Genomic DNA, 41,962 nt, shown 5'->3' on the forward strand with positions numbered 1-41,962 from the left:
GGTTGAGTTGGTAGTATTTGGGGGATATGTTGGCATATTCTATTGGTTTGGCTTGCTTGTTTTACCTTTGTAAACAAGCTGGCTTTGTACATACTTCATGGTAACAGGTTGAATTATGAGTGCGAATAGCGAAGCTCAAGGAAGTGGACGCAGTGCAGACATCTTCAAATGGGTAATTGTCTGTGCCCTATTAATAATTGCTATTGTCGGCAACTATTACTTCCGTCAATATAATCTCGCCCTGCGTGCTTTTGCGGTCGTGGCTGTTGTCGCTATTGCGGGTGCTGTCGCTTTATGGACTGCAAAAGGTAAAGCAACACTGGCGTTTGCGCGCGAAGCTCGCATTGAGATGAGAAAAGTCATTTGGCCTACTCGCCAGGAAACATTACAAACTACATTGATTGTTGCCGCAGTAACGGCGGTTATGTCATTAATACTGTGGGGATTAGATGGTATCCTGGTGCGTTTAGTTTCATTTATTACAAGCCTGAGGTTATTCTAAATGTCCGATTCACCTAAAAAGCGCTGGTATGTCATTCAGGCATTCTCTGGTTTTGAAGGTCGCGTAGCACAGTCTTTACGTGAACATATCAAATTACATGCTATGGAAGATTCTTTTGGCGAAGTTATGGTTCCAACAGAAGAGGTTGTTGAAATCCGTAGCGGTCAGCGCCGTAAGAGTGAACGTAAATTCTTCCCAGGCTATGTCTTAGTCCAAATGGTCATGAACGATGACTCTTGGCACTTAGTACGTAGTGTACCACGTGTAATGGGGTTCATTGGTGGAACGTCAGATCGACCTGCACCTATTAGCGATAAAGAAGTTGATGCGATCATGAACCGCTTACAACAAGTTGGTGATAAGCCACGTCCGAAAACACTGTTTGAACCTGGTGAAATGGTTCGCGTTAGTGAAGGTCCATTTGCTGACTTTAACGGTGTTGTTGAAGAAATCGATTATGAAAAGAGCCGCTTAAAAGTCTCTGTTTCTATCTTTGGTCGTGCAACTCCAGTCGAATTGGATTTTGGCCAAGTCGAAAAAGCCTAATCTAAACGACAAAACTGACTTGCAAAAGGCGTGAAATTTGACTACAATTTCGCGCCTTTTGTTTTTATGCTTTGCCAATTTAGCCTCTTAACTGGCTTAATATAGGGCGGGGCATGTTTAATGTAACGGGGAGCCTTGCAAATCGTAAGGCGCTATCACCCATCTAGAGGAAATATCATGGCTAAGAAAGTTCAAGCCTACGTTAAGCTGCAAGTTGCAGCTGGTATGGCGAACCCAAGTCCACCAGTTGGTCCAGCTCTGGGTCAACAAGGTGTTAACATCATGGAATTCTGTAAAGCGTTCAACGCAAAAACAGACAGCCTAGAAAAAGGTTTACCAATTCCTGTTGTTATTACTGTTTATGCAGACCGTTCTTTCACTTTCGTTACCAAAACTCCACCTGCAGCAGTTCTGCTGAAAAAAGCAGCTGGCGTTAAGTCTGGTTCAGGCAAGCCTAACAAAGACAAAGTTGGTAAAGTGACCTCTGCTCAGATTCGCGAAATCGCTGAAACTAAAGCTGCGGACATGACTGGTGCTGATATTGACGCAATGATGCGTTCAATCGAAGGTACTGCTCGTTCCATGGGCCTGGTAGTGGAGGACTAAGACAATGGCTAAACTGACTAAGCGCATGCGCAATATCCGTGAGAAAGTTGATGCAACTAAACAGTACGACATCAACGAAGCCGTTGCACTGCTGAAAGAATTAGCAACTGCTAAATTCGTAGAAAGCGTTGACGTAGCTATCAACCTGGGCATCGATGCTCGTAAATCTGACCAAAACGTTCGCGGTGCTACTGTACTGCCACACGGTACTGGCCGTTCAGTTCGCGTTGCTGTATTTGCACAGGGCGCAAACGCTGAAGCTGCTAAAGCTGCAGGTGCTGAACTGGTTGGTATGGAAGATCTGGCTGATAAAATCAAAGCTGGTGAAATGGACTTCGACGTTGTTATCGCATCTCCAGATGCAATGCGCGTTGTTGGCCAATTAGGTCAAGTTTTAGGCCCACGTGGTCTGATGCCAAACCCGAAAGTTGGTACTGTAACACCAAACGTTGCTGAAGCAGTTAACAATGCTAAAGCAGGTCAGGTTCGTTACCGTAATGACAAAAACGGAATCATCCACACCACTATCGGTAAAGTTGATTTCGATGCTGACAAACTGAAAGAAAACTTAGAAGCTCTGTTGGTTGCTCTGAAAAAAGCAAAACCAGCTTCAGCTAAAGGTGTTTTCATCAAGAAAGTTAGCCTGTCTACGACGATGGGTGCAGGTGTTGCTGTTGACCAAGCTGGTTTATCAGCGACAGTTTAATTTCCATAGCTTTGGCTAATTGGTAATTAGGCTTTACCTTTGCGTCAATTTTGTATAGAATTTGACGCCTTGAGTTTGTTGGGTATGGAAATATGCTCAACAAACCACGAATTTCGGTATGGAGTCTGGCCTTTCCAGACCCCGTCCAAGACCGCAGGTGTAGTTTATTAGTTATTAATAGCTACTTAATTTGCCTGCGTAGACGGTGACAGAGATACCTAGAATTTTATTCTGGATTCTGCTCACCGTGTTTTAGCGCTCAAACACATGTTGTGTCTGAGTGATGTGAGTCCCGGGGGTTTCCCGGTTAATCCAGGAGCAAGAAGCTAATGGCACTAAATCTTCAAGACAAACAAGCGATTGTTGCTGAAGTCAGCGAAGTAGCCAAAGGCGCGCTTTCTGCAGTTGTTGCTGATTCACGCGGCGTAACTGTAGCAAAAATGACTGAACTGCGTAAAGCAGGTCGCGAAGCTGGCGTTTATATCCGTGTTGTTCGTAATACACTGATCCGCCGTGCTGTTGAAGGTACTTCTTATGATGTACTGAAAGACGCGTTTGTTGGTCCAACCTTAATTGCTTTCTCTAACGAACATCCGGGCGCTGCTGCTCGTCTGTTCAAAGAGTTCGCGAAAGCGAATCCAGCATTTGAGATTAAAGCTGCGGCCTTTGAAGGTGAGTTAATCCAAGCGAAAGATATCGATCGTCTGGCAACTCTCCCAACTTACGAAGAAGCAATCGCACGCCTGATGGCAACCATGAAAGAAGCCGCTGCCGGCAAACTGGTTCGTACTCTGGCTGCTCTGCGCGATCAGAAAGAAGCTGCATAAGCCCTTTCCTTCGTTGCTTTTTAACGTATAAACTATTTCTGAATTTTAGGAACACTTGTTATGTCTATCACTAAAGACCAAATCCTTGATGCAGTTGCAGAAATGTCTGTAATGGACGTTGTTGAACTGATTACTATGATGGAAGAAAAATTCGGCGTTTCTGCTGCTGCTGCTGTTGCTGCTGCACCAGGTGCTGCTGCTGAAGCTGCTGAAGAAAAAACTGAGTTTGATGTTGTTCTGACTGGTATTGGCGGCAACAAAGTTGCAGTCATCAAAGCAGTTCGTGGCGCAACTGGTCTTGGCCTGAAAGAAGCTAAAGACATGGTAGAATCAGCTCCAGCGACTATCAAAGAAGGCGCAAGCAAAGACGAAGCTGAAACTCTGAAGAAAGCTCTTGAAGAAGCAGGCGCTTCTGTTGAACTTAAATAAGTTTAACTTTAAGAACGCAGCCTAGTTTATTTAGGCTGACGGCTGGTGATTTTTTAATCACCAGCCTTTTTGCGCTGTAAAGCGTGATGGGTGTTAACAGCTTTTCACGCAGTTTTAATGTTAACAACAACCCTCCAATACTTCTTTCTATTGACGACTTAATATACTGTGTTCTTAGCTACGACCCGCTCGGGTAGCTCGGTAGCAAATGTAACGCAATGAAATGATTTAAGAGTAATAGCAATGAGTATTAAGGAAAGTATTCATTTTCCGTTTCTAATAAAAAACGCGTTGCGGTTCAGACTCTTACTAAAAGAGCTAACCACTTGGGTCACTGATCAACGAGCTGAGGAAACCTATGGTTTACTCCTATACCGAGAAAAAACGTATTCGTAAGGACTTTGGTAAACGTCCACAAGTTTTGGACATACCATATCTCCTTTCTATCCAACTTGACTCGTTCCAGAAGTTTATCGAGCAAGATCCAGATGGCCAGAATGGGCTAGAAGCAGCTTTCCGTTCTGTGTTTCCAATTCAGAGCTATAGCGGTAATGCTGAACTACAATATGTCAGCTATCGTTTAGGCGAGCCTGTTTTTGATGTTAAAGAATGTCAAATTCGCGGTGTAACTTACTCTGCACCTTTACGAGTGAAATTACGTCTCATCGTTTATGAGCGTGAAGCGCCAGAAGGTACAGTTAAAGACATCAAAGAACAAGAAGTCTACATGGGTGAAATTCCACTCATGACTGAAAACGGAACTTTCGTTATCAACGGTACTGAGCGTGTTATCGTTTCTCAGTTACACCGTAGCCCTGGTGTATTCTTTGACAGCGATAAAGGTAAAACACACTCTTCAGGTAAAGTGCTATATAACGCACGTATTATCCCTTACCGTGGTTCATGGCTTGATTTCGAATTTGACCCGAAAGATAACCTATTTGTACGTATTGACCGTCGCCGTAAATTACCAGCGACCATTATTCTACGTGCAATGGATTACAGTACTGAAGATATCTTAAATCTGTTCTTCGAAAAAACTGTCTTCCAAATCCGCGATAACAAACTGATGATGACGCTAGTTCCTGAGCGTTTACGTGGTGAAACAGCTTCTTTTGATATCGAAGCGAACGGTAAAGTCTATGTAGAAAAAGGCCGCCGTATCACAGCACGTCATATTCGTCAGTTAGAAAAAGAAGAAGTTAGTAACATCGAAGTACCTGTTGAATATATTGCAGGTAAAGTTGTTGCAAGAGACTACATTGATGAAAGTACTGGTGAGCTGATTTGTGCAGCGAACATGGAACTTTCTTTAGATATGTTAGCGCGTTTAAGCCAGTCAGGTCATAAAACAATCGAAACATTGTTTACTAATGACTTAGACCACGGTGCTTACATTTCTGAAACTGTTCGTGTCGACCCAACTAATGATCGTTTAAGTGCACTGGTAGAAATCTACCGTATGATGCGCCCTGGTGAGCCACCAACACGTGAAGCTGCTGAGAACTTGTTCGAAAACTTATTCTTCTCTGAAGACCGTTACGACTTGTCTGCAGTAGGCCGCATGAAGTTCAACCGTTCACTGAACCGCGAAGAAATCGAAGGTTCTGGTATCTTGAGTGAAGAAGACATCATTGATGTTATGCGTAAACTCATCGATATCCGTAACGGTAAAGGCGAAGTTGATGATATCGACCACTTAGGTAACCGTCGTATTCGTTCTGTTGGTGAGATGGCAGAAAACCAGTTCCGTGTAGGTCTGGTTCGTGTTGAGCGTGCAGTGAAAGAGCGTCTTTCTCTGGGCGACCTTGATGCATTAATGCCACAAGACATGATCAACGCGAAACCAATTTCAGCGGCAGTTAAAGAGTTCTTTGGTTCCAGCCAGCTGTCCCAATTTATGGACCAGAACAACCCGCTATCTGAAATTACGCACAAACGTCGTATCTCTGCGTTAGGTCCAGGTGGTCTGACTCGTGAGCGTGCGGGCTTCGAAGTACGTGACGTTCACCCAACTCACTACGGTCGTGTATGTCCAATCGAAACGCCTGAAGGCCCGAACATCGGTCTGATTAACTCATTATCTGTTTATGCACAGACCAATGAGTACGGTTTCTTGGAAACCCCATACCGTTTAGTTCGTGATGGCTTAGTTACTGACGAAATTCACTATCTGTCTGCAATCGAAGAAGGCAACTTTATCATTGCTCAGGCGAACACCGTTTTAGGTGATGATGGTAGCTTTGTTGAAGAACTGATCACTTGTCGTAACAAAGGTGAATCAAGCTTATTCAGCCGTGAACAAGTTGAATATATGGACGTTTCGACCCAACAGGTTGTTTCTGTAGGGGCGTCACTGATCCCATTCCTTGAACACGATGATGCTAACCGTGCATTGATGGGTGCGAACATGCAACGTCAAGCGGTTCCTACTTTACGTGCTGACAAACCGTTGGTAGGTACAGGTATGGAACGCGCAGTAGCGGTTGACTCAGGGGTTACTGCTGTTGCAAGACGTGGTGGTTCAGTTCAGTACGTTGATGCTTCTCGTATCGTGATTAAAGTTAACGAAGATGAGATGTATCCGGGTGAAGCTGGGATCGATATTTATAACCTGACCAAATATACACGTTCGAACCAAAATACCTGTATTAGCCAGATGCCTTGTGTATCTTTAGGTGAACCAGTTGAACGTGGTGACGTGTTAGCTGATGGTCCTTCAACAGACCTCGGTGAATTAGCGCTTGGTCAAAACATGCGTGTGGCATTCATGCCATGGAATGGTTATAACTTCGAAGACTCCATCTTAGTCTCTGAGCGTGTTGTTCAAGAAGACCGTTTCACAACTATTCACATTCAGGAACTTTCTTGTGTGTCTCGTGACACTAAATTAGGGCCTGAAGAAATCACTGCGGATATTCCAAACGTCGGTGAAGCTGCACTTTCTAAACTTGACGAATCCGGTATCGTTTATATCGGTGCAGAAGTGAAAGGCGGCGACATTCTGGTCGGTAAAGTGACACCTAAAGGTGAAACACAATTAACGCCAGAAGAGAAACTGTTACGTGCTATCTTCGGTGAAAAAGCATCAGACGTTAAAGACTCTTCTTTACGTGTTCCTAACGGTGTTTCTGGTACGGTTATTGACGTACAAGTATTTACTCGTGATGGCGTAGAGAAAGATAAACGTGCATTAGAGATCGAAGAAACTCAGTTACGTGATGCGAAGAAAGACTTAACAGAAGAACTGCGTATTTTTGAAGCAGGTCTGTTTGCTCGTATCCGTTCTGTACTGGTTAACGGCGGAATTGAAGCTGAAAAACTGGATAAACTGCCTCGTGATCGTTGGTTAGAGCTATCTTTAGCAGACGAAGAGAAGCAAAACCAGTTAGAACAGTTAGCCGAACAGTACGATGAACTGAAATCTGAGTTTGAGAAAAAACTCGATGCGAAACGTCGTAAAATTACTCAAGGTGATGACTTAGCACCGGGTGTACTGAAAATTGTTAAGGTTTATCTGGCTGTTAAACGTCAGATCCAACCGGGTGATAAAATGGCGGGTCGCCATGGTAACAAAGGTGTTATCTCAAAAATCAACCCAGTTGAAGACATGCCTTACGATGAAAACGGTAACCCAGTTGATATCGTTCTGAACCCGCTGGGCGTACCATCACGTATGAACATCGGTCAGATTTTGGAAACCCACTTAGGGATGGCTGCGAAAGGTATTGGTGAGAAAATCAATGCTATGCTTAAACAGCAAGAAGAAGTTGCCAAACTGCGTGAGTTTATCCAAAAAGCATACGATTTAGGTGATGACCCGCGCCAGAAAGTTGACTTGAACACTTTCTCTGACGAAGAAGTTATGCGTTTGGCTGAGAACCTGAAAAAAGGTATGCCAATTGCAACACCAGTATTTGATGGTGCGAAAGAGAAAGAAATCAAAGAACTACTGAAATTGGGTGGTCTACCAACTTCAGGTCAGATTACATTATTCGATGGTCGTACTGGCGAGCGTTTTGAACGTCAAGTTACTGTTGGTTATATGTACATGCTGAAACTGAACCACTTGGTTGACGATAAGATGCACGCCCGTTCAACAGGTTCTTATAGCTTGGTTACTCAGCAACCGCTGGGTGGTAAAGCGCAGTTCGGTGGTCAGCGTTTCGGGGAGATGGAAGTGTGGGCACTGGAAGCATACGGTGCAGCCTATACTCTTCAAGAAATGCTTACAGTTAAATCGGATGACGTTAACGGCCGTACGAAGATGTATAAAAACATCGTCGATGGCAGCCATCAGATGGAACCTGGTATGCCGGAATCTTTCAACGTATTGCTGAAAGAAATCCGCTCACTGGGTATCAACATCGAGCTGGAAGACGAGTAATTCGTTTTGTGCCGGAGGGCTCGCCTTCCGGCCTATGTAAGCACTGGGATTTGGGGAGAGTGGCTTTGAACACTCACCTGACAGGTCTAACTCCGACAGGAGCCATTTTGTGAAAGACTTAATAAAGTTTCTGAAAGCGCAAACCAAGACCGAAGAGTTTGATGCGATCAAAATTGCTCTGGCATCACCTGATATGATCCGTTCGTGGTCATTCGGTGAAGTGAAAAAGCCAGAAACCATTAACTACCGTACGTTCAAACCTGAGCGTGACGGTCTTTTCTGTGCACGTATTTTCGGGCCAGTAAAAGATTACGAATGTCTGTGCGGTAAGTACAAACGTTTAAAACACCGTGGTGTGATTTGTGAGAAGTGTGGCGTTGAAGTTACACAGACCAAAGTCCGTCGTGAGCGCATGGGTCATATTGAACTTGCTTCTCCGACTGCACATATCTGGTTCTTAAAATCACTGCCATCACGTATCGGTTTGTTGCTCGATATGCCACTGCGTGATATCGAACGCGTTCTGTACTTTGAATCATATGTCGTCGTTGAAGGTGGTATGACTAGCCTTGAGCGTGCACAGATTCTGACAGAAGAGCAATATTTAGATGCGCTAGAAGAGTTCGGTGACGAATTTGATGCGAAAATGGGTGCGGAAGCTATCCAAGGCCTGCTGAAAAACCTCGATCTTGAGAACGAGTGTGAAACGCTGCGTGAAGAGTTAAACGAAACTAACTCTGAAACTAAGCGTAAAAAGCTGACTAAGCGTATCAAACTACTGGAAGCATTTATTCAATCTGGCAACAAACCAGAGTGGATGATCCTAAATGTGCTGCCAGTATTACCACCTGATCTGCGTCCATTAGTTCCATTGGATGGTGGCCGTTTCGCAACGTCCGATCTCAACGATCTGTATCGTCGCGTAATCAACCGTAATAACCGTCTGAAACGTCTTCTGGATCTGGCTGCGCCAGACATCATCGTACGTAACGAAAAACGTATGTTGCAAGAAGCGGTTGATGCTCTGTTAGATAACGGTCGTCGTGGTCGTGCTATCACTGGTTCTAACAAACGTCCTCTGAAATCTTTGGCTGATATGATCAAAGGTAAACAAGGTCGTTTCCGTCAGAACTTACTTGGTAAGCGTGTTGACTACTCAGGTCGTTCTGTTATCACCGTAGGTCCATACTTACGTCTGCATCAGTGCGGTCTGCCTAAGAAAATGGCACTTGAGTTATTCAAACCATTTATCTATGGCAAATTAGAATTACGTGGTCTGGCAACAACCATTAAAGCTGCGAAGAAAATGGTTGAGCGCGAAGAAGCCGTTGTTTGGGATATCTTGGATGAAGTTATCCGCGAACACCCAGTTATGCTGAACCGTGCACCAACACTTCACCGTCTGGGTATCCAAGCTTTCGAACCTATCTTGATCGAAGGTAAAGCTATCCAATTGCACCCACTCGTTTGTGCGGCATATAACGCCGACTTCGATGGTGACCAAATGGCGGTACACGTTCCTCTAACTCTGGAAGCTCAGTTAGAAGCACGTGCGTTGATGATGTCAACAAACAACATTCTGTCACCTGCAAGTGGTGAGCCTATCATCGTTCCTTCTCAGGACGTTGTATTAGGTCTTTACTACATGACTCGTGACTGTGTAAACGCGAAAGGCGAAGGCATGGTGTTAGCCGGCCCTAAAGAAGCTGAGCGTGTTTACCGTTCAGGTCATGCATCACTGCATGCCCGTGTTAAAGTCCGTATCACTGAAGAAGTTAAAGATTCGGAAGGTAACATTACGATTAATACTGGTTTAGTTGATACCACGATTGGTCGTGCAATTTTATGGATGATCGTACCGAAAGGTCTGCCTTATGCATTGGTTAACCAAGCACTCGGTAAGAAAGCGATTTCCAAAATGCTGAACACCTGCTACCGCGTATTGGGTCTGAAGCCAACCGTTATTTTTGCTGACCAAATCATGTACACCGGTTTTGCCTATGCGGCACGTTCTGGTGCATCGGTTGGTATCGACGATATGGTTATTCCAGAGAAAAAAGCTGGGATCATCGCAGAAGCAGAAGCAGAAGTTGCTGAAATTCAAGAACAGTTCCAATCTGGTTTGGTAACAGCAGGCGAACGTTATAACAAAGTTATCGATATCTGGGCTGCTGCAAACGAACGCGTTGCAAAAGCAATGATGGAAAACTTGTCAACTGAAACGGTTATTAACCGTGATGGTGAAGAAGAACAACAAGTTTCTTTCAACAGTATCTTTATGATGGCCGACTCCGGTGCTCGTGGTTCTGCTGCTCAGATCCGTCAGCTAGCGGGTATGCGTGGTCTGATGGCTAAGCCAGATGGCTCCATCATCGAAACACCAATCACGGCAAACTTCCGTGAAGGTCTGAACGTTCTCCAGTACTTTATTTCGACGCACGGTGCGCGTAAAGGTCTTGCCGATACCGCATTGAAAACAGCGAACTCCGGTTACTTGACTCGTCGTTTAGTTGACGTTGCACAGGACTTGGTTGTTACTGAAGACGACTGTGGTACTCATGAAGGTATCCTGATGACTCCGGTTATCGAGGGTGGTGACGTGAAAGAACCACTGCGTGAGCGTGTACTGGGTCGTGTGACTGCAGAAGACATTCTGGTTCCAGGTACTGCGGATATTTTAGTTCCACGTAACACATTACTGCACGAAAAACTGTGTGACTTGTTAGAAGCTAACTCAGTCGACAGCGTTAAAGTTCGTTCAGTAGTAAGTTGTGAAACTGACTTCGGTGTGTGTGCTCACTGTTATGGTCGTGACCTTGCTCGTGGTCATATCATCAACAAAGGTGAAGCTATCGGTGTTATCGCGGCACAATCAATCGGTGAGCCGGGTACACAGTTGACGATGCGTACGTTCCACATCGGTGGTGCGGCATCTCGTGCGGCAGCTGAATCTAGCATTCAAGTTCGTAACACAGGTACGCTGAAATTAGTTAACGCGAAATATGTTACTAACTCAGAAGGTAAGTTGGTTATTACTTCACGTAATACAGAACTTCGCCTGATCGATGAGTTCGGTCGTACGAAAGAAAGCTATAAAGTCCCTTACGGTGCGCACTTGACGAAAGGCGATGGCGCTGCGGTAACAGGTGGCGAAACTGTTGCTAACTGGGATCCACATACGATGCCAGTCGTCAGTGAAGTTTCAGGCTTTATCAGCTTCTCTGACATGCTTGATGGTCAAACGATGACGCGTCAGACTGATGAATTAACTGGTCTGTCTTCAATCGTTGTACTGGATAGCGCTGAACGTACTAGTGGTGGTAAAGATTTACGTCCTGCTTTGCGTGTTATTGACGCAAAAGGTAACGATGTTCTTATTCCTAACACTGATATGCCAACTCAGTATTTCTTACCGGGTAAAGCGATTGTTCAGTTAGATGATGGTGTTGCTATCAGCGCGGGTGATACTTTAGCACGTATTCCACAAGAATCTGTGGGTACAAAAGATATCACGGGTGGTCTGCCACGCGTAGCTGACTTGTTTGAAGCTCGTCGTCCGAAAGAACCAGCTATCTTGGCTGAAATTAGCGGTATTATCTCGTTTGGTAAAGAAACCAAAGGTAAGCGTCGTTTGGTTATCACACCATTAGATGGTAGTGATCCATACGAAGAGATGATCCCTAAATGGCGTCAGCTCAACGTGTTTGAAGGTGAGATCGTCGAACGCGGTGATGTTGTTTCCGATGGCCCAGAATCTCCACATGATATTCTGCGTCTGCGTGGTGTTCATGCAGTGACACGTTATATCACTAACGAGGTTCAGGAAGTTTACCGCTTACAAGGCGTTAAGATAAACGATAAACACATTGAGGTTATCGTGCGTCAGATGCTGCGTAAAGTTACCATCGCGGATGCTGGAAGTTCAGAATTCCTCGAAGGTGAACAAGTTGAGTACTCACGTGTTAAAGTTTCTAACCGTAAACTGGAAGTTGAAGGTAAAATTCCAGCTAACTATGCTCGTGACCTGTTGGGTATTACTAAAGCATCTCTGGCAACAGAATCCTTTATCTCGGCAGCATCGTTCCAAGAAACAACACGCGTACTGACTGAAGCAGCGGTTGCAGGTAAACGTGACGAACTGCGTGGTCTGAAAGAAAACGTTATTGTTGGACGTCTGATCCCTGCAGGTACTGGTTTTGCGTATCACCAAGACCGTATCCGTCGCCGTCATCTGAATGATGTTGTGGAAGCTCCACAAGTGAGTGCAGATGAAGCAACAGCGAACTTAGCTGAACTGTTAAACGCTGGCTTTACTAGCGACAAAAATTAAGACCTATTAGTCTTAGTTTTCTAGAAAAAACCGATGCCTTATGTGCATCGGTTTTTTTATATATAAATTAAATATCAACCGATAGTATTTTTAATTATTCAATTGGTAGCTATATGACTTGCTGCATTATTATTTTGATTTTTATTTATAAATAATAGCGTTAATTAAATTTAATATTGAATGTTAAATTTAACTATAAGCTGATTTTATAAATTAAGTGATTATTGAGGGAAATAAATTAATAATGTTTATCTCCGATGTGTGACGATAAACTTATAATTTCACTTTTAATTTATTATTAATAAGTTTGAATTATAAAAATATTAATTAATAAACGATAGGATAATCATTTTGAATAAAAATATAGATAATAGTAAAGATAGTATTTTCCCACCGAATATCCAGACATCCCAAGCATCTATTATGCATAATAAAAATACAGCACAAATAGTGACAGGTAACGGCCCTATTGCTTTAGATTTAGTCGTTATTATTGATACCAGCGGTTCAATGGCTGATGAAGCAGGGGATTTAAGTCAACAGATTGATGCGACGATTGAAGCGGCATCAGCAAAGTGTCCATCCCATCTTAGAGCGACATTTTTAGGCATAGAAGGGAATTGGGCAAACACAAAGTTTGATCAATCTGCCAGCGAATATTTAATCAAGATAGGTGCAAACGAAAGGGATCTACAAGCTAGATTGCCGTTTAAAGAATCTGACGGGCGAGATCACGCTGGAAATAAAGAGGATTTATGTCGCGCGGTTATTGATATTAGTAAACATTTTGATTGGCGCGATGATGCCCGTAGGGCTATCTTTGTATTGGGTGATGAAGGAATGGAAGGGGGCGGCGGAATTCTCACTCGTGCTGCTATCGCCAAAAATAATGAAGCTATATCAGTGGCTCAAGAAAGAGGAATTAAAGTATATACCTACCAAGGTACGCCAGACGATAGCCCCACCAATCTAGATCGTTTTCCAACTCTTGCTGATAGAGATAACGTGACGAGAGAGTATGAACGACTCGCCAAAGAAACCGACGGGCGTGCGTACATTTACACCACAGGAATTGCGAATTTCTCGTTGGTTTTACAGGAAATACTGTGCGATAGCTTAACCCCACCAGTAAAACCAGATAAAGGTTTATTAAGTTGTGATGCGGTGTGTGACAACTTGCCATTAATTATTAATACGGTAAACACATTATCCAATATCATCAATAAAACAATCAACTCTTGTTGCCCAATAGACTCAGATACAAAACATGATGAGCCATGCCAGTGTCAGCATTAATGTTATGTTATTAAAAAATAAAAGCGGGAATATTTTCCCGCTTTGTCATTATTATTGATAAGTTTCGTGATTAATAAAAAATACCTATAATTGCACAGTGGGCAACAAACCCGACCATCAATGGTACAGCAGTACGTTTGACTACATCGAAAGGTTGTAGTTTAGCTCCACTGGAAACCGCAATGATAACCCCTGCAACAGGGGACATACCACGTCCCATATGAGAAGCCTGTTGCATCGGCAGGATCATAGCGATTGGGTTAACGCCCATACTGTGAGCAATTTGTGGGATTAACTCCACGAATGCTAAGAATGGTGCATTACCTGAACCCATAATAATTGCTGCAGCAAGAGTGACTAAGGCAAACACAATTGCCATTGCAAATGGCGGTAAGCCGACTGATTCTGCACCAAGGATAAGTTGGTCTATAGCACCACTGACTTTAATACCATGAGCAAAAACACCAGCCGCAACTAATAACCCGACGACATTACTAAACGCATGGCCCATTCCATTTAAAAAGGTTTGGAAGCCATTACAAACTATTTTGAAATTACGGACTCGTGCAGTTTCAATCACCATACAGATTGCCATAGCAATCAATACGATTGTGACGACATCCAAGTGAATACCATTAAAGAATAAGTTTGAAGTACCAACAGCCATCACGATAGGTAACATAGGAAGAAATGCATAGTATCCGGGTACGGATTTTTTGTTTTCTTCTTTTTCGTGAGACTGTACCGCTTTTCCAATCTCTGGTACAAAGCCTTGTTTACGGTCACAATGGCGCTGCCAAAATATATGTGTAATTCCTACAACAAGGACGGTTGCTAATGCGGCAGGGCCTTGGTAATAAAGTACATATTCAACGACAGACATATCAACAGCTTTTGCGCCACGGATAGCATCAATCGCCGTTGGTGTATAGGCAACACCAAGGGATGTCGCGATAACCCCAGCCGCAGATGCCGGTGATAACCCCAAGCCAATCATGATTGGGAACATGGTACCCATTAACAATACGGCCAAGCCTGTTGCTGATGGAATGGCTAATTGCAAGATACTCGCCAACAAGAAAGAGAAAAATAGTAGTACATAAGGTGAACGCATATTTTTCAGTGGCTTGGTTGCAACACGCACTACCGCTTCATTGGCACCGATATGGTCCATATAGTGCGCAAAGCCCATCAATGCCATGATCATTAAACCGAGATCAGCAGCGCGACTACTGAATAAATCACGCATGACCTCAAATGGGTCGAGCCAAGTTATCCCTGTGGTGGTGACATTTTTAGGGAGGATAGGCCCCCAGCCAAGGGCTAGGGTGAATATCATCAATACTAAACCAGCAATTAATAATACTGGTTCAGCTTTGTATCCCTTCAAAATAAACCGCGCAACCAAAACAACGATAATCAGAACCGTTAGGATTGGGATCATGCTTTAGCTCCTGGTTTGAAGCGCTCAGCAGTAATTTGTACGACTTGTTTTAATACGTCACTTGCAGCATACAGTGATTTTACTGGCAAATATTCATAGATGGAGTGGAAATTATGTGCACCAGTGAAAATATTTGGGCAAGGCAAGCCATTTTGTGACAATGCTGCGCCATCATACCCACCACGCATTGGGATCACTTTAGGCGTGATACCACAAGCTTGGTACGCCTCAACGGCGATATCGATCGGGTAGCGGTTTTCACCTTGCAAGCTGTTATAAACGTTAGAATAACGGTCTGATAATTTACAAACAACGCTCTCTTTACCCCATAAACCTTCACAGCTTTCTGCTAATTTTTTTAAGAAAGCCATACGGGTGCGGTAACCTTCTTCTGTAAAATCACGCACATCCATTTTTAGGACAGTACGTGCGCTGTTACCTGACATTTGTTTTACCCAATAATAACCTTCACGGCCATCGGTATATTCAGGTGCTTCACCGCCTGGTAACATAGCAATAAACTTCTGCGCCATTAATAGTGAATTGATTAATTTACCTTTTGCAGACATTGGGTGTGCTGATTTACCGGTAAAGATAATTTCGGCATCGCCAGCGTTCCAATTTTCATACACTAATTCACCTATCCCGCAGCAGTCTAATGTATAAGCAAAATCCGCCCCAAATTCTTGCACATCAAAAGCTTTAGCGCCGCGGAGCCCCTGTTCTTCATCTGGAACAAAGCCAATTTTGATGGTGCCATGTTTGATTTCTGGGTTTTGTTTGAAATATTGCAGCATATCCATGATAGAGGCTATTGCCGCTTTATCATCAGCGCCTAATAGGCTGGTTCCATCGGTGACGATGATGTCATCACCAATGTAATTCACCAGTTCAGGGAACTCACTCTTACGTAGATAAATATTGAGTTCTTTATTCATGCATAGGTCTTCGCCAGTGTATGGCAAAATCTGTGCTTTAGTGTCATTGGTTTGTTCTGCACTGGTGTCTAAGTGGCCGAAGAAAGCGACTGTTGGGACATCATAATCAAGGTTGGAAGGTAAAGTGGCGGTAACAATAGCCGTATCTCGCAATTTAATATCTTCAACGCCAAGAGCCTCTAACTCTTGAACAAGTTGTTTCGCTAGAACGCGCTGTCCTTCTGAAGATGGCATGATCCCAGCTGCGCCCTTTTCCCTGTCAGTGGTGGTGTTAATTTTTGTATAAGAAATAAACCGATCAACAATATTCATTCTTTTAATTCTCCGATATTTTATCGAATGTGTTTTACATTAGTTTTTTCTGCGGTTGTAATTTGATTTCACAACATCATTCTTTTATCACGAAGAAAGAGGTTTTGAATATCAGACCTGTTCATTTTTTTTAAGAAATGCTAGTTACAATATAAATTTGATAATTAATAGTGGCTTTATTTGCGTAATGAATTAAAATGAGATACTTTATTTCACCCTCATGTTTTATTGTTAATATATTGATATTAAAGCGTAATAACTATCCTTCTATTGTATGTTATATTTAACAAACTATTTCCTATTCACTTATCTTAAATATATTAATAAAGACATCCTTCTTAATGAATAAAAATATTTTAAATAATATAGTTAATTTTATATGTTAATTTTACAATATATAAATACAACTTTAAGTAGATGTTAATTCTGATTTATAACAATAATTAAGTACAAAAAGCTAATTCCTTACATCGTGAACGTCTTTTTATATTGAGATTATTTTTATAATAATCATGCACTTAAGTATTATTACTTATTTTCGTTTTCGAAAAAAAACGAAGATTATAGAAGGTGTAATCTAAAAAGGAGTATCTTGTTTTTATATGTGATTATAAAAATACGTGAAGGTGGTTTGATTTATACTATGGTAAATTTATCGATAACCTAACAATGAATAAATAAAATTGATTAATTAATATAAAGAGACCATAAAATTCAATATATAGATTAAAATGTATTTTAATGGTACTTGCGCTATTTTTTTGTCATGATGCAAATAGATAACATTGAAAATACTTAAGTAGATAGAAAAAAATTAAATATTACTACGTAGTAGTACGCTAAGTAAGATAAAGCAAGGAACCAATATGCAATATTCCCTCATAAAAAAAAATAATATTATTTCTGGTTTTCAATGGTTCTTTTTTATTTTTTGTAACACGGTCGTTATTCCCCCTACATTACAATCCGCTTTCCATTTATCGTCACAGACCACATTTGTGATCACGCAATATGCTTTTCTCTTAACGGCATTAGCCTGTCTACTTCAAACTTTTTTAGGTCATAAACGCGCTGTAATGGAAGGTCCTACAGGGTTATGGTGGGCAACTATTTTAACGGTGACATTATCAGAATCTATGCAAGGAACAGCGCTTGAGACGGTGGGGTGGAGCTTAGCTATTGGTATTTTTTTGTCTGGCTTACTGACTGTTTTAATTGGTCTAAGTGGGGTAGGTGGTTGGCTAGCTAAATTATTTAAACCTGGGGTACTTGTAGTATTTATGTTTTTACTTGGGGCCCAGTTAGTCACTATTTTCTTAAAAGGGATGCTAGGTTTACCTTTTGGTGTAGCAGGGGACAGTGTTACAGTTAATTACCCAGTTTTCTTTCTGGCATTAGCAGTACTTATTTTTGTTATTGGGGTGATTATTTATTTGCCTTCGAATATCAGTAAGTATGCACTATTAATGGGGACCATTATTGGTTGGGTTACATATAGCGGGCTATTTGGTAATACAGTGTCATCAGTTTCTTCTGCCCAATGGATGTTATTTCCATTAGGAAAATCTGATCAAATCAGTATCAGTATTGTACTCACAGCTATTTTGGCTGGGATATTAAATACGTCAAACACGTTTGGGGCTATGCGGGGGACGGATGTGTTTTATCCTCATTCATTACCGACTAAGTCCTTATATCGCCGAAGTTTTATTATGTCGGGTTTGGTCACTATGTTGTCGGCCCCGATAGGGGTAGTGCCTTATTCTCCTTTTGTTTCCTCCATTGGGTTAATTACGCAAACCAAAGACAGTTCACGGCTCTCTTTTTGTATCGGTAGTCTGATCTTATTTTGTGTTGGTGGGGTTGCCATATTAACGCAGTTTTTTCGTTCATTACCGCTTGCTATCGGAAGTGCGGTCATGTTAGCGACTTATCTACCTTTACTTTTTTCGTCGTTTTCATTTCTCGCAGATATAAAACTGAACGCACGCAACATCTATCGTCTTGCCTTACCTATTTTTATTGGCATATTTTTAATGTCAGCGCCCGCAGCTGTACTGGATTCCTTACCCATTATGTTCAGCTCTCTGTTAGGAAATGGTTTATTAATGGGGATCATATTGGCATTGGTTTTAGAAAATACGATTAACTGGGATAAAATTGCTTAGGAATAAAAACAAAATTAATCAGTATTAATGGGATGCTTTCCATTAATACTGATGATACTTAGCGTCCTAAATAACCATCCCAATCTTTCCAAACAGGTTGTAACCCTGCTTTAACAAGTACGTCCGCGACTTGTGCTGCACTGCGATTATCATTTGGCGAAAATTGTTCCAATTCTTCTTTGGTATCCGCATATCCACCCGGCTGGGTTTTCGAGCCAGCACTTATGTTATTAATTGCGAGAGGCACAACATGGTCACGGAAGTAGGGGGATTCACGTGTAGAAAGTGATAGCTCTACATTGGGTGCAAGGATGCGAAAGGCGCAGATAAGCTGGACGAGTTCCGCTTCATTCATAATCGATGCTGGGACTACTCCCCCCGCACAAGGGCGTAAGCGTGGAAATGAGATAGAATAGCGGCTCTGCCAGTAATATTGTTGTAAATACAGTAGATGCTCAGCCACCATATAACAGTCAGTACGCCAACTATTTGATAAACCAATCAAAGCGCCCAAGCCAATTTTATCGATACCCGCTTCCCCTAAGCGCTCAGGTGTTGCTAAACGCCAGTGAAAATCCTGTTTTTTACCTTTTAGGTGATGTAATTGGTAGGTCGGTTCATGGTAGGTTTCTTGGTAGACCATTACCCCGTCAAGCCCCAATGATTTCAATTCCTTATATTCGTCAGTGTGCAATGGCTGTACTTCCATCATTAACGAGCTAAAGTATTGGCGAATAATTGGAAGTGTATGACGAAAATAATCCATTCCGACTTTATTTTGGTGCTCACCTGTGACTAATAATAAGCTATCAAAGCCAATTTTACGGATGGTTTCGCATTCATTAATTATCTCATTATCATTTAAGGTTTTACGCTTTATTTTATTACTCATTGAAAAACCACAATAAGTACAGTCATTTGCACATAAATTCGATAAATAAAGTGGGATGTAAAACCCAACTGCATGGCCGAAGCGTTGACGAGTCAGCATTTGTGCTCTTTGCGCCATCGTTTCAATGAAAGGCTGCGCAGCAGGCGATAGCAATGCCATAAAGTCGTCGAGTGTGAGCATATCATTGGCTAAAGCCCGTTCCACATCATGAGACGTTTTGCTGTTAATACGCAGTGTAATATCATCCCAATTCAGTGTTTCTAAGCGTTCTTTGAAACTCGGGATCATGATAATGCTCCCAAGAAACTGGTTAATGGGCTAGATGCTTGAGCCTGTTGTTGAGGCGCAGCTAACCCGCTTTGGTAAGCAAGTTCAGCGGCTTCGACGGCGAGCTTGAAGGCTTTTGCCATTAAGACCGGCTGTTTAGCGACAGCAATTGCCGTATTGACTAAGACCGCGTCGGCCCCCATTTCGATAGCTTCTGCCGCATGGCTGGGAGCACCAATCCCTGCATCTACTACAACAGGCACAGTAGCTTGTTCGATAATAATACGTAACATTTCTTTCGTAGCTAAGCCTTTATTGGTGCCAATAGGTGCACCTAGCGGCATAACTGCAGCACAACCGACTTCTTCAAGGCGTCGGCAAAGTACGGGATCTGCACTGCAATAAGGTAGAACGACGAAGCCTTCTTTAACTAATTGTTCTGCGGCCAATAAGGTCTCAATTGGGTCTGGTAGCAAATAACGCATATCAGGGTGAATTTCGAGTTTAACCCAGTTAGTGCCTAATGCTTCACGGGCGAGTTGTGCGGCAAAAATGGCTTCCTGTGCGTTTTTTGCTCCGGAGGTATTGGGTAATAGTTTTACGCCAAGTTCTTGAAGTGGCTGTAAGATACCATCATTTTTTCCACGTAAATCAATACGTTTCATTGCCATAGTCACTAATTGGCTCCCTGAGGCTTGAATAGCATCTTGCATCAGGCTCGCGCTGGCAAATTTGCCTGTTCCAGTAAACAGACGTGATTGAAAAGTAAAATCTGCAATTTTTAACATCATTAGCCCCCAGCGATAGCTTGAAATAACAAGATATTGTCTTGGTCATTGATGACATGAGAATCCCACTGACTTTTAGGAATAATCACTTGGTTAATGGCAAGTGCGGTTCCTGCTGTTTGTCGTTGAAGAGCGGCAAACAATTGATTGACCGTAAGCGGTGCATCAAAATCCATGGGTTGGTCGTTAATTATGATATGCATATTTCCTCCCTACAGATTGGGCATTGCGAGGATGGAGAGAGTTGCAATGTGTTCCAGAGCTGCTGCTTGCCATCGAATAACCGCAACTTACCGCTCAAAGAGGAAGGAAGGCCGACAAGGAGTTTTATGGCTTCTAATGCTTGTAATGTGCCAATAACACCGACGACAGGGCCTAGGACACCGGCGGTGCGGCAGTTACGTTCCGGTTCGCTTTGTTCAGGGTAGAGGCATGCATAACAGCCTGAACGAAATGGTGGTTCGAGCACCATCAGTTGCCCACCAAACCCAACAGCACTACCACTAACGAGAGGAGTACTTGTCATAACACAGGCGGCATTGACTGCATGGCGGGTCGCCATATTGTCACAACAATCAAGGACAAGATCGACTTGCTCAGCTAATGGAATTAAGCTTTTAACATCAAGTTGTTGGGCTATGACATGTGTTTTTACCAGCGGATTGAGCTGGTTGAGTCTATTGGCTGCTAACTGAGCTTTTGATAGCGAAATATCGTCACTATCGTATAAAACCTGCCTTTGTAAATTAGATACATGTAAGTCATCATGGTCGGCTAGCCATAGTTCCCCTACACCAGCCCCAGTTAAATAGAGAGAGGCAGGTGAACCTAATCCCCCTAATCCAACAATCAGCACTTTGCTATTTTTGAGCTTTTGCTGACCTTCAGGGCTGATATCTTCGAGTAAGAGCTGGCGGCTGTAACGCATAAATTCTTGGTCACTCAACATGATAGATCCTTTCGAGTTATCATCATGGAGAAATTACGAAAAATCGCAATAACTCCATGATTATCAAGTATTAATATAAACGCTTGTTTTCAACTAAATCTAACAGTGTCTGTGTTGCGGCTAACCAATCGTCAGCCAGCGTAATTGCGCTCACGAGGGCAACACTACCGACGCCGGTTGCAAGCACTGCAGGAACTCTGTCGATAGAAATTCCCCCGATTGCGACGGTTGGGTAGTCAGGTGTTGCAGCAACCATTTGCCTTAATGTTTCCAATCCTTGAGGGGAAGATGGCATCTCTTTGGTCTGTGTTGGAAATATATGTCCCATCGCAATATAGGAAGGGCGCACTGATTTTGCGATGGTGAGTTCATGTTCATCATGGGTTGAAATGCCTAATCGAAGGCCTGCTTGATGAATTGCCAATAAGTCCGTGGTTTCTAAGTCTTCTTGGCCTAAGTGTACGCCGTAGGCCCCTAATTCAACGGCTAATTGCCAGTAATCATTGATAAATAACCGGGCGTTATGCTTTTTCCCTAAGGCAATTGCTTGTTGAATATCATCGCGTACTTCTTCATCAGTTTTATCTTTGATGCGCAATTGGATGGTGGAAACACCTGCATTGAGCAGGCGTTCAATCCATTCAACCGAATCGACAACAGGATAAAGCCCGAGGTATTTTTCGGTAGCTGGAAAAGGTGTACTAGGAATAGTGACAGCGCTAGGCGATTTTTTCATTATTAGTCACCTCTGCATTGACGATTTCAGCACCATGGTAAAGCTCACTGCCATGTGCGCGAAATGCTTCGGACATTTGTTCCATGCCAGCTTCTTTTTTAGCGGCATAGTCGCGGACCTCTTGAGAAATCTTCATTGAGCAGAATTTCGGCCCACACATTGAACAGAAATGCGCAATTTTTCCAGATGCTTGTGGCAAGGTTTCATCGTGGTATTTGCGTGCGGTTTCAGGGTCAAGTGCTAAATTGAATTGGTCTTCCCAACGGAATTCGAAACGCGCTTTAGACATGGCGTTATCTCGAATTTGTGCTCCGGGATGGCCTTTGGCAAGGTCAGCGGCATGGGCGGCAATTTTATAGGTGATTAGCCCTTGTTTTACATCGTCTTTATTAGGCAATCCTAAGTGTTCTTTAGGTGTTACATAACAAAGCATCGCACAGCCAAACCAGCCGATCATTGCTGCACCAATACCCGAGGTAAAGTGGTCGTAACCCGGAGCTATATCTGTCGTGAGTGGCCCTAAGGTATAGAATGGGGCTTCGTGACAATGTTCCAATTCTTCCGTCATGTTGCGGCGGATCATTTGCATCGGGACGTGACCTGGGCCTTCGATCATTACTTGGACGTCATATTCCCATGCAATTTTGGTCAGCTCGCCAAGGGTATGAAGTTCAGCAAATTGTGCTTCGTCGTTCGCATCTTGGATTGATCCTGGACGTAAGCCATCGCCTAATGACAAGGAAACGTCATAAGCGGCACAAATTTCACAGATTTCGCGGAAGTTTTCGTATAGGAAGTTTTCTTGGTGATGAGATAAGCACCATTTTGCCATGATAGAGCCACCGCGAGAGACAATTCCCGTAAGGCGTTTAGCCGTCATTGGTACATAACGTAGTAGCACTCCCGCATGGATGGTAAAGTAGTCAACACCTTGTTCGGCTTGCTCTAGCAGGGTATCGCGGAACATTTCCCAAGTTAGGTTTTCAGCTACACCATTTACTTTTTCGAGCGCTTGATAAATAGGAACCGTCCCGATAGGCACAGGGCTATTGCGTAAAATCCATTCGCGAGTTTCGTGAATATAACGCCCAGTTGATAGGTCCATAACGGTATCAGCTCCCCAGCGGGTTGACCAAATCAGTTTTTCCACCTCTTCTTCGATAGATGAAGTCACGGATGAGTTACCGATATTCGCATTCACTTTAACTAAGAAGTTGCGACCGATTATCATGGGTTCAGATTCTGGGTGGTTAATATTCGCAGGAATAATTGCTCGACCAGCCGCCACTTCTTGGCGGACAAACTCAGGTGTAATATTTTCGGGCAAATTTGCCCCAAAAGCCTGTCCAGGGTGTTGTTGTAATAACACTTCGCCGCGAATACGTTCGCGGCCCATATTTTCACGAATAGCAATAAACTCCATTTCTGGGGTAATTATCCCTTTGCGCGCATAATGTAATTGGGTGACACATTTATTATTTTGCGCTTTTAATGGTTTAGGGCGGTTGTTAAAGCGGAGATGGTCAAGGCCTGCATCTGCTAAGCGTTGTTGTGTGAAGTCTGAGCTTAAGCTTTCTACGGTAATGGTATCTGCTCGCTCGTTTATCCAAGGGGCTCGAATTTTTTTTAAGCCTATGTGGACATTTAACTCAGAAGTTGGGTCGCCGTATGGGCCAGAAGTGTCATAGATAGGAACAGGTTCGTTATCTTCAAATTGTGGGTTGTCTTTATCACCCCCAATTAAAGTTTGAAAGAGTTGAATTTCTCTCATAGGGACTTGGATATCTTCTCTAGAACCTTGTAAATAAATGCGTTTAGAGTTAGGGAATGATACACCAGAAACTGTATTAATAAAGTTTTCTGCTGCATCTCTTTGAGCTTTACGTGTACGTGCCGGTGCCGCTTGTGGCGATAAGTCTGCAGTAGGGATGACGTTTTGTTGTGTATTATTGGACATAGCAATTTCCTGACATTGTCTCGGCTATCACAGTTTTGTGTAGCGGGTTTATCGAAAGAAAGTTGCTTGTCAGGAGTTCGGAGGAGTAATAAAAAGATATTGCGGCTAATTTATCACCTTACAAGGCAGTGATAATTGCGCTAAATGATTACTCTTGTTCCCTTCGCGGGTATTAACCCGATCAGGTTCCGCGGATCCCGAATTAACGGTCTCAGCCTGATGTTTTCACATACTAGGCACTCCGACAAGAATTAATCAGTATAAGCCTTCCTCGTCATTCTTCAAGCGATAAGTGCGTTGGCTGCACTCGGCTATCCAAGTCACATGCTGATGTATGCTCCTTGGAATACCCTCGCTTGCCGCCTGCTTCTTACTTGAATAATTTAGAGGAAGTGGATAGTGATTGGTTTAGAGGAACCAAGTCTAAAGTAAGTGGTCAGTTATAATTAATATGTTGTTCAAGGGCAGCCAATATTTGTTGCTTATCTATTTCTAGCTCACCATAAGGTGCGTAGTATTGTTCTGCGCCTTGATGAGTAAATAATGTTGCTTTTGGCGTATCCGTAATAAATACCCCACAGGATTCAAGCCAGCCCGGTGATTGCTTAAGTTGCTCTGGCGTGAGTCGAGATTCATCGTTTTTGAATATTAAATACATAGTGACTTGCCTATCCCCCAAATGTTGGAACACTGATGTCGTACTAATATGTTTTTCGCCTGATAATTTTTGGCAAAAGTCTTGGATTAATAAGGTCTGTTCCTGCCAGTCAACTTTTGCGCTATCCATTTCAATGCATAGCGTTGGTAAAAACCAATCCACCCATTTATATTTTTCATTGTCAGAGGGCAATGTTTTTTGCTGTAACAGCGGTAACTTCACATCATGCGGAATAAATTGAAAATGAGGGGTATTTTCGTCACTACTACACTCTAGCGAATTTTGTACTAAGAGATCTTTTATTTGACCAAAATGAGTCAGGTATTCCACCATAGGAATAAAATACTTAGCTTCATTTAAAAAATTATTACCCTGACGTATTTGGGATTCTTGCTTGTATACCTGATCATTATAGGTTTGCAGGTCAAGGATAGGCTGTTTATTAAAGTATAAGGCACAATCATCACGCGTTTTACTCTGTAATAACGTGTTTTTCTGTTGCTGTTCTTGTGCTCTATGGATTGTAAAATCAGGGGTTATAACTTTCTGACCAAGAAAATAAGGTTTGGTTGGCTGTTGTTCAATAAATGGTTGGCCATTTAGCTCAATCTTTTTTAATTGTGACTGTTGATCACGAAAGTAAAAACGAACAATGGTATCTAGCTGAGTACATTTATCAGTATAGCTTTGGCATGTATTATCTATTCCCCATTGGTCGAACAGGCGCTGTTTTGGCGATTGAAACACTTTTTCAGCAAAGCGTAAGCTTGCTTGGTCGCCGAGTAACGATATCATATAGGGGGACATCTCTGTCGATTTATGGCTCCCTGCTAATGGATGTGTCATTTTTTCTATACTACTCGAACTACTTCCGGGTACAGCATCTAATTGAATATATTCACTAGAAGGTCTCTCAATGGAGAGCCTAGCCGTGTATGGCTGGGTATTATCTGGGGGAAGACTTGTAAACTGGGCAATCATCGTACGGTAATCATGGTTCATCATATTAATGTATTTCCTATATTACATCATTGGGTCGGCTGAGGGCTTGACTTGCATTAGCCATCCGAGAGCATGTCGTTGAGTAAGCGGTGACTGGCAAAATGTTGTAATAAAGGGCGCTGTTGGGCTTCAATTTTATGGAATAGCGCTTGGTTGTTACGTTGAAGCTCAGAATCTGATTTTAAATCTTCAATCATATAATAAGTAAATAATGCTAATACCTGATGAGTCTCAGGGTATGTCGCTCGTTTATCAAACTGGCCGATATATTCTTCCGCTAGTGCCGCTCGGCTTTCATATAAGGCAATTTGTTTTGGCTCGGTATTGGATATCGTCAGGGATTGAACCACATCTTGGTAAAACTGCTGAATATCTTTGGCCAACTGAATAATATGTTGATTCGCGATTAAGTGATCGGCGGGATCGTGAAACGTTATATTAGGTAGGTCACGTAGGAGCGGTTTTGTAAAAGCTTCTTTAGTGCGCTCTCTTAGCTGTGTTCTTGCGGGAAACGCTTTATTTTCAGAACAGTCAGGTTTCAGTTCTGCATTTTGGTCGTAATTCATTAGCAAAGGGACTATCGCGAGAACCGTTTTTTGTTGCTCAGTTAATGGGTGGTCAAGTTTCAGTTTGGGAATTTTATCTAATACTTCGGGTAAATTATCATAGGTTGACACTTGTTTATTAAATAATGATTGATTAGTGACTTGTATGCCTTGTTCACTGAATTTAGCAACAGTAATGTTATCTAAAGGGACGAAATGCTGATGTTGAATGCTTTGTTTGACTTGTGCATTTAAGGTCTCTTTCTCCTCCCTTAACTTGTCAATAAATTCGTTGGGGTCAGTATCAATGAATCCACCTAATACAAAGCGTTGTAGTGATGTCAGGTGTGGTGCACTCGCAAGCTCTTGTATTGAAAGAAAAGGTTGGCAGCGTTCTGTACCATGAAATGTCATCAATTCAGCATCTCGTGATTGGGTTTCATTTTGACCGCTAGCAGAACGGTGGTGGACAATCATTTCAGTGCGAATGCCAGTTTCAATCGGTGTTGTATTATTGGGGTTGCGAATAACAGTATAGTGCGCACCTGGAACATGGCTAAACTCATGCTGTAGGTTGTCCATTGTTGGGAATTTGGTGGCGGCTTCGTTTTTCGTAAAGCGGATTGTACTTTCTGTATCATATGGAAATGCGGCTAAGCATTGTTCGGTATTTGCTTCAAGGCTATTTGCAGTGCGCGTGGTGATCAGCTTAAATTCAGCAGCATAATTACTATTATCAAAGTGATACATCCACTCGCGGTATTTGCCATCGTCTTTACTTGCAGGGTTGAACATAAAACGAAAGTTAGAAACGGCAGGAATATCACCTAACTGATAGGCTGCTTTGAATATTTGAAGTGGGGTTAATTTAGCATTAAGGCAGCGGGGGTCTGTAATGGCGGTTTTGATGTTTTGGGTAGCAAAGTCGAGTTTTTTGTAGTCATCCTTACAGACGGCATGTTCCTTCATTTTTTCGTCATAGAATTCCTTGAATAGGGCATAGCTTTTCTTATCAACTTCACAAGCAGACACGCCATACATCCCCCATTCTTTGGCCATTATATTCAGCTCACCTTTTACCTCATCATCAATGAGCGAGAGTAAAGCGGCTCGGAGTTGTGCGGTATCAGTTGATCTTGTGAGTTGTTGGTATTGGTTTTTTTCAACTTGACTTAATTCAGAGATAGCTTTGAATCTATTGGGCTGTGTAATAACAGTATTATATTGGCTAAGAATTAATTTCGTGAAATTTGGGTTTGTAGTTAAGCTTGAATTACCCGTTAAATTAATACCTTGAATTAATTCTGAAAGGTTAACGTGAACCATCCTGTTTGCTAGAAGAGAACCATTTTTTTTTAAGATATCTAATATTGATGGGGCTGTTTGATGAAACTGGATTTCACGGTTTTTCAATGAAACTAATTGATAAGCCGTATTTGTATGGTTATCAATAAAAAAATTCTTAATACCATCATCAGTATCTGCCTGCGCTAATGTAATAATATAGTCAGTATTGGCATGTAGTAAGTGAGTGTTGTTAATATTTGGCATTTTGTCCTCAATGGGTATTGTGAATAGGAGGACATTGTCTATTAGCGGAAAAGCTATTTCTTTCGAAAAGGCAGAACAAATTTTCTGTAATCAGATTCTGATCTGATACAGGAAATAGTGTGAGTAAAATGAAAGTTGTACAGTCTGCATATCATACTCGTTATATTTTAGAGTCTCTAACACTATTCCCAAGGGGTTATTTTTTATAAGTCATAAGTGCCAAGTATATTGTGGCCAGTTATATTCCGTAGCAGCTTGTTGCAAACGAGAGTCACCGTTGACGATAAAGGTTTCGTCAGCAAATTGGCACATTGGCAGGTCATTAGCTGAGTCAGTATAGAAATAAATGTAGGCATCAGTAATTGGCTGGTGGCGAACCCAAGCTAACAGGCGTTTGACTTTGCCCTCTTTAAAGGTTGGAACGCCGTCAATCTCTCTGGTGTAGCAGCCATCTTTTTGTTTGATATCGATCCCCATTGCGACATCTGCATTTAATTGATCTGCAATTTTTTTCACGATAAAGGCCACCGTTGCGGAGATCACAATAATTGGCAAACCTTTTGCTCGATAATTTGCGATCGTTCTAATCGCTTCAGGGTAGATCCGCGGTAAAATCACGGTTTGTACAAAATCGTCCAACCAGATATCTACTTGCTCAACTTTTACATCGGCGAGAGTTTGTAGGTTAAAGCGTAAGTAAGTTGGCATATCTAATGTGCCTGCATTATATTGTGCCATCATGGCTTTATCTGCTTCTACAAATTGTGGGTCGCGGATAATTTGCTTATCCCACAGATATTGTGTCCACAGTACGCTGCTATCTCCTTGAATTAAGGTACCATCCAAGTCGAAAATGGCTAATTGGTTTTGCATTATATTCCTATCTAATTATTAGCTAAGTGCGCGAATTTCGTTTTTATTAAACATTAATTCAAGGTGAGTACCTGGCTCGAATAAACGCTCTGATGAGCGATTGAGTAAATCGACTGTCATGACCCCGACAGGCGTATTTACATTATAACGAATAATATTCCCCAGTAATTGGTGGTCTACAATAATAGCATCAACAGGGTGCGATATATGTTCACCGTATTGACGACCCGATTCTTTGACATAAATCGACTCAGGTCGAATCGCGAGTAACCCTTGCAAGTTAAGGCCTAGTATTGCATTTGCTTTTTCCGAATCAACAAGGTTGTAATGACCCATAAAGCGCGCAACAAACTCGTTAGCTGGCTGAGTATAAATATTTTCTGCGCTATCACTTTGTACTATTTGCCCTTTATTCATCAGAAAAATTCGGTCTGACATGATCATGGCTTCATCTTGATCGTGGGTAACAAAAATGGTGGTTAAACCTAATTCACGCTGAATATGGCGAATTTGTTGGCGTAAACGCTTACGAATACGTGCATCAAGTGCAGATAATGGCTCATCAAGTAACAAAATTTGTGGCTTCATGACCAAGGCTCTCGCTAAGGCAACGCGTTGGCGCTGACCTCCAGATAATTGATGTGGATATTGCTGTTCTTTGCCTTGTAATTCCACCATTTCAATTACCTCAGCAACGGCTTTGACTCTATCGTTACTATCGACCTTACGCATTTTTAAACCAAACGAAATATTTTCAGCCACAGTCATATTGGGGAATAAAGCATAACTTTGAAATACCATTCCGACACCACGCTGTTGTGCAGCTTGTTGTGTAACATTTTTACGATTAATGTAAAGTTCACCATGGTTGAGCTGTTCAAGCCCTGCAATGCAACGTAACAGTGTCGACTTCCCGCAGCCACTAGGCCCTAATAAAGTAATAAACTCGCCTTTTTCAATCGTAAATTGGATATCAGAAAATACATTGTTTGAACCAAAGGACTTCGTTAAATTATCAGCAATAACATAACTCATCATTCATCTCCTGAACGATTTAACCGCATTGCTAACCATGTCAGCAATAATGTAAACAGAAAATAAGACATCACGAGTGCAGAAGTGAAATGCCCACTCGTTTGGCGCATATTGAAAAGGTAGATTTGCAAGGTTTCATAGCGTGTTCCCACCAAAATATTGGCAAACACAAACTCACCCATTAAAAAAGAAAATGAAATTAATAATGAAACCAACATACCTTTACGAATATTAGGTAGCACTATCATCATGAACGCTTTAAAACTACTGGCACCAAGTAAATGAGCCGCATCCATTAAGTCATGTAAATGAATACCTTGGAAGCTATTGGCGAGTGCCCGATACATAAAAGGTAAAGTGATAGTGAAATAGGTACCAATGAGGACCCACGGTGTGCCGACTATCATAAATGGCTCATCCGCAAAAATTTGCAGTAAACCGACAGAGGACACCACGGGAGGAATAGCAAAAGGTAAAATGACCAATAAATCCATTAAACCTTTGAGTTTTGGAAAACGATAAAATACCGCGAAAGTCATCGGTAAAATGACTAGCGTACTTACTAGCAATGTGCCAAAACAAATAATGAGTGAGCGACCAAACGCCATTAAAAAGCGCGGGTCTTGCCACAATTGCAGATACCATTTTATGGATAGAGCATCGGGTAGCACCGTTGCGCCCCATGAACTGGCAATTGAGTAAAGAAAAGTCGCTAATATAGGTAGGGCTAGTAGACTAGCAACACTAATTAATATCAGTTTATGAACCCACATTTTGGAATGGGGATTATGTATGTTAGCAGAGCCAATAGCAGAGTTACTTTGCATGGTAGCTCCGTTTTATTAACCAGTGATGGATTGCAGTAATGAACCCTAAAATAGTAATAAGCAACATAGATAATGCAGCGGCCATATTGGGTTCTAAGAACAAATCGCCAGAGACTAAACTGGCGATACGAATAGTCACAAGGTTGTAATTACCACTTGTCAGTGCATAAGTACTGGCATATGCCCCCATCGCGTTCGCAATCAAAATAATAAATGTGCCAAGTAAAGCGGGAGAAAGCACCGGAATCGCAACTTTTAGCCAGTATGTTAGCTTACTGGCGCCCATCGTTTTTGCGGCATCTTCCCATTCAGGTTTTAAAGCATCAAATGCAGGATAAAGTAATAAAATACCTAATGGGATTTGGAAATAGATATACAGCAGCATCAAGCCACTCGCACTGTAAATATTGAAGTCTTCAATAATCCCCCATGCTTTAAGTTGTAGAGTGATAGCGCCATTAAATCCCAGAATAATAATAAAGGCGAAGGCAAGTGGGACACCACTAAAGTTACTTGCCATAGTGGTGAAAGAAATCATAATCCGGCGTACTTTTCCCTGCATTTTATAGATGGAAAAGGCGGTTATACTGGCGATAAATAAGCCTATCACGCTACAAATGACAGAAAGCCATAAGGTATTTTCGAAAGCTTGCAGATAAAAGTCATTACTAAAGGCTTCGAGATAGTTACCTAGTGACCAAGTTTCTTCATAAATAAAACTATTCACTAGTACCCAAACCATAGGGGCTATCTGGAATAAGCAAAATAGTATGATAAATGGCAGTAGTAATAGTGAGGCATGCCAATGAAAACGAGATAATCGTTTTTTTAACATGGCTATTTTTCCCTGTTGTTGGTTAGCCTGCTCACAGGGGGCGATAATATCAGCCATGATTTTCTCCTTGTAATAGGGATTCACAAACTGATTTATCGATAGGGTCCACGCCAAGTAAACGGCAAACAGTGCCACAGATGGCAGTTTGTTCTATATCACAAGGTTGGTGTGAAAATTTTGAACCAATAACAAACAGTGGTACTGAGCATTCTTCTGGTAACGTGCCACCATGGCTGCGGTCGTTATTCATACCATGATCGCTAGTAATGAGGATTTGATAACCGTGCTTGATCCACTCGGGAATATAATTTGACAGGATGATATCCGCATGACGTGCTGCATTGCGATATTGAGAAGAATCAAAACCAAATTTATGCCCAGTATCATCAATATTCATTGGGTGAATTAATAAAAAATCAGGGGAAAATTGGTTGCGAAGATACTCGGCATCCATAAATAAATGGTCATCAGGGTAATGGTCTGCTTGGTAAAAACAGCCATATTGAATAGGTAGCAATTCATTTTGAGTAAAGCGGTCACGAACAGCAACGAATGGTGCTCGGTTATATAGTTCACTAACCCAGTAATAAGCTGCTGCTGCCGTAGTTTTACCAGCAAGACGAGCGAGGGAGAAAATACTATCGAAATTTGATAACCGTACGATATCATTATTCACAATACCGCTTTTAACGGGGGGAACTCCCGTTAAAATACATTCGTACAGTGGGCGGGACATTGAAGGGAGTTCGCATTCCAACTTGTATAGTGTTGCGCTGTCGGCTTTGATAAGACCATTGAGATAGCCCATGCAATGATGGGCTACTGAATAATTTAAACCGTCTAGGACAACAAGTATGACTTTATCAGACATCAGACTTTTATTCCTAAAATCAAATGATTAGATTACTGCTGGTGGATTAGCACTTGCTGTTGCCACATTTTCGGTAAATTGCGAGAGGATTTTTCCCAACCATCAGCATCTTTGATTGGCTGAACATTTTTGTATTGTTCTTCTGGTAGTAACTTAGCTTGAATATCTGCTGGTAAAGTTAGATATTGTGCGCGAATTGGGCGAGCGTAGCCTTCGGCAAGGTTAATTTGCCCTTTATCACTGAAAATAAACTCACGGGCTAGTTTTGCTGCATTTGGGTTTTTCGCGTATTTATTAATAATAGTGGTGTAGCCGGAAATCACAGAACCATCAGATGGGATCACGACAGTAAAGCGATCGCGGTTGATCTGATCACGATAATTCAAGGCATTAAAGTCCCACAAGATCCCAACTTCGACTTCACCTTTTTCAATATTAGCTACGGTTGGGTCATTAACGGATAGACGTTTTTGTTTTGCCAGTTCGGCAAAAAATTCAATGGCAGGTTTTAGGTTATTTTCGTTACCACCACGAGCAAATGCAGCAGCTAGAACGGCATTATTTGCTTGTGCAGCAATCCCGACATCACCAACGGTGACTTTATATTTACCTTTTAGCAAATCATCCCAGCTCTTTGGTGCATCTTTGACTAACTCATTGTTAATCATAAAAGCGATGGAGCCGGTATAGGCCAACGCCCAATGACCATCTTTATCTTTTGCCCAATCGGGGATCTGTGACCAAGTAGTTGGTTTATAGGGTTGGGTGACCCCTTTTAACACCGCAACTGGCCCAAAAGTTGCGCCCACATCACCGATATCGGCAGTGGCATTATTTTTCTCAGCAGCAAATTTCGCTATTTCTTGCGCCGAGCTCATATCGGTATCTTGGTGTTTTAAACCATATTGAGAAGCTAAATCCTGCCAAGTGCCTTTCCAATTTGCCCAAGTATCAGGCATGCCTACACTATAAACTTGGCCTTCTTTTTTCGCGGCATTGATTAATTCTGTTAGGTTAGCATCTGAGGCAAATGCCACGCTGGAGGTTGTTAGTGATAGGAAAATTGCCGGTACAATTGCTTTCATCTTTGTTCTCACTCTTGAGGAGCCGTATTGGTTACCTAGCATCCTAATTTTAACAGGTGACAGACAGTTGACCTTTTTGTGACACTTTTTAGACATTTTATGGAATGGTTCGTCTAAAAAGTGTCAAAATTAGTGATGAAAAAAGATGAAACAAACGTTTGAATGACATTCTTTAAAAGAAGTGTATTGTGTGAATAATTGTCTCGTTTTTATCAATATACAAATTAACGAAAGATACTAAAAATGGATAAATTAACATTAGTAGGAACAGAAAGTGGCTGGTGGTTCGTCTGTTTCGCTGGTCGCTTATGGCTACCTCGTGGGGATATTCCTAGAGGAACGGCTAAGGACTATTCATTAATTGGAAAAATAGCGACACCAATTGGTGAGTGGCAAGGTGAAATTGTTTGGTTAATTGCGGAAAAAATGCCATCGGATATGGCCTCTCCACGCTTAGTCGCTTCCCAAGATGAGGGGTTATTTCGTTTAGCCGGACGCGGGGTACAACTCGCTGAATTTTATCGCTCACATCGTTATTGTGGATATTGTGGTACCGCGATGCGCCATAGTAGCACCGAATGGGCGTGCTTATGCGACCATTGCCATGAGCGATATTACCCACAAATTGCGCCTTGCATTATTGTCGGGATCCGCCGTGATGATCATATTCTCTTAGCCCAGCACCGACGACACTCACAAAACCCATTATTTACTGTACTTGCTGGTTTTGTTGAGGTGGGAGAAACATTAGAAGAAGCTGTAGCCCGCGAAGTCATGGAAGAAAGTAATATAAAGATAAAAAACATTCGTTATGTATCTTCGCAGCCATGGCCTTTTCCTCATTCATTAATGATGGGGTTTTTAGCAGATTATGAAAGTGGTGAAATCCAAGTTGATCCAAAAGAATTAGTGAGTGCAAATTGGTATCATTACAATGAATTACCGCTTATCCCTCCGGGGGATACAATTGCAAGGCGCTTGATTGAAGACACGGTAGCGCTATGCCGCCAACAGGAATATGAAATAAGTAAATAGTACTGCGCTGATAATGTTACTTTTTACATGTTACAATAGGTATATTCGCTTTTAGCCATTTGCGGCGGCCACTTATAATAATGGAGTAAATAATGACTGAGTTAAAAAATGACCGCTATCTACGTGCTTTGCTACGTCAGCCTGTAGATGTAACCCCTGTATGGATGATGCGTCAAGCGGGGCGTTACCTGCCTGAATATAAAGCAACACGTGCTGAAGCTGGTGATTTTATTGCTTTGTGTAAGAACACAGAGTTGGCTTGTGAAGTTACGTTACAACCATTACGTCGTTTTCCATTAGACGCGGCTATTTTATTTTCTGATATTTTAACAATCCCCGATGCTATGGGGCTTGGCCTTTATTTTGAAACTGGCGAAGGCCCTCGTTTTCACAAGCCCATTACTTGTGCGGCAGATGTGAAAAATATTCCTATTCCTGACCCTGAGATGGAACTAGGTTATGTGATGGACGCAGTACGTGCCATCCGTAAAGCCCTCGAAGGTAATGTACCTCTAATTGGTTTTTCAGGAAGCCCTTGGACATTGGCGACCTATATGGTGGAAGGTGGTAGCAGCAAAGCCTTTACCAAAATCAAAAAAATGATGTATGAAGATCCAAATACGTTACATTTATTATTGGATAAACTGGCGGACAGCGTCATTTTATACCTTAATGCGCAAATTCGAGCTGGTGCGCAATCTATCATGATTTTTGATACTTGGGGTGGGGTGCTCACTAAGCGTGATTATTTGCAGTTCTCCCTAAACTATATGCAAAAAATTATTGATGGGTTGATCAGGGAAAACGATGGTCGCCGTGTGCCTGTTACCTTATTTACCAAAGGTGGCGGTCAATGGTTAGAAGAAATGGCGGCAACAGGCTGCGATGCTTTAGGGCTAGATTGGACAACTGAAATTGCCGATGCTCGTCGCCGTGTCGGTGATAAGGTCGCTCTGCAAGGAAATATGGACCCATCAATGCTCTATGCTCCCCCTGCTCGTATAGAAGAAGAGGTGAAAAATATACTTGCAGGCTTTGGCCAAGGTGAGGGTCATGTATTCAACTTAGGTCATGGCATCCATCAAGATGTTCCACCTGAGCACGCTGGTGCTTTTGTGGACGCAGTTCACCGTTTTTCTCGCCAATACCATCAGTAATTATCATTTATTGATGTTCTTGATTTGTGGTGTATTTATTGAACCTTGTAAGTACACCATTATCATCTATGATTAAGAATAATTAAGTTCGATAAGCATTGGACGCATTATGGTTCTAGATACTCAATCATTACGACAACAACAAACTGACCAAGCTTCACAAATTATTTTGCATGATGAAATGTTGCATCCAAAATGGGTTGGTGGGGCAGATGTAGGTTTTGAGCAACAAGGCACAGTCACGAGAGCCGTCATTGTTGTTTTATCGTGGCCACAATTAGAATTGGTTGAGTACCAAATAGCGCGAGTCCCTACCCAATTGCCTTATATCCCGGGGTTACTTTCATTTCGGGAAGTACCTGGCTTAATGGCGGCTTGGGGAAAAATACAGCACAAACCTGAATTAGTCTTAGTTGACGGCCAAGGGATTGCGCATCCTCGGCGTTTTGGTGTTGCTTGTCACTTTGGCTTACAAGCAAATGTGGCAACAATTGGTGTCGCCAAAAGCCGTTTATGTGGTGATGATGTTGTATTAGGTGAAGAGCCTGAAAGTTGTTGCCCATTAATGATGGGTGAAAATCAATTAGGTTGGGTATTACGTAGCAAGAAACGCTGCAAACCCTTGTATGTTTCGCCAGGTCATAAGATAGGTTTTTCATCATCATTAACATGGGTTAAGCAGTGTCTAAGAGGATATAAATTGCCAGAACCAACCCGTTTTGCTGATGGAATTGCATCAAATCGAACGTTTTTTAAGCGAATGAATGAGAAAATCAGCTAATTATCAGCAAAATATGTGGCATTGACAGATTTTCAGGTAAACTGCGAAGTATTAAGATTGATGAGTCAGAAATTATGTTAAGAAATCCCATTCATTTGAGGTTGGAAAAATTAGAAAGCTGGCAGCATGTCACATTTATGGCAAGCTTATGCGAAAGAATGTATCCCAACTTTCAAATGTTTTGTCAGCAAACTGAATTTGCAGATGCCAAAGTGTACCGCTCTATTCTCGATATAGTATGGGAAACATTGGTTATCAAAGATAGCAAAGTTAATTTCGACAATCAGTTAGAAAAATTAGAAGAAATTATCCCTACAGCCGATGATTTCGATATGTATGGTGTATATCCAGCTATTGATGCCTGTATTGCATTAGGGGAAATCATTCACTCAAAATTGAGTGGTGAAACACTCGAACATGCAATATTGGTTAGCGAAGCATCCATTCGTACAGTTGCCATGCTCGAAATGACTCAAGCAGGGCGGGAAATGACAGAAGAAGAACTCAAAGACATACCTGCTATAGAAGAAGAGTGGGATATCCAGTGGGACATTTTCCGTTTACTGGCAGCTTGTGAAGAGCGCGACTTAGAGTTAATTAAAGGATTAAAATCTGACCTCCGTGAAGCGGGGGTGAGCAATATAGGTATTACTTTAAGCTAATATTCATGTTTTCATTATCGAAAACGTGACTTAGCGCAGTAATGCTGAGTACTAAGGCTTCACATTTGCCCCGACTCTGGTCTACATTTAGGGGCAAGAAGAAGTGGCTATCGGGGGCGTGTATCAGGGGCTGTCAATTTGGCATATCCGACGCACTCGATGCTTTGCAAACGATAAACACACTGTGTAAGGATAATTTATGAATAAGACTGAATTAGTTGATGCTATCGCAGAATCAGCGGACCTGACCAAAGTTCAGGCAAAAGCAGCATTAGAATCTACTTTAAATGCTATTTCAGAAACGCTGAAAAAAGGCGAGCAAGTCCAACTGGTCGGTTTCGGTACTTTTAAAGTTAGCCATCGTGCAGCTCGTACTGGTCGCAACCCACAAACTAAAGCAGAAATCCAAATTCCTGCAACAACTGTACCTGCTTTCTCTGCCGGTAAAGCATTGAAAGAAGCAGTAAAATAAGTACATTGTACAGACGAATTGCCAGAAGGGGTAAACAACTACCCCTTTTGCTTATTCAAAAAGGGTTGCTGGTATTGGGAGTCATCTCAATACTAAGCGCCTGCTCTTCTAATGCGCCAAAACTCCCTGAATTTAGCGCAAGTGGTTTTATTGCTGATGATGGCGTCATTCGTATGTGGCGGCTCAACGATGCAAAAAGCCAACCTCTTGTCTTAATGGTCGTTTATAGTCCTTATAAAGGTACGGGGACTTCCGTTAATTTCTTTGAATATCGCTCAGGTGCTCTCTGGCAGATCCGCAGCCAAGTTCTAAACCAACAAAGTGGCGATATCATGGAACAATTACGCTTTAATAAAAATGATGAAGTTATTTTTATGCAGCGTGTCCAGCAAAATAGTAAAACCCCACTTTCAACAGATGAGATTGCGCGTTGGCGTTTTGAGGCTGAACGTATTCTTGAAACTAATACCGCTTTGATTGTTGGCGATGTAAAACTTTATCAAGGGCATTGGCAGCAAGGGAAGGTGACAACTTGTGAAGGGGAGGTTCGGGATGTCACTTTCGAACCCTATGCACAAAATTGGATAGAAAGTCGTGCAAAAATTTGGCACTCACAATTAAATTTAGCGTGGTTAGAGTCTCCAGAGGGGACACAACTTTTGATGGTAGCGGATACTGATTTTTGCCGCTGGCAACCTTCTAGAGATAGTTTATAAATAACCGCTCGTCGTTTTTCGAACCACTGCTGCATTGCTACGTTCGTTCACCCTAGTCACATACTTATGTATGCTCCTAGAGATTCTCTCTCTTGCAGCTTTGCTGTGATTCGAAATACATAGAGCCATTTGCGGTGTGAAGGTAAAAGGCAAAAACAAGTTCAAAAAATAAAAAGATAGAAAGAAATAAAAAGAAAGATAAGCAATAAAAAAGCTGATAAAAGTTTCCTCTTATCAGCTTATGGTCTTTTGTTTCTATTATTTGTTCTATTACTTAATACGGGCGATAGCGCGGTAGCCAATATCGCTACGATAGAAGCTATCATTCCAGTGAATGTTTTTAGCTGTCTCGTATGCTTTTGTTTGGGCTTTTTCAATATCATCACCCAGTGCGGTAACACATAATACACGGCCACCGGCAGTAACCACTTCGCCTTCTTTCATGCGAGTACCAGCATGGAATACCTTGCTATCAGCTGCTTCACTGGTTGGCAATCCAGAAATTATATCGCCATTGCGGTAATCACCTGGGTAACCGCCGGCAGCAATCACAACACCTAAAGCCGGGCGCTCATCCCATAATGAATCTTTGCCTGCCAGTTCACCTTTTGCACCCGCTAAGCATAGAGCGACTAAGTCTGACTGTAAACGCATCATAATAGGTTGAGTTTCAGGGTCACCAAAGCGGCAGTTAAATTCAATCACTTTGGGGTTTCCTGCTTTATCAATCATTAAACCTGCATATAGAAAACCTTGATAGCGGTTTCCTTCTTTATCCATACCTTTAACTGTTGGGTAAATAACTTGTTCCATAACGCGCTGATGTACTTGGTCAGTAACAACAGGAGCTGGGGAATAAGCGCCCATTCCGCCTGTATTTGGGCCAGTATCGCCGTCACCTACACGCTTGTGGTCTTGGCTTGTTGCCATTGGGATGACATTTTCACCATCGACCATTACGATAAAGCTAGCTTCTTCACCATCAAGAAACTCTTCAATTACGATCCGATGCCCTGCATCACCAAACGCATTGCCAGCCAACATATCATGTACTGCATCTTTAGCTTCTTGCAGAGTCATCGCAACAATAACGCCTTTGCCTGCCGCAAGCCCATCCGCTTTAATCACGATTGGCGCACCAACTTTATCTAAGTAAGCCAAAGCGGGTTCTATTTCAGTAAAGTTCTCATATGCTGCGGTTGGAATATGATGACGAGCTAAAAAGTCTTTAGTAAACGCCTTAGAGCCTTCAAGTTGGGCAGCACCTTGAGTTGGACCAAAAATAGTTAGCCCAGCTTGTGTAAATGTATCAACAACACCAATAACTAAAGGAGCCTCAGGACCTACAATGGTTAAATCGATTTGATTATCTTTCGCAAATTGTAGTAATCCATCAATATCAGTAGCAGAAATATTAACGTTCTCAATAGCTGGTTCTAATGCGGTACCTGCATTACCCGGTGCCACATAGACTTTATCGGCTAGAGGAGACTGAGCCGCTTTCCACGCTAAAGCATGTTCACGACCACCGCCACCAATAATTAATATATTCATTATTAAACTCCTAATAACTAGTGACGGAAATGACGCATATTTGTGAAAATCATTGCGATGCCATGTTCATTTGCAGCATCAATGACTTCATTATCGCGAATCGACCCGCCAGGTTGGATCACACAAGTCACTCCAACAGCGGCAGCGGCATCAATACCATCACGGAATGGGAAGAATGCGTCAGATGCCATTGCACAACCTGCAACTTCTAAGCCTTCATCGGCAGCTTTGATCCCAGCAATTTTTGCTGAGTATACTCGGCTCATTTGACCAGCACCGATCCCCACTGTCATGTCATTTTTGGCATAAACGATGGCGTTTGATTTCACAAACTTAGCGACTTTCCAGCAGAATAAGGCATCTTTTAATTCACGCTCAGTTGGTTGGCGCTTTGTGACTATGCGTAACTCTTCGGCTTCAACCATACCTAAATCGCGGTCTTGGACTAATAAACCACCGTTGACACGTTTAAAATCTAAGCCAGCAACAGGTTTACTCCATTCGCCACATTCAAGTACGCGTACATTTTGTTTGGTTTCAAGAATTGGCAGTGCATCCTTAGCAATCGAAGGCGCGATAATCACCTCAACGAATTGGCGCTCAATAATTGCCTGTGCAGTTTCTTTATCTAATGGGCGGTTAAAAGCGATGATACCGCCAAAAGCAGAAGTTGGGTCAGTTTTAAACGCTTTGTCATAAGCGGTGTGAATATTATTGCCAATTGCGACACCACAAGGATTAGCATGCTTAACGATCACACACGCAGGCTCATCAAATGACTTAACGCACTCAAGGGCTGCATCAGTATCAGCAATATTATTATAAGAGAGTGCTTTACCTTGAATTTGTTGTGCAGTCGCGATAGACGCTTCTTTTGGGCTTTCTTCTATATAGAACGCCGCATCTTGATGACTATTTTCCCCATAACGCATATCTTGTTTTTTGATGAAATTTAGATTCAATGTGCGAGGGAAACGGCCAGAAGGTTGTGTGGTATCACCATAATAAGGGGCAACTAATTCACCGAAGTAATTAGCAATCATACTGTCATAAGCGGCTGTATGCTCAAATGCTTTGATAGCAAGGTCAAAGCGTGTTGACCAATTAAGGGAGTTTTCGTGACCATCCATTTCATCAATAATGGTTTGGTAATCATTACTATTTACCACAATTGCAACGTCTTTATGGTTTTTTGCTGCGGAGCGTACCATTGTTGGACCACCGATATCGATGTTCTCAACAGCATCTTCAAGTGTGCAGTTTGGTTTTGCTACTGTTTGAGCAAAAGGATATAAATTCACAACTACCATGTCGATAGGTGCAATATCATGGGATTGCATGATGGCATCATCAGTGCCACGGCGACCTAAGATCCCTCCGTGCACTTTTGGGTGCAATGTTTTTACCCGACCATCCATCATTTCAGGGAACCCTGTGTAATCTGACACTTCAGTTACTTTAAGTCCTGATTCAGCTAGTAACTTTGCAGTACCACCAGTAGATAGAAGCTCAACACCACGTTGAGATAGCGCCTTAGCGAATTCAACAACCCCTGTTTTATCAGACACACTAAGCAGGGCACGACGAATAGGACGAAGCAGTTGCATGAGATAGATCCCTTGGATTTGAATAAATAAGGCAATAACAGTATCTAATTAGCGAAAAGCCAGAGTGCTCTTCTTATATACCTATTTATAAAAGCAGTGCGGAATTTGCAAGCTTCTTCAATAGCAATATATAAGTCACTAACAATTTCAGAACATAAAAATAAAATCAATGCTGAAATTTCGCGCTAATTGTAACGCAAACGTTTGCGTAATGCGCGATAAATTTTAAATTATTTTTAGCCTGTGGATAATTTCGTGGATAACTCAGTATAAGTGGGGGTTTTGCTGTGGAATGCAGCAGTTGAACTAAAAATGCCAAAAAATCTTAAAAAAAAGGTTGCGAGATTTCTGAGACCCCCTATAATGCGCATCCACTGACCGGGAACAAGACAACGCAAAGCGCGATGAACACTGAAACGGCAGCGAGAGATTCTGAAAAGAAAAAGCAAAAAATTGCTTGACTCTCACAGAGGAAAGCGTAATATACGCCACCTCGCGACAACGACCTAAGTTAATAAAAACTGAGTCGAATTTCCAAAAGAAATGTCGCAACGCTCTTTAACAATTTATCAGACAATCTGTGTGGGCACTCACAGGACACTATCAAAAAAATATT

34 protein-coding genes and 1 riboswitch are annotated in these 41,962 nt (G+C 42.1%); of the genes, 16 read left to right on the top strand and 18 right to left on the bottom strand.

The features are described from left to right. Nucleotides 1–115: 115 nt before the first annotated feature. From secE to ACHB7C_RS16460, 9 genes are all read left to right on the top strand, one after another. Complete coding sequence (secE, locus tag ACHB7C_RS16420) at nt 116–502, top strand: preprotein translocase subunit SecE (RefSeq protein ID WP_042849047.1); 387 nt, start codon at nt 116–118, stop codon at nt 500–502. Beyond that, on the top strand, nt 503–1,048 hold the full coding sequence (nusG, locus tag ACHB7C_RS16425) for a transcription termination/antitermination protein NusG (RefSeq protein ID WP_004264378.1): 546 nt from the start codon (nt 503–505) through the stop codon (nt 1,046–1,048). A gap of 177 nt (nt 1,049–1,225) precedes the next feature. Beyond that, nucleotides 1,226–1,654 (top strand): 50S ribosomal protein L11, encoded by a 429-nt coding sequence (gene rplK / locus ACHB7C_RS16430; protein WP_042849046.1) that lies wholly within the window; start codon nt 1,226–1,228, stop codon nt 1,652–1,654. Between the two features lie 4 nt (nt 1,655–1,658). After that, a complete protein-coding gene (gene rplA / locus ACHB7C_RS16435; RefSeq protein ID WP_042849045.1) occupies nt 1,659–2,360 on the top strand; it encodes a 50S ribosomal protein L1 in 702 nt (233 codons plus the stop codon). Between the two features lie 329 nt (nt 2,361–2,689). Then, on the top strand, nt 2,690–3,187 hold the full coding sequence (rplJ, locus tag ACHB7C_RS16440) for a 50S ribosomal protein L10 (protein ID WP_042849044.1): 498 nt from the start codon (nt 2,690–2,692) through the stop codon (nt 3,185–3,187). Nucleotides 3,188–3,247: 60 nt separating this feature from the next. Beyond that, nucleotides 3,248–3,616, top strand: coding sequence for a 50S ribosomal protein L7/L12 (rplL, locus tag ACHB7C_RS16445; RefSeq protein ID WP_042849043.1), 369 nt, complete (start codon nt 3,248–3,250; stop codon nt 3,614–3,616). 358 nt (nt 3,617–3,974) lie between these two features. Continuing rightward, entirely contained in the window at nt 3,975–8,003 is a 4,029-nt protein-coding gene (rpoB, locus tag ACHB7C_RS16450; protein ID WP_042849042.1) for a DNA-directed RNA polymerase subunit beta, read from the top strand. Nucleotides 8,004–8,112: 109 nt separating this feature from the next. Beyond that, nucleotides 8,113–12,333: a DNA-directed RNA polymerase subunit beta' gene (rpoC, locus tag ACHB7C_RS16455; protein ID WP_042849041.1), complete on the top strand. Its 4,221-nt coding sequence runs from the start codon at nt 8,113–8,115 to the stop codon at nt 12,331–12,333. Nucleotides 12,334–12,756: 423 nt separating this feature from the next. Beyond that, nucleotides 12,757–13,629: a VWA domain-containing protein gene (locus ACHB7C_RS16460; protein ID WP_226619214.1), complete on the top strand. Its 873-nt coding sequence runs from the start codon at nt 12,757–12,759 to the stop codon at nt 13,627–13,629. A gap of 70 nt (nt 13,630–13,699) precedes the next feature. Here the strand turns inward: ACHB7C_RS16460 and dcuC are convergent, their stop codons facing one another. Both dcuC and pepT read right to left on the bottom strand, forming a co-directional pair. Then, a complete protein-coding gene (dcuC, locus tag ACHB7C_RS16465; protein WP_129467291.1) occupies nt 13,700–15,073 on the bottom strand; it encodes a C4-dicarboxylate transporter DcuC in 1,374 nt (457 codons plus the stop codon). Beyond that, complete coding sequence (pepT, locus tag ACHB7C_RS16470; RefSeq protein ID WP_042849037.1) at nt 15,070–16,323, bottom strand: peptidase T; 1,254 nt, start codon at nt 16,321–16,323, stop codon at nt 15,070–15,072. Before pepT ends, dcuC begins: the two co-directional genes overlap by 4 nt. An 866-nt stretch (nt 16,324–17,189) precedes the next feature. Here pepT and ACHB7C_RS16475 point away from each other — a divergent pair. Then, a complete protein-coding gene (locus ACHB7C_RS16475; RefSeq protein ID WP_129467290.1) occupies nt 17,190–18,491 on the top strand; it encodes a uracil/xanthine transporter in 1,302 nt (433 codons plus the stop codon). Between the two features lie 58 nt (nt 18,492–18,549). On the opposite strand, the gene thiH is transcribed toward ACHB7C_RS16475, so the two are convergent. The 14 genes from thiH to ACHB7C_RS16545 all read right to left on the bottom strand — a co-directional run bounded on the left by thiH (nt 18,550) and on the right by ACHB7C_RS16545 (nt 33,362). Next, nucleotides 18,550–19,671, bottom strand: a complete 1,122-nt coding sequence (thiH, locus tag ACHB7C_RS16480) for a 2-iminoacetate synthase ThiH (RefSeq protein WP_395347909.1) — start codon at nt 19,669–19,671, stop codon at nt 18,550–18,552. Next, nucleotides 19,668–20,438: a thiazole synthase gene (locus ACHB7C_RS16485; protein WP_042849034.1), complete on the bottom strand. Its 771-nt coding sequence runs from the start codon at nt 20,436–20,438 to the stop codon at nt 19,668–19,670. Before ACHB7C_RS16485 ends, thiH begins: the two co-directional genes overlap by 4 nt. A 2-nt stretch (nt 20,439–20,440) precedes the next feature. Continuing rightward, a complete protein-coding gene (gene thiS / locus ACHB7C_RS16490; protein WP_048605395.1) occupies nt 20,441–20,641 on the bottom strand; it encodes a sulfur carrier protein ThiS in 201 nt (66 codons plus the stop codon). Then, nucleotides 20,629–21,387 (bottom strand): HesA/MoeB/ThiF family protein, encoded by a 759-nt coding sequence (locus tag ACHB7C_RS16495; protein ID WP_042849032.1) that lies wholly within the window; start codon nt 21,385–21,387, stop codon nt 20,629–20,631. Before ACHB7C_RS16495 ends, thiS begins: the two co-directional genes overlap by 13 nt. 70 nt (nt 21,388–21,457) lie before the next feature. Then, entirely contained in the window at nt 21,458–22,123 is a 666-nt protein-coding gene (thiE, locus tag ACHB7C_RS16500; protein WP_042849031.1) for a thiamine phosphate synthase, read from the bottom strand. Further along, nucleotides 22,107–24,080 carry a phosphomethylpyrimidine synthase ThiC gene (thiC, locus tag ACHB7C_RS16505; protein ID WP_395347912.1) on the bottom strand — a complete coding sequence of 658 codons (1,974 nt, stop codon included), beginning with the start codon at nt 24,078–24,080 and terminating at the stop codon, nt 22,107–22,109. The genes thiE and thiC overlap by 17 nt, the downstream gene beginning before the upstream one ends. Nucleotides 24,081–24,221: 141 nt before the next feature. Then, a riboswitch (TPP riboswitch) is annotated at nt 24,222–24,334 on the bottom strand. A 182-nt stretch (nt 24,335–24,516) separates the two neighbouring features. Then, nucleotides 24,517–25,743: a hypothetical protein gene (locus ACHB7C_RS16510; protein ID WP_395347914.1), complete on the bottom strand. Its 1,227-nt coding sequence runs from the start codon at nt 25,741–25,743 to the stop codon at nt 24,517–24,519. Between the two features lie 53 nt (nt 25,744–25,796). Beyond that, nucleotides 25,797–27,836: a hypothetical protein gene (locus ACHB7C_RS16515; protein ID WP_272693785.1), complete on the bottom strand. Its 2,040-nt coding sequence runs from the start codon at nt 27,834–27,836 to the stop codon at nt 25,797–25,799. Nucleotides 27,837–28,046: 210 nt separating this feature from the next. Further along, the gene (locus ACHB7C_RS16520) at nt 28,047–28,709 is read right to left on the bottom strand and encodes an HAD family hydrolase (RefSeq protein ID WP_395347917.1); all 663 of its coding nucleotides are present in this window, start codon (nt 28,707–28,709) and stop codon (nt 28,047–28,049) included. An 18-nt stretch (nt 28,710–28,727) separates the two neighbouring features. Next, a complete protein-coding gene (locus ACHB7C_RS16525) occupies nt 28,728–29,744 on the bottom strand; it encodes an ABC transporter ATP-binding protein (protein WP_042849026.1) in 1,017 nt (338 codons plus the stop codon). Next, nucleotides 29,744–30,517 carry an ABC transporter permease gene (locus ACHB7C_RS16530; RefSeq protein WP_094301225.1) on the bottom strand — a complete coding sequence of 258 codons (774 nt, stop codon included), beginning with the start codon at nt 30,515–30,517 and terminating at the stop codon, nt 29,744–29,746. Before ACHB7C_RS16530 ends, ACHB7C_RS16525 begins: the two co-directional genes overlap by 1 nt. Before the next feature lie 43 nt (nt 30,518–30,560). Continuing rightward, nucleotides 30,561–31,463, bottom strand: a complete 903-nt coding sequence (locus ACHB7C_RS16535) for an ABC transporter permease subunit (protein ID WP_042849023.1) — start codon at nt 31,461–31,463, stop codon at nt 30,561–30,563. Then, the gene (locus tag ACHB7C_RS16540; RefSeq protein ID WP_042849022.1) at nt 31,456–32,277 is read right to left on the bottom strand and encodes an alkaline phosphatase family protein; all 822 of its coding nucleotides are present in this window, start codon (nt 32,275–32,277) and stop codon (nt 31,456–31,458) included. Before ACHB7C_RS16540 ends, ACHB7C_RS16535 begins: the two co-directional genes overlap by 8 nt. A gap of 32 nt (nt 32,278–32,309) precedes the next feature. Then, complete coding sequence (locus tag ACHB7C_RS16545; protein ID WP_042849021.1) at nt 32,310–33,362, bottom strand: ABC transporter substrate-binding protein; 1,053 nt, start codon at nt 33,360–33,362, stop codon at nt 32,310–32,312. 243 nt (nt 33,363–33,605) lie between these two features. Here ACHB7C_RS16545 and nudC point away from each other — a divergent pair, with 243 nt between their 5' ends. The 6 genes from nudC (at nt 33,606) to ACHB7C_RS16575 (ending at nt 38,185) form a co-directional block, all read left to right on the top strand. Continuing rightward, a complete protein-coding gene (gene nudC, locus ACHB7C_RS16550; RefSeq protein WP_042849020.1) occupies nt 33,606–34,397 on the top strand; it encodes an NAD(+) diphosphatase in 792 nt (263 codons plus the stop codon). 92 nt (nt 34,398–34,489) lie between these two features. Then, nucleotides 34,490–35,554, top strand: coding sequence for a uroporphyrinogen decarboxylase (hemE, locus tag ACHB7C_RS16555; RefSeq protein ID WP_042849018.1), 1,065 nt, complete (start codon nt 34,490–34,492; stop codon nt 35,552–35,554). A gap of 109 nt (nt 35,555–35,663) precedes the next feature. Continuing rightward, entirely contained in the window at nt 35,664–36,335 is a 672-nt protein-coding gene (gene nfi / locus ACHB7C_RS16560) for a deoxyribonuclease V (protein ID WP_048605386.1), read from the top strand. A 74-nt stretch (nt 36,336–36,409) separates the two neighbouring features. Next, nucleotides 36,410–36,997, top strand: a complete 588-nt coding sequence (locus ACHB7C_RS16565; RefSeq protein WP_042849016.1) for a YjaG family protein — start codon at nt 36,410–36,412, stop codon at nt 36,995–36,997. 199 nt (nt 36,998–37,196) lie between these two features. After that, entirely contained in the window at nt 37,197–37,469 is a 273-nt protein-coding gene (locus ACHB7C_RS16570) for an HU family DNA-binding protein (RefSeq protein ID WP_004264522.1), read from the top strand. 74 nt (nt 37,470–37,543) lie between these two features. Continuing rightward, on the top strand, nt 37,544–38,185 hold the full coding sequence (locus ACHB7C_RS16575; RefSeq protein ID WP_306804129.1) for a DUF1481 domain-containing protein: 642 nt from the start codon (nt 37,544–37,546) through the stop codon (nt 38,183–38,185). Between the two features lie 270 nt (nt 38,186–38,455). Here ACHB7C_RS16575 and purD read toward each other — a convergent pair whose 3' ends face one another. Beyond that, entirely contained in the window at nt 38,456–39,739 is a 1,284-nt protein-coding gene (gene purD, locus ACHB7C_RS16580; protein ID WP_042849014.1) for a phosphoribosylamine--glycine ligase, read from the bottom strand. A 17-nt stretch (nt 39,740–39,756) separates the two neighbouring features. Beyond that, nucleotides 39,757–41,346 carry a bifunctional phosphoribosylaminoimidazolecarboxamide formyltransferase/IMP cyclohydrolase gene (gene purH / locus ACHB7C_RS16585; RefSeq protein WP_042849013.1) on the bottom strand — a complete coding sequence of 530 codons (1,590 nt, stop codon included), beginning with the start codon at nt 41,344–41,346 and terminating at the stop codon, nt 39,757–39,759. Nucleotides 41,347–41,962: the final 616 nt, after the last annotated feature.

The sequence above is a fragment of the Providencia sp. 2024EL-00732 genome, from assembly GCF_044006275.1.
Lineage (GTDB): Bacteria > Pseudomonadota > Gammaproteobacteria > Enterobacterales > Enterobacteriaceae > Providencia > Providencia huashanensis.

Excerpts from the sequence above, each read along its gene's own strand:
- secE (WP_042849047.1), top strand. The coding sequence starts at position 116 with ATGAGTGCGAATAGCGAAGCTCAAGGAAGTGGACGCAGTGCAGACATC.
- nusG (WP_004264378.1), top strand. The coding sequence starts at position 503 with ATGTCCGATTCACCTAAAAAGCGCTGGTATGTCATTCAGGCATTCTCT.
- rplK (WP_042849046.1), top strand. The coding sequence starts at position 1,226 with ATGGCTAAGAAAGTTCAAGCCTACGTTAAGCTGCAAGTTGCAGCTGGT.
- rplA (WP_042849045.1), top strand. The coding sequence starts at position 1,659 with ATGGCTAAACTGACTAAGCGCATGCGCAATATCCGTGAGAAAGTTGAT.
- rplJ (WP_042849044.1), top strand. The coding sequence starts at position 2,690 with ATGGCACTAAATCTTCAAGACAAACAAGCGATTGTTGCTGAAGTCAGC.
- rplL (WP_042849043.1), top strand. The coding sequence starts at position 3,248 with ATGTCTATCACTAAAGACCAAATCCTTGATGCAGTTGCAGAAATGTCT.
- rpoB (WP_042849042.1), top strand. The coding sequence starts at position 3,975 with ATGGTTTACTCCTATACCGAGAAAAAACGTATTCGTAAGGACTTTGGT.
- ACHB7C_RS16460 (WP_226619214.1), top strand. The coding sequence starts at position 12,757 with ATGCATAATAAAAATACAGCACAAATAGTGACAGGTAACGGCCCTATT.
- dcuC (WP_129467291.1), bottom strand. The coding sequence starts at position 15,073 with ATGATCCCAATCCTAACGGTTCTGATTATCGTTGTTTTGGTTGCGCGG.
- pepT (WP_042849037.1), bottom strand. The coding sequence starts at position 16,323 with ATGAATATTGTTGATCGGTTTATTTCTTATACAAAAATTAACACCACC.
- ACHB7C_RS16475 (WP_129467290.1), top strand. The coding sequence starts at position 17,190 with ATGCAATATTCCCTCATAAAAAAAAATAATATTATTTCTGGTTTTCAA.
- thiH (WP_395347909.1), bottom strand. The coding sequence starts at position 19,671 with ATGATCCCGAGTTTCAAAGAACGCTTAGAAACACTGAATTGGGATGAT.
- ACHB7C_RS16485 (WP_042849034.1), bottom strand. The coding sequence starts at position 20,438 with ATGTTAAAAATTGCAGATTTTACTTTTCAATCACGTCTGTTTACTGGA.
- thiS (WP_048605395.1), bottom strand. The coding sequence starts at position 20,641 with ATGCATATCATAATTAACGACCAACCCATGGATTTTGATGCACCGCTT.
- ACHB7C_RS16495 (WP_042849032.1), bottom strand. The coding sequence starts at position 21,387 with ATGTTGAGTGACCAAGAATTTATGCGTTACAGCCGCCAGCTCTTACTC.
- thiE (WP_042849031.1), bottom strand. The coding sequence starts at position 22,123 with ATGAAAAAATCGCCTAGCGCTGTCACTATTCCTAGTACACCTTTTCCA.
- thiC (WP_395347912.1), bottom strand. The coding sequence starts at position 24,080 with ATGTCCAATAATACACAACAAAACGTCATCCCTACTGCAGACTTATCG.
- ACHB7C_RS16510 (WP_395347914.1), bottom strand. The coding sequence starts at position 25,743 with ATGATGAACCATGATTACCGTACGATGATTGCCCAGTTTACAAGTCTT.
- ACHB7C_RS16515 (WP_272693785.1), bottom strand. The coding sequence starts at position 27,836 with ATGCCAAATATTAACAACACTCACTTACTACATGCCAATACTGACTAT.
- ACHB7C_RS16520 (WP_395347917.1), bottom strand. The coding sequence starts at position 28,709 with ATGCAAAACCAATTAGCCATTTTCGACTTGGATGGTACCTTAATTCAA.
- ACHB7C_RS16525 (WP_042849026.1), bottom strand. The coding sequence starts at position 29,744 with ATGAGTTATGTTATTGCTGATAATTTAACGAAGTCCTTTGGTTCAAAC.
- ACHB7C_RS16530 (WP_094301225.1), bottom strand. The coding sequence starts at position 30,517 with ATGTGGGTTCATAAACTGATATTAATTAGTGTTGCTAGTCTACTAGCC.
- ACHB7C_RS16535 (WP_042849023.1), bottom strand. The coding sequence starts at position 31,463 with ATGGCTGATATTATCGCCCCCTGTGAGCAGGCTAACCAACAACAGGGA.
- ACHB7C_RS16540 (WP_042849022.1), bottom strand. The coding sequence starts at position 32,277 with ATGTCTGATAAAGTCATACTTGTTGTCCTAGACGGTTTAAATTATTCA.
- ACHB7C_RS16545 (WP_042849021.1), bottom strand. The coding sequence starts at position 33,362 with ATGAAAGCAATTGTACCGGCAATTTTCCTATCACTAACAACCTCCAGC.
- nudC (WP_042849020.1), top strand. The coding sequence starts at position 33,606 with ATGGATAAATTAACATTAGTAGGAACAGAAAGTGGCTGGTGGTTCGTC.
- hemE (WP_042849018.1), top strand. The coding sequence starts at position 34,490 with ATGACTGAGTTAAAAAATGACCGCTATCTACGTGCTTTGCTACGTCAG.
- nfi (WP_048605386.1), top strand. The coding sequence starts at position 35,664 with ATGGTTCTAGATACTCAATCATTACGACAACAACAAACTGACCAAGCT.
- ACHB7C_RS16565 (WP_042849016.1), top strand. The coding sequence starts at position 36,410 with ATGTTAAGAAATCCCATTCATTTGAGGTTGGAAAAATTAGAAAGCTGG.
- ACHB7C_RS16570 (WP_004264522.1), top strand. The coding sequence starts at position 37,197 with ATGAATAAGACTGAATTAGTTGATGCTATCGCAGAATCAGCGGACCTG.
- purD (WP_042849014.1), bottom strand. The coding sequence starts at position 39,739 with ATGAATATATTAATTATTGGTGGCGGTGGTCGTGAACATGCTTTAGCG.
- purH (WP_042849013.1), bottom strand. The coding sequence starts at position 41,346 with ATGCAACTGCTTCGTCCTATTCGTCGTGCCCTGCTTAGTGTGTCTGAT.